Genomic DNA, 49,480 nt, shown 5'->3' with positions numbered 1-49,480 from the left:
TCGGCCTCCTGTGATTGTTTGCCTATTGGATCAACAAACAGTGTGGCTCTGGTTTAACTAATCCACGAGAAAACACGGAGGCCGACACCTGCACAGGGAATCATTATGTCTAGCACTATTCTATTTAACCAAATTAGCGAGCCATTCTAGTGGAATATACGTTCGGCGAAATTCATAAGAAAATAGAGCAAGAAGAATCATTTAAAAGTATGACAGATGCTGAAATTGACAGCTTTATTTCGGGAGTAGCAAGCGAATTCTTAAATGACAGCTTAGATGCTTTGGAAGATGGTTTAAAAAGTCGAAGAGAGTCACAAGGTAAGATATGGAAATATTGGGGAGCCACTTTTAACCTCTTTGATTTTTATATTTTCAGTTACCTAGATATTGCATCAATGTATCGCGAGTCTGTATTAAAAACGGATGATTGCCTCGATCTTAGGTTTGTTGCTTTGACTCAGATTCATGCTAAATCGGTGTTAGTTCTTAGAGAGATTCAAGCGTTAATTGAGGCTGGTTACCCTGATGGCGCAATGACTCGGTGGCGAACACTCCATGAATTAGCTGTATGCTCTTGTGTTATTTTTGAATCTAAAAAGTCCGCCAAATATTATCTTTTGTCTGAACATATTAAGAATGCTAAAGGTGCAAAGTGTTATAGCGATCATGCTGTTAAATTAAATCATAAGCCATATACGCAATCTGAATTAGATTCAATTACTTCTTTAAAAGCGGCTGCGTTTGAAGAACTAGGCGATGATTATAATAATTCAGATTATTTTTGGGCAATGCCATTTTTAGAAGAGAACGGCTATAAAGGAAATCGTCCTAACTTATATGACTTAGAAGTAAAAGTTGGTTTAGATCACTATCGACCTTACTTTACCTTAGCATGCGAGAAGATCCATGCTCCATCTAAGTCTAATTATGCAAATTTCGCAATTTCAGAGCTTAATAGTGCTGTACTTGTTGTAGGTCCAAGTCATTATGGTTATGAGACTCCGATTGATCTTGCAATGCTATCGTCATTAATTACATTTTCTAAATTTTTATTGTTGTTCCCTAATTTAGACTGCACCATATTTTTGAAAATGATTTCTCTTGCACAAGAAAAAGTACTAGAGTCTGCATTCGCAAAAAAGTGCTAACAAACGACTATGGCGTCAATCCTTTATTTTGGGCGATGTTTTGGTCCCACATGATGCCATCTCGAAGAGAACGACAACAAAGACACCCATTATTAGCTATTATTAGCTGAGTGAAGGCTCTAGTTGCCTGGATTACAGAAACATTGATGTTTTCACTGGGAGAAAATCATCTTTCAAGCCTTTTGAGGGCCATTCAGTTATTGAAATGAGCGAAAAAGTCGAATTACAGACACGATGGAGGTCGAATAAAGTTCGATTGGAGAGATACCTGAAAGCCTCTGGAATTCAGCTAAACAATTTCTGACAATTAGCGAGTTTATCTAACTAAAAGGTGTCTGGAAAACTAGTGGCGATTCATAACGCTACAGCAGAGTTGCTTGAAACTCACAGCAAGCAACTCTGCGATAGTAGCCTTGGTTTTAACCAAGCTGCGCCCAAGCCTTATTGACTTCTTCAGCGATGATTTCAATGCCGCGACGCATCAATTCAGGTTGTTGCACATAGTTCATCCGAATACACTCACCGGCGTGTGGCCACTCTTCGGCCAGTCCGAAGAAGAAATACTCCCCGGGCACCACCAATACGCCCCTGGCTTTCAGGCGTCGATAGAGTTCCATGGCACTGATGGGCAGGCCTTCAAACCAGAGCCAGAGGAAAATCGCACCCTCGGGTTTATGAATTCTGAATCTGGAGTCCGGCAGAGCCTGTTGCAGCATGGCCACGGTTTGCTGCGCCCGCTGCAGATAGAAAGGCCGCACCACTTCATTGCCGAGCCGCAGCATATCACCACGGGCTATCATCTCTGTCGCCATCGCCGGGCCCATGCTGCCCGGTGCCAGAGAAATAATACCGTTGATATTGGTCAGCGCCTGGGTGATGGCTTCGTTGGCTATCACTATGCCGCAGCGCAGCCCCGGCAGCCCCAACTTGGAGAGACTCATACACAACACAGTGTTGTCGTTCCAGAAAGGAGTCACATCTTCAAACAGAATATTGGGGAAAGGTGAGCCATAGGCGCAGTCGAGGATCAGCGGGATCCCGTGCGCTCTTGCCAGCTTATCCAGCTTATCAACCTCTTCATCTGTCAGCACATTGCCTGTGGGGTTGGTCGGCCGCGAAACACAAATGGCACCGATATCGGCATCGACTTTAAGCCTTTCAAAGTCGATGTGGTATTTGAACAAGCCGCCATCCAGCTTGGTGATTTCCGGCTTGAAGGTACGAAATAGTTCATCTTCCAGACCGGCATCACTGTAGCCGATATACTCCGGGGCCAGCGGCAGTAAGATCTTGCGTTTTTGCCCCTCGGCAGTGGTACCGGCAAACAGGTTAAACAGCGCGAAAAAGGAGCTCTGGCTGCCGTTGGTGAGGCTAATATTGTTTTTGGTCAGCGACCAACCGTAGGTATCGTTCAGCAGCTTGGCCAAGGCATTGAGAAAGGCATCTTTTCCCTGCGGGCCATCATAGTTGGTCATGGCCGCTAGCAACTCGCCCTTGGCCAACATATCGGCACTAAGCTCGGTAAAATAGTCCAGCATGGAGGGGATGGCCGCCGGGTTACCGCCACCCAGCATAATCGCCCCCGGAGTGCGTAGCCCTTCGTTGAGATCATCCATCAACTGGGTGATACCTGTATAACGGTTAAACTTGTCACCAAACTTGGAAAACTGCATTACTTCTATCCGCAGACTCATATCAAGAAACAGAACTTATTTAGTAGCAGGAACCGCAGCAGATTACACCTTAAAAGTTTTTTAGTTGCGTGATACAACTCAATATTTACCAAGCTTAAATGGCTGCAAGCGCCCAAGTATAAGTTGCATGGTCATTTGAGAGCAGATTTTTGTGCGCCAGCGAACATTTCGCCGACATCGACTTGTTGATCCATTATCAGGGGCACACACTTAAAAACAGGAGAAGCAGCCAGAGGAGCAGCGGGTGTCAGCCTCAAAACTGAGTGAACTAAAGCAGCAACAGCAGAGTCTGTTAGAGCAGGAATTGATGCGGGAACAAGCCGGTTCCCTAGGCGTTGCCGGCAAGAAGCTGGAACAGGCACTGCAGGATTACCGGCGCCACCATCACTTGTCACCGAGAAAGAAAGCCGAGTACGTTAGCCTAGTGGCCGCTGCCGTCTATAACCTGATGTTGACCCGGGAACTACTCGGCTTTGTCGACGGCAATCTTGAGTGGGTTTGCGGCCAGTATGATATTCCAGATGCCGTGCTACAGCAGTTGGCCTTGAGCTGAAACGCATCAAGGCCCGCTTGGGGCCTCGAGTGCCAACTCACCAAGGAGAGTTGGGTCGCAGCCACAGATGCACTGTCACTTCATCCCTGTCGTGATAGAGGTGTTTACAGGCCAGCTTAAACTCTGTGATGCCGTTTTCTTTGAGAATGGCCTGCATATTTTCCAATATGGTGCTCACCTCTTTGTAACGGCTCTTCATCGGCAGTTTCAGGTTAAAGATAGCCTCTTTAAACCAGCCATTAATGGCCCAGGCTTCCATCAGCTCGGCCACCCTGGCCGGTTTTTCCACCATGTCACACACCAGCCAATAGATGTTCTTGCGCTTGGGCTCGAAACGGAAACCATCGGCCTGGAAGTGAGTCACCTGGCCGGTTTCCATCAAACTCGCATCCATGGGGCCGTTGTCGACGGCCGATACAAACATACCGCGGCGCACCAACTGATAGGTCCAGCCGCCGGGACAGGCGCCGAGATCCACGGCGTTGAGGCCGCTGCGCAAACGTTCTTCCCGCTGCCGCTCGGGAATAAAGTGATTGAAGGCCTCATCCAGTTTCAAAGTCGAGCGGCTGGGCGCATCAGCGGGAAACTTGAGCCTGGGGATCCCCATAAAAAACGGTGACGAGTTATGGCTGTAGGAATAACCGGCAAACGCCTTGCCCGGTGCCACAAAGCACACATGGATTATCGGCCGCTTGGGGTTTTCCTTGGCCAGCAGAGTACCGCTCTGTTTCAGCGACTGACGCAGCGGCACGGTAAACTTGCGGCAGAAGGTCAGCAGCTCTTTGGCTTCGTTGGTATCCGGGGTTTCGACCCTTAGCTCACCGCCCTTGCTGATATCTTCAAGCGCGGCGGCAATTGGCCCTACCCTGTCTTCGGGAGGCAGGTCGCTGAGCAGATCGCCGCAGACAAACATCTGCCGGGCGAAGATCAATGAGTCCAGCGCCAGTTCCTGTGCCAGGGTGTCGGCTTCCCCTTCGGCAAAACATTGAAAGATCACATAGGCATCGTTGTTATTGGCCTTGACGAAACCACCGACATTGAGCAGTGCCGCCCGATTTTGGATCTCGGCCGCGCACTCTTTTTCATAGCCGGCACGACAAAACAGAAACAGGTTGTTCATTGGTATTTCCAAACAGTGAATCTTACCGGAAAGCCTCCGGCAACTGGCGAAGGCGCGAGTATACCATAGCATTGTGAATAGGAGTTGCCTGACTCGGTGAGAATGAAAAGCCGAGCATGCCAGGCTTGTAAGAAAGCTCGGGCTAAATTGACCTCGGCCTGCAGCGCGTATCGGCCCATGCACCCTGCCCTTCGGCAATTGGGAATAGAACACCCGCCACTTGGGCGGGTGTTTGCCAGGGCATGCCTGCGGACTATCTACTTAAATAGCTATATTTCTAACTATCTATCTCTCTGGAGGGCTCGCTTTTTAGAGGACAGCTTTAGTGGGCAATTACTTTAGTAAATGATTATTTTAGTAAATAATGGCTTTAGCCAACCAGACTTAAAGCCCGGTTTCATCCATGCGGTGGCGCCATACCGCTGCCGCCAACAATAACCAGCCCACCAGGAAGCAGCTGCCGCCGAGAGGGGTTACCATGCCCAGCCACTTGGTGCCGGTCAGAGCATACAGATACAGCGAGCCGGAGAACATAAAGATCCCGGCGATAAACAGCCCCGCCGCCCAGTCAATCAGACGCGACTTGAACCAGTGACCGGCAAAGGCCAGGGTTATCAAACCAAAGGTGTGATAGAACTGATATTCCACCCCCAGGTTGAATATGGCGATCAACTCGGCAGGTGCAATGGTCTTGAGTCCATGGGCGCCAAAAGCTCCCAGAGCAACGGCAAAGAAACCACTGATGGCCGCCAGTAACAATAACCCCTTACGCATAACTAACTCCCGATAAATATAAGTGATTCTTTCACGGCATCCTGCAGGTTAGCCTTAAGATCCGTTCCGGACGACTTGCGCGGCACAAAACTATGATCTCCGTCGGTAATAAAGCGTACTTTGGCCTGCTCGGGCAGCGCCCAGGAGGCCAACTGCTCGCGCTTGCCGAAGCTGTCGCGCTCGCCCTGCAAAATAAGCAGAGGCGAGGGACACTCCCACAAGGGCTCAAGTCTGGGCTCGGTTTTCTTCGGCGGCAAAAACGGATAACCAAGACAGATAACGCCGCAGGGGGTCATCGCCAGTTTATCATTGGCCGCCAGCATGGCCGCCATCCGCCCGCCCATGGATTTGCCCATAAAAAATAGTCGCTTGGGCGCAAACTCGGCAACCGCTGCTGCCAAGGTCTGCTCGAAGGACTGCAACAGCGCAGGTGCCCGGTCCGGCGGGCGTCGCTTGCCATCCTCGCCGCGCTTGACCATGTAAGGAAAGTTAAACCTCAGCACGCTCGGGCCGCTGGCGGACAACAGTGTGGCATAATCTGCCATAAAGTCGCTGTGCATATCGGCACCGGCGCCATGGGCGAACAACACCAGAGTGTCACTGTTTTTACCTTTATCCAGCAGCCAGTTAGTATTCAAATTCATCATCAGCCCTGTCCGAAGATACAATAATTTTCATGCTTGGGTTCGAATAAACCACAATATTAAATACCGTACTTCCCTGACAAATCAATTTATTAAAAAAGTAGCGTTAAAAAACGACCAAGCGGTAATTATATATCTCTTACCCATACCGTTTTTACATGTTTTTTCAACAAATCAATCACACTTTGATGAATAAACACCAAGCCAAAGTCCTCTTCCAGTTTAAATATTAACCTTTGTTCCACAGGAATATTTTCCAGCTTAGAAAAATCGAACTCTGTCGAGTCAGTATCTAACCAATTCAACTTACCAAATTGCTTTTCTTTATCCGTCAATCTGTACGTCTGCTGGATATAAGGCATTCGATAGTTGTCATATACCTCGAGTTGTTCATCCGAAGGTTGACTTGGCGAATTGTCAACACGAGCATCCAGCCATTCAACACCATGCTGCACCAATGGCTCCAGTTTGGATGCTATATCACCAATAATGAACAGCTTTGGAGAAAAGGTCATTTCCAATAACAGATCCGGTGCTGCAGCACCTACTGGTGCAGGTGTTTGTTGGAATGGGAAAGTATCCATATTTTGTTTAGTGAGTATCGAGTATTCATCTTTCACTTACTATTATCTCCTTGGTGCTTCATCATCGACATCAAACTTAAAAGCGGTCAGTCCACAAGCTAACCCCTGTAGAGCGATATTATAGAGCTCATCATATACTTCTGAAGAAAAGAAAAAGTTATTGGTACCTTTAACCCTGAAAATGTGTCTGCGGTTCATGGGATAAGACTCGAGCTTTTCTCGGTCAAGATACAATTTACTAACTATGATTGAATGAAAAGGCTTCTGCTCTTCCAATGGCACATCGTAGCCGTGCTTTTTGGGATCATAATGCCTGATAACGTTTTTTATAACTGACTTGTCTTCATCCAATACATCCAACTCGTTATTTATCGCGATAATATATCGCTGCTGAGTCGACAGACCATCCATGCACTGTAATCTATTGGGCAAAAAAGCGACGCCATATGGGTCAAAGCTCATAAAAACGTCTGCTATAGGTTTGGTAACGCTTAAATCCCCTGAGTTTGTGATATCGAAAACTGCTTCTGAATAACTGTCTTCGTCCTCCCAAATAACCGCACTCAATGCGCTCACTGGAATGTAGTCCATGTCTTCGTACAGGTGCTCTCTGTTATCAGAGCAACTAAACATGGCATCACTCTCTTCCGTGTTTTCGTTTATGTAAGCCAGTTCCATCAAAGTTCCCTATAAACTGCAAGCTTTCACTTATTTGTAGTGCCTTCCTGTATATGCAGAGAAGCGTGTTACCGACTTATCCCGGCAACAATTCACTACGCGACTCCTCAGCAAACATATCCAGCATCCATTCGCGGAACGCGATGATTTTACCTAACTCGGCATGCTTTTGCTGGCACACCAGATAATAGGCATCTTTGCTGACCAGAACCTCTTGGAACGGACAGACCAAACGCCCGGCCTTGATGTCGGGGCGGGCGAGCACGCTGTAGCCCAGAGCAACCCCCTGGCCATGGGCCGCGGCCTGCAGTACCAGAGATGAGTGGCTGAATATCGGCCCCTGGTTCACATTGACATCCGTTACGCCGCATTGGCGGAACCAGGCCTGCCAATCATGACGGCTCATATCGTGCAGCAGGGTATGATATTTAAGATCGGCAGGCTTTTCCAATGGCTTGGGGCCGTTGAGCAGCATTGGCGAGCATACGGGGATCAACACTTCGTTGCGCAGTTTGTCGGCCCTGAGCCCGGGCCAGTTACCCTGACCATAGTAAATTGCCACATCCACATCGTCGGACAAGGCGCTGAACTCGGCATCCACCGCCTTGATCCGCACATCGATATCGGGATTCTTCTCACTGAATTTTGCCAGACGCGGCACCAGCCACTGAATGGCAAAGCTGGGCGACATGCTGACGGTCAAGGAACCCACGGCGCTACGAGCCAGCAGCCGGTCAGTGGCATCCGACAGTTGGGTAAAAATATCCTTGATATCGAGGAAGTAGCTTTGCCCCTCTTCGGTCAGTAGCAGCGAGCGGTTCTTTCGGCGAAATAATTTTAATCCCAGAAAGTCTTCCAGCGCCTTGATCTGATGACTCACTGCGGCCTGGGTAACGAACAGTTCTTCGGCGGCGCGGGTAAAGCTCAAATGCCTTGCTGCTGCCTCGAACGCCTTGACCGCATTCAGCGGAGGGAGTCGTTTTGACATAGTGATCCACTTCTCATTTTTTAATTAGTTTTTCTAATCCAGATTGTTACATTTTATCGTTTGTTAAAGCCAGCGCTTTTGGTTAAATTTTGCGCCGAAAAGTTGAATATTCAGACAATCTCTGAGCAGTCGAAGGGAAGGTCTGACACTGGCACTCAGTGCCCGTTCTCACCCGGAGGCATCCCATGTTGAACTTTAAATCCGCTTTTGTGCTCCTGCTGTTTGGCATGAGCACCAGCGCCGTGGCTGCGGAAAGTCTTTCTGCACCGGCGCAAACTCGTCCTCTGCCACGAGTTGCTGTCGAAGCCCCTGCGGTGCAGATAGACTTCAAACTGCTTGAGCAGGAGCTGAGCCGTAACATTGCCGCCAACAGCGAAGAGCTCAGAACCCATGCGCTGGACGAGCCGACACTGCTGTTGGCCGAAGACGCTGCAGCCAGTCCATCAAAGGTTCAGCTTAACTGAGTCCCATTGGATTTCGCTGAGCGTCAGCAGCAAAAAAGCCGCTTCGAGAGAGGCGGCTTTTTGTTTATCAGGGGCGGTAAACCTTGACGTTACCGTGCCCTTGCTCCTGAAGGTAGAGCGCCTGCAGTTTACTCATAACGCCGCGATCGCAATAGAGCAGATAGGTCTTGCTGCTATCGAGCTCGGCAAAGGCGCTGGCCAACTTGAAGAAAGGAATATGAACTATCTCGACACCTTCCAGTTGCAGCGGCTTGCTCTCTTCCTCTTCCGGCGCCCTGATATCCAGCACCACTTCCCCCTGACCGACACTGGCGACGGTTTCGGTTTCCGTTACTTTGGTATCCATGTCGGTTGCTATCTCCCGAATATCCATGACCACGGCATCGGCGATGATCCGGTCCAGCAGATCTTCGGAAAACTTGGTTTCCTCGGCTTCAACCTTGGACAACACCGCCTTGACCGTGGGTTTTTGTGAAATCACGCCGCAGTATTCAGGCATGGACTTGGCAAAGTCTTCCGTACCTATCTTGCGGCTCTCGTTGATGATGTCCTGCTTGTCCATGGTGATCAAAGGTCTGAGGATCAGGGTATCGACACAGCGGTCAATCACATTGAGGTTGGTCAAGGTTTGGCTGGATACCTGTCCCAGGCTCTCACCTGTGACCAGTGCCTGAACCCCCATACGTTCCGCCACCCTGGCGGCGGCGCGCATCATCATCCGCTTGAGTATGACGCCCATCAAGCCATTGTCTATACGCTCGAGGATTTCGGCCACTACGGGCTCAAAGGGAACGGTCACAAACTTGACTTTATGCGACTCGCCATAGGTCTTCCACAAATGGTGCGCCACCTGCTTGACCCCTATTTCGTGCTGGGCACCGCCCAGGTTGAAGAAGCAGTAGTGGGTACGGGAACCCTTTTTGATAAATTGGAAACTGGACACCCCTGAATCAAAACCGCCGGAGATCAAGGACAGCACATCTTCCTGGGTCGCGATCGGAAATCCACCAAGTCCGGGGATCTTCTTCTCCACCAGGTAGAGTTTGTCGTTGTTGATCTCCAGATGAATGGTCATATCCGGGTCTTTGAGGCGCACACCGGCCGCTTCGGTAAACTGGTTCAGGCCACCACCTACGTAACGCTCCACATCCTGCGAACTGAAGTCGTGCTTGCCGCTGCGCTTGGCGCGGACACAGAAGGTCTTACCCGCCAGCTCGTCGGCATACACCTTGAGCGCATGCTGGTAGATATCATCAACGGTTTCAAAGCTGTATTCATTGACCTGGCTGATGGTAGAAATCCCGGGAATACAAGCCAGACGCTCGGCAAAAACTTGTTTTAGCTGGGGTTTGTCTTTGGGAACCTGCACCATAATCCGATCCCACTGGCGGGTAACGGCAGCGTCTTCATCCACTTTTTTGAGTACATTGCGGATATTGGACTCGAGCATCTTGGTAAAACGCATTCTTACCGGTTTGCTCTTCATCATGATTTCTGGATACAGCTTTACGATAAACTTCATGGGGATCCCGAGGAAAAAAATTTCAAACAGCAATCGTGGGATTATAACAAAGACCCGCTAACTGGCACAGAGATTTGCCACTCCAAAGCCGTGCCCGGATTGCAGAAGCATAAAAAAAGCAGCCGTTTTCAGGCTGCTCTGATTCTGATGATACTGCGCCATCAAAGATTGGGATCGACTTCAATCTCATCAGACTCTTTGGCCTTGCCCTGCTCAATGGAGATTTCCACCCTGCGGTTACGGGCGCGATTCTCCGGCGAGTCGTTGGGCACCAAAGGCGCAGTGGAAGCCATGCCCACCACTTTCATTCTGCTGGCATCAAAGCCGGGCACCTTGACCAATTCGTGGGCCACTGCCACCGCCCGCTGGCTGGACAGGTCCCAGTTGGAGCTGTACAGCTCATTGCTTATCTGCATGTCATCCGTGTGGCCGGAGACTGTGATGATCCCGGGTACATCTTTGAGTAGCTCGCCAACCGCCTGCACCACAGGTTTGAACCTGGGTTGCAGGAACCCCGAACCTGAGGCAAAGGCGCCCTTCTCCCGAATACGGATGATAATCTGCTGCCCCAGAGACTCGATTTCAATAGCGCCGTCCACTATCTCTTTGTTGAGCGCCTCGGCCATCTTCTTGACCTGCTCGTTAATCTGATCCTGAGCCGCCTGCTGTTCCTGGGTCTTCTTGTCTTCGGCCTGCTCCTGCGCCGTGGCCGAAGCCTCGCCGCCACGCTGCTCGCCCCTTTGCTGCTGCACGCCACCGGCACTGTCGTCATCCCCTTCCTGATACTCGAGGATCTGCTGGGTCATCTCGTTGGTTTGCTGGTTGATTATTTCAATCGGGGTGGGATCCGGGCGTCCGGGGCGGAACTCCAGCGCAATCACTGAGGTGCCTTTGGGAATGTCTTTCACTTCAACCTTGTTCTGCACCCCGAAGGCGTATTTCATCGAGCCGGCTATCTGTTTGAACTTCATGACATCCATTTCGGAGAAGGCCAGCAGCAGCACGAAGAAACACATCAGCAGCGACATCAGGTCGGCAAAGGTTGCCAGCCACATGGGTGCGCCGGGTGGCGGACAATCACACTTGGGCTTGGCCATAGTGTTACTCTCCGTCCGTTGTATCTATTTTGCGCTGCTTCTCAGACAGGTAATTTTTGAGGAAGCCCTCAATCACCCTGGGGTTCTGGCCATCCTGAATGGCCAGTACAGCGTCCATAATCAGGTTGCGGTTGAGCATCTCTTCGTTCATCCGCAGCGCCAGCTTATCGGCAATCGGAATCGCCACCATGTTGGCAATAACCGCACCGTACAAGGTGGTCAGCAAGGCCACCGCCATTGCCGGGCCGATGGATTTAGGGTCATCCATGTTGGACAACATGGCCACCAGACCAATCAGGGTACCTATCATGCCCATAGCCGGCGCCACATCACCCAGCGCCTTGAAGATACTGATCCCCGCCTTGTGGCGCTCTTCGGTCAGCTGAATATCCTTCTCCAGTGCTTCACGCACCACATCGCCGTCGTGGCCGTCCACCAGCATGTCGACCGCTTTTTGCATAAAACTGTTGGAAATTTGCGCCTCTTCCAGCGCCAGGAAGCCCCCTTTGCGGGCGGCGTCGGCCATGGTGACCGACTGTTCAATCAACTCTTCGGGTTTGTCCAGTTTGAACATAAACGCCTTGGCGGCAATCTTGACCGCCCCCAAAAACTGCTTGAGGTTGAATTTCATCATCACCACAAACAGCGAACCTACCATCACAATCAATACCGAAGGCACATCAATAAAGATTGCAATGCCGCCACTGCTGACCATTGCCATGATAATAAAAGCAAAAGCACCTACCAGTCCTATCAGGGTTGCTAAATCCACAGTGGCTCCTCACCTCTAAAGCAGACCCGACACAGTGTGGCCGGGATCTCTATCCCATACAAGCCGATCCGCCTCAAAGGGTGATATAGGATCTTGGCTATTCGCAGGAGATGAATATGATAATTTTCAACAGTTTCTATTTTGAGTTATCGGACAGGGCTTAGGCAAGTTTAGGAAGATTTTAATTTTCTCCAAAAAAAATCAGCGACAAAGCGTGCTGTTGAGCAAATAACGGGCGCTTCAATTTGACCCTTATCGCGCCCTGATATACCTTGTGTCACGCTGAACATAACGCCAAGACACCTGCTGCCAATCCCCTCCCCTTATACCTTTGCACCGTGACAATCAGGTCGCAGGAATGGGCCGGCAACCAAGGTGCACCAAGGAAACCGATGTGGCCAAAAAACCCGAAAATCTGAGCTTTGAAGAATCTCTCAACGAACTGGAACGCATAGTCGCCGAGCTGGAACGCGGTGAAGTATCGCTGGACGATGCTCTCAAACAGTTCGAGCGTGGCATAGGTCTGGTGCGCAGCAGCCAGGCCAAACTGGAACAGGCGCAACAGAAAGTTGCCATACTGCTGGCCCAGGATCCCCAGGCGCCATTGAGCCCATTTGATGTCGAGGGTGAGTGAGTGTTAACCCAAGCTATTAACCAATACCAGCAGAGAGTCAATCAAAGGATTGGCACCATTCTGGACACCCTGGATGATACCGAGCCCAAACTCAAGGCTGCCATGCGACATGGTGCCCTGCTGGGCGGTAAACGTATTCGGCCGTTTCTGGTTTACTCTGTGGGCGAGATGCTCGGCGTTCCCCTTGAGCGCCTCGATGATTGCGCCGCCGCCATAGAATGTATTCACGCTTACTCGCTGATCCATGACGATCTGCCGGCCATGGACGACGATGCTCTGCGCCGCGGTCAGCCAACCGTGCATATCGCCTTTGACGAAGCCACCGCCATTCTTGCCGGTGATGCCTTGCAGACCTTGGCCTTTGAACTTATCAGCAGCGATATTGAGGGTCTCAGCGACCGCCAACACCTGCGCCTGGTGCAGGCGCTGGCCAAAGCCTCCGGCTACCGCGGCATGTGCGGTGGCCAGGCCCAGGATCTCAATGCTACAGACAAAGAGATCTCCCTTGCGCAGCTCACCGCCCTGCACAGATTGAAGACAGGTGCCCTTATCCGCTGCGCCGTCGAGTTTGCGGTAATTGCCGCCGATGTCGATGATAATGAAAGGCAAGCCCTGCTGGAATACGCCGATGCCATAGGTCTGGCATTCCAGGTACAGGATGACATTCTCGATATCACCGGCAGTACAGAAGAGCTGGGTAAGCCCCAGGGGTCGGATCTCGACGCCAACAAGAGTACTTATCCTAAACTGTTGGGACTGGAGGGCGCCAAGGCCACAGCCCAAAAACTGCTGGAAGATGCACTATCAGCGCTGGCCAAATTGCCATACAATAGCCAGTTAATTGCCGAATTCGCCCGCTATATCGTTGAGCGAAGAGTATAAAAAGAGACAAAGTATCTCGTTATGAGTCTGGATATCACTCAGTTTCCTGTGCTGGCACAGGCCAATACCCCGGAAGAGCTGCGTCAGCTTCCACAAAGCCTGCTTCCTCAGCTGGCCGACGAGCTCAGGGAGTTTTTATTAAAATCTGTGGGCATGTCGAGCGGTCACTTTGCTTCAGGGTTAGGCACTGTAGAGCTGACCGTGGCGCTGCATTATGTCTACAACACTCCGTTTGACCGCCTGGTCTGGGATGTGGGTCATCAGGCCTACCCGCATAAGATTCTTACCGGTCGTCGCGATCGCATGCCTACCATACGCCAAAAAGGCGGCCTGCACCCTTTCCCCTGGCGGGAAGAGAGTGAGTACGACACCTTCAGTGTTGGTCACTCAGGCACCTCGATTTCGGCCGCACTGGCAATGGCTGTGGCTGCCGATAAAGAGCAAGCCGGTCGTAAAGTGGTGGCCGTCATAGGCGATGGCGCCATGACAGGCGGCATGGTGTTTGAAGCCATGAACCACGCCGGCGATCTGCACAAAGACATGCTGATGGTGCTCAACGACAACGAGATGTCCATCTCGGAAAACGTCGGCGCCCTCAACAACCACCTGGCACAGCTGATGTCCGGCCGCTTCTACACCACAATACGTGAAGGCGGCAAGAAGGTACTCAAGGGCATGCCCGTCATCAAAGAGATGGCGCGCCGCACCGAGGAACACCTGAAAGGCATGGTGGTTCCGGGAACCCTGTTTGAAGAGCTGGGATTCAACTACATAGGCCCTATCGATGGCCACGATGTGGATGCTCTGGTGGAGACCCTGCGCAACATGCGCAGCCTCAAGGGGCCGCAGGTACTGCATATCATGACCAAGAAAGGCAAAGGTTATGAGCCGGCAGAGAAAGATCCCATCGGCTGGCATGCGGTGCCCAAGTTTGACCCTTCACTGTTTTGCAAGCCGGCCACCAAGCCGGGAAAACCCAGTTTTTCCCAGGTGTTCGGCAAATGGCTGTGCGACATCGCCGCCAAGGATGACAAGGTACTGGGGATCACCCCGGCCATGCGTGAAGGCTCAGGCATGGTGGAGTTCTCCCAGAAATTCCCCGAGCAATACTTCGATGCCGCCATCGCCGAGCAACATGCTGTGACTCTGGGCGCGGGCTTTGCCTGTGAAGGCTATAAGCCGGTAGTGGCCATTTACTCCACCTTCCTGCAGCGCGGCTATGATCAGTTGATCCACGATGTGGCACTGCAGCGCCTGCCGGTGCTGTTTGCCATTGACCGTGGCGGCATTGTGGGCGCCGATGGCCCTACCCATCAGGGTGCCTTCGATCTCAGCTACCTGCGCTGCGTACCCAACATGGTGATAATGGCGCCATCCGATGAAAACGAGTGTCGGCAGATGCTTTACACCGGCTACTGCTACGACCAGGGCCCAAGCGCAGTGCGCTACCCTCGCGGCAGTGCAACCGGCGCCGAGCAGGTTGAAGAGATGACGGCCATGGCGATAGGTAAAGGCCTTGTCAGACGTCAGGGCAAACAGATTGCCATTCTCAACTTCGGCACTACCCTGGCTGCCAGCCTGAAAGCCGCCGAAAGCCTGGATGCCACAGTCGCCGATATGCGCTTTGTCAAACCCTTGGATGAAGATTTGATCAGGGAACTGGCCGCCAATCACGACTTGCTGGTAACAGTGGAAGAAAACGCCATCATGGGCGGCGCCGGCAGTGGCGTGCTCGAGTATCTGGCCAGCCAGGGGATCTGCAAGCCTGTGTTGCAAATTGGCCTGCCGGATGAATTTATCAAGCACGGCTCACCGGAAGAGATACTGACTGAGCTCAAGCTGGATGCCAGTGGTATTCTCGAGCAGATCCAAAACCGGCTCGCATAAGATAAGCATCCGCTATCATTAAAAAAAACCGCCTCAGGGCGGTTTTTTGCTTCTCCGACCACAGGAAAGCCAGCTAGAGTTAAACTGAACTAGCCAAGCAGTGGCGACAATACTATATCTTGGCATTCTCTTATGGTTCTGGGCTTTAGCAAAGGAGGCGCTGTGCCGGAAAGCAGGGCTTTGGTGTTGGGGGGCGGTGGTGCCAGAGCGGCCTATCAGGTTGGGGTGCTCAAGGCATTGGTGCAGTTTTATCCCCGCAATCACGCCATTCCATTCAAGATTGTTTGCGGCACTTCGGCCGGAGCCATCAATGGTACCGCCATCGCCACCCATGCATCCTGTTTTCACCTTGGGCTGAGAAAGCTGGAATGGATCTGGCGTAATATCCACACTGAGAAAGTCTACCGCGCCTCCAATACCGGCGTGCTGGCACATCTGGCCAAGATGGCCCTTCGTGGCATGCAGGGAGATCTGGTCAATACCGACGCCGGCAGTTTGCTGGACAATGAACCCTTGCGGCAACTGCTCAATGAGCTGATTAACTTCGAGCGAATCGATCGCAACATCCGCGGCGGCTCCCTGATGGCACTGAGCATTGACACCTCCTGCTACAACAGCTCGCGCTCCGTGACCTTCTTTCAGGCCCACAAGGAGCTGGAGAACTGGCAAAGGGCAAGACGCAGCGGCGAGCGCACCCGGCTGCACACAGAGCACCTGATGGCCAGCTCCGCCATTCCTTTGGTGTTCCCCTCAATTAAGCTGTCCCAGTCTTACTATGGCGATGGCTCGGTGCATCAATTGGCGCCGCTGTCCAGCCCGATACATCTGGGCGCCAAGCGGATCATGGTGATCAACCTGGACAGCCCACACAAGAACACGCCCCTTGAACTGGATTATCATCCGAAGACGGCCACCATTGCCGGTCATCTGCTGGATACCATCTTTTCCGATACCCTGAATTCAGATCTGGAGCGGCTCAGGCGCATCAACAGCACTCTGGCGCTGGTGCCGGAACAGAGTCGCCAACAGTTGGATTTGAGGCCGATTGATACCTTGGTGATTAAACCCAGTGAAGATCTCAGTGAGCTGGCCAAGCGTTACTATCAGGAGATGCCCTTCGCCATTCGTCGACTGCTGGCTTTGATTGGCATAGACAGCCAGTCGGACACCAGTATTGTGTCTTATCTGCTGTTTGAGAACGCCTACACAGGCGCCCTGATAGATTTGGGATATCAGGATGCCATGTGCCAGATTGATGAATTGAAAGCCTTTTTCGATATCAGTTGAGCATGAGTCAGGCGAAAAAGATGAGTAGGGCCACCACCAGCAACACTGATACCAGAGTCACGGCAAAGGTTGGTGTGGAGCCTTGCTCCCGCTCATTGGCGGTCACTGCTATGTTCTCAGCCCCCTGCTGTAAACCATGGGAATCGCTCTCCGGATTGTCGACTGTGGTTTGCACTATGTGGTGGCGCTGAAACTGAATAAAGGGCTGGTTTGGGTCACCGACATAGAGACGCACTTCCCCCGTTTCACTTCGGCTCACCAGCGGCGGCAGTATGGTCAGCGCATCCAACTGATAATCCAGGGTCAAATCTCTCAGTTGGACAAGCTTATAGCCCAGCGCCTTGGCCTGATCCTGCAAGGCGGCCGACATCTCGTAGCTGGCCAGCTCGGCGTCGAGAACTACCAGCTTACCGGGTTTGCCATCGGGCTGTTGCCACAGACAGTCGGCCAGCCAGATCCCCTTGAGTGAGGCGTAACGGGCAAACAGTGCTTCCACCAGCTCCCAGGCGTCGGCCTCTCCGGTGAGCCAAGGGCTGATTTCCACATTGTTGACCCGCAGCACGCAGTCTTCACCATTGAGGCGCCCCGCCATATAGCTCAGGTAGGCTTGCTGATCTTCCACCGGCAGCACGAGTTTGCCTGCCAGCTCCAGCAACAGCACCTCATTGAAATGAGCGGTCAGAATAAGCCGTTGCCAATGCATGGGTTTGAGATAGTAATCCGCCGGTTGTTTAAGATTCTCTGCAAGCACCCGGCTCGCCTCCTGCTCATCCATCATGGGAAGGTAGGCATAACAATGACTGGCCTCTTCATTGCCATCGATATTCACCGGCAGGATCAGCGGCACATCGCCATCACGGCAAAACAGCAGCTGCTGGGTAGAAGTCAAAATCTCAAACAGTTCCTCGAACGAGATATCGAGGCCATCATTACTGTCATGGGTCACGGTTGCCAACTCCTTGTAGGTCACTCGGGTTTGCGCTTATTCTGGAAAAGTCGCTGCAACATATGCAGCCAAGCAGTCCTTCCCGGCATTCAGCTCCACAAAGGTCGCAGAGTACCCCATTTAACGTGCAAATAAAACCAACGCCAGCGGCCGGGCAATCAGCCTTGAAGCAAAATAACTTCGGCCTTCTCCACCCTTCTGGGCTTGCCGCGAATAAGCAAGGTATCACCGGCGCGGAACTGCCAATCTTCATCCGGCGGCTCGTACTCCCTGCCGCCGCGGCGCACTGCTCTCAGTTCCACCCTGAGCTGTTGCCAGGGGATCTCGGCACTGAATTTCCCCACGGCACTGGCGCCTCTTGGCAAAGCCACTGCATGTAGTAATTCGAGAGAGAAGTCGGCTTCCTCACCGGAAAAGAAACCGTGCAGATACTGATAATGATTGCGCCGCTCCGACTCCAGCCGTTTGAGGATCCGCGACAAGGGTACCCCTGACTGATACAACACCTGAGATACCAGCATTAAGCTGCCTTCCAGAGTTTCCGGAATAACCTGACTGGCACCGGCCTGCTCCAGTTGCTCAAGCTCGCTGTCATCCCGGGTTCGCACCATAATCCGCGCCTCGGGCGCCAGTTGCCGACACAGTACCAAGGCCTCTTCCAACTGCGGCTGCTCGCAAAAGGTCAGCACTATACTCTTGGCGTGGCGCACATTGGCTTGTTTGAGCAAACTGCGTTTACAAGCATCGCCGAAATACACAGGCTCTCCGGCCCGGCGTGCCTCGGCAACCCGGGAGGGATCCCGGTCGAGGGCAATAAAAGGGATAGCTTCGGCCTTGAGAAACCGCCCTATGGTCTGCCCAACCCGGCCATAACCCAGCAGCAGAACCAGATCTTGCTGGGGATCCAAAGGCGGCAGGTTTTCTGCCGGTTCCGGCCTGGGTTTAAGGCCCTGCAGCAGCCTGGCTATGTCTATGCTATGACGCACCAATGCCGGCGCCAGTGCCATGGACAGTACGGCAACCATCACCAAAGTGTTACTGACACTGGGGGCCAACAAGTGATAACTCACCGCCAGGGCCAGCACCACGAATGAAAACTCCCCCACCTGTGCCAAGCTGAGGCCGGTGGACATGGCCACCCTGAAAGGCTCTTTAGCCAGCCTCAGCAGGGCAAAGACTATCGCCGTCTTGCCGATAATCACCGCCAACAGCAACAGTAAAATTTGCCACCAATAGGCCAGCACCAGACTGAAGTCGAGCAACATACCTATGGAGATAAAGAACAGCCCCATCAAGAGATCCCGAAACGGGCGAATATCCGCCTCCAACTGGCGCCGGTACTGGCTCTCCCCCAGAAGCATCCCGGCCATAAAGGCCCCCAATGCCATGGACAACCCCAGCCACTGGGTAAAGGCGCCGGTCAAGAGCGCCACCACCAGAGTCGATAACACAAACAGCTCGTTGGAGCGGGAGCGGGCAACTTCATCAAACAATTTGGGCAGAGCCCACTTACCAAAAGCCATCAGCACAATAAAGGCCAGGATCCCTTTCCCCAGAGCTGCCCCAAGCTGCAGGGCAGTCAAAGGCTCGCTGCCATCGGCAAGCAAAGGCAGCAGAATAAGCAAGGGCACCACGGCCAGGTCCTGGAACAGCAACACACTGACCGACAGTTCGCCATGGCGGCGCTTGAGCCAGCCCTTGTCGTTGAGCAGTTTCAGCACTATGGCGGTGGAAGACAAGGCTGTCACTGAACCTATCACCAGCGCCTGAGTCACGTCGCTGATAAAGAGTAATCCGGCCCCCATGGCCAGCAAGGTGGTCAATACCACCTGAGCACTGCCGAGGCCAAATACAGTGCGGCGCATGGCCCAGAGCCTGGGTACAGAAAACTCCAGTCCCAGGGTAAACATGAGTAGCACCACCCCAAGTTCGGCCACCGACTGCATCTGGTGCTGCGAAAACCAATTGAATCCGGAAGGACCGCTGATAACCCCCGTCAGCAGGTAGGCCAGAATAGCGGGCAAGCCTATACGCCTGAGCAAGGCTATCGCCGCTATGGCAATAACCAGCATCAAGAGGATCTGGATAAAGAATCCATGTTCCATGCGCACTCCCCTGCTCTCTAAGGTTCAATTCATTATTTTGTCGGCGTCAAATACTTGTCACATGAACATTGTCTGTAACACTCCTAAGCTTAACTCAATGAGATCTATATACAAATCAGACAAAAGCCTATCAGGCACGCATTTTGCATTGTAACAGTCGTGAAAGGTTCTGCCTTATTGGAGTATTTATGATGGACTTTGGTCTGGCAACAGAGTTTTACCCTGAAGACTATCAGTATCTGTCTGATCAACCTCAGGCTATCCGTCCCAAGATGGATCTGCTGCAGGCGGTTCAGCGGTTGCATGCGAGTCTCGATCCCCGGACAGTATTTGCCTGCTATGGCAAACTGCTGCAACAATATTTGCCGGTACAGGGAGTACAGCTGCGACTGAAAGGACATCAATTTCACTGGGGGCGTACTTCTCAAAGTACGGTGAGCAGAGAACTGGTCAGTAAACTGGGCACCGCCAAGCTGCGCTACCGGTTGCAAAGAGTGTTGAGCCCGGTGGAGCAGGCAGAGCTTGAACAGATAGAAGCCCTGCTGTCACAGCCGCTGTTCAACGCCATCGCCTATTCGCAGATGTCGGAGCAGGCGATGTTTGATTCCCTGACCGAGCTTGGCAACCGCCACTATTTCGGTCAGTGTATCCGTACCTCGCTCGCCAGAGCCGGACGGGCTCACAGCCCGATATCTCTGGTGGTGCTTGATCTGGATAATTTCAAGCAGCTCAACGACAGTCTCGGCCACAAGTTTGGTGACAGAGTGCTGACTCAGTTCGGCAAGCTGCTTAAGTGTGGCATCCGCAATGCCGACCAGGCTTTTCGCATAGGTGGCGACGAGTTTGTGGTATTGGTGGAAGGCAATCTGGAGTCGGCGGTGCGCATGAGCGAGCGCCTGCTCGAAATGCTCGCCAACGAAACCCTGTTTCACCGCCACGGCATCGCCTGCAGCATAGGCATAGCCGCCTGGAGCGCCGGAGTAAATCAGGATCAACTGTTTGAACAGGCCGACCGTGCACTTTATCGCGCCAAGGCCGCCGGCCGTAACAGATACTGTATAGCGACTCGCGACTGAGACGAGCCGGCGATTGACTAGCCCGCGATTGAGACTAGTAAGTCGCGGCGCATTGCCCCTAGACCAAGAGGACTCTCTTGGTTTTCATTTCGACCGCGCGGATTTGGCACTCAAATCCATCTGGGGCTCGTGCTCATAGGTGTATTCGCCCTTAGCCACGTTATTTGCACCAACGGCTGTCGGCGACATCGAGAGGGATTGGTGCAATTCTGTTAGCACTGAGTAGCTTGAAACATCTGAAGTGCTTGCAGCGAGTCACAGGATCGCCTGTGCATAAGGCAGTTCTCTAACATCCTGTTCTTCACTGCATTCGGGCTTCCTGCCCATCCCTGCGGCAGGTGATTGGCTACAACTTAGCTAGCCGCTAGGATCAAGTTCATTGGTGAGTTTTGGCTTAAAGCCATGATAGCCGCTGTGCCAGCGGCCCAAAGTCGTGGTGTTCCACACCACACCGGGCAAGGGGCTTTGCTTGTCCAAAGCCCCTTGCATCCCCAAGGACACCCCGACGTAGCCGAAATCCCCACTGGCTTATGAAGCAAATTGGCTACACTCAGGACTCGCATCCTTGCTCGACCTTCGAGCCTCGACATCCCTGTCTCGGCTACGCCGATTTGCAACAACGCCAGCGGCGGCTCCGAAGGGGAGCTGGTGCAATTCTGTTAGCGCTGAGTAGCTGGAAACATTTGAGAGTTCTGCAGACATACACCTCATTTCCAGGCACAGGCGGAACTGTGACCTTCCGAGCCAGGGATGGCGAGGCAGAGCTTTACAGGGACGTACTCGCAGCGAGTCACAGGATCGCCTGTGCGGGAGCGCACCGCAGGTGATTGGCTACAACTTAGCTAGCCGCTAGGATCAAGTTCATTGGTAAGTTTTGGCTTAAAACCATAAATAGCCGCTGTGCCAGCGGCCTAAAGTCGTGGAGCTTCACCCCACACCCAACCAAGAAGGGATCAACAGCAATCCCCTCTTGGATCTCCCTTGCCGCCCCACACACTGTCGAAAGCCCCTCGGCCTTATGGCACAAATAACTATCGCTTCAGACGCTCCGAGTCACATCCATGTGACTCTGACCCAGCTCAACATCCTGTCTCGCGCTCGTTAGCTCGTCGCTAAGCGACACTCGCCCCTGATTAACTGGCGCAGAATGGGCAACTGCCGGACAGGAGTCCCAATGCAGTGAAGGGCAGGACGCCCGTGAACGGCCATGCCTCAGCCACGTTATTTGCGCCAACGGCTTTCGGCGACACCGAGGGGGGGACTGGTGCAATTCTGTGAGAACTAACTTGTTTGAAGCTACCTATATGCCCACAGAAATACGCCCATATTCCAGGCACAGGCGAAACTGTGACCGTCGAAAACAGGGACGTTTTCGTCGAGGCTACATGGACGTATTCACGCCGTGTCACTGGATCGCCTGTGCGAAAGGCGCACCGCAGGTGATTGACCGCGGCTTAACCACGTTATTTTCGCCAACGGTTGTCAGCAACACCGAGGCGGAATTCGTGCAATTCTGTTAGTACGGAGTAACCTGAAACACCTGAAGTGCTTGCAGACATACACCTAATTTCCAGGCTCTGGTTCTAGTTCTGGTGGGACTGTGACCGTCAAAAACAGGGAAGAATGCAAACACTCAGTCAATTCTGCTTCAAAAACAAACCAAATCAGGGTTTTGTTGCATTTGTCAAAACTTGACCTTTGGCTAATTGTTTTCACATTCAATGCTAGCTATTGTATAACTAATTCAAACGCTTAGCTTTAGCACTTTCTTAAGCTTAAGGCCGAAAGCAACACTTTTCCGTTTTCAGCGGAATGCGGGGACGAACAGAGTTTGGACCCGTGCGGTAGCCATGGCTTTACTTAACGTTTTTTGTAAGACCTGGGTTTTAGGGCCCTTGATTTTAAGGCCCTTATTTGCAGGGCTTGAAGCGCTCATGGTAAGTGCCTAAGAACTGATTTTCTATACAGTATTATTGACGTTCTAGGAAAAATGCCGGAAATTTGCAGCTAAGTTTGCGCGTTATTTCTGTAACATTTTAGAAAATACTATTAAATTCATAACGTTAAAAAATACAGCTGGTAGATAATAGGTTTGGAAACCGCGCATGCGCGTTTAGCTGCAAGGGATATTTGGACTAAATGGTATTATATCCAGCGAATACAAACAGATAGCGATGCGCGTTTACACTCCTCCGAGGACTAAAACGCGCATGCGCACTATACAGCTGTTAGCTTTACAAGGAGAATTCATTGAATACATCAGCATTTGAAGTCGCACAAGCGATACTGCTATCGGTAGGTGGAGGCGCTGCTATTATTTTTGCTCTATCTAGTTTTCTTGGCAAAGTATGGGCAAAACGCATTCTCCAAAATGAAAAACAACAACATGATAAAGAGCTGTCTCAGTATAAGGCTCAGTTAGACTCTTTGATTCACAAAGATAGCCTAAATTACCAGCAAAAATTAGACTTGTATAAAGTGGTTTCAAATCCGTTGATTGAGATGGTTGCGCTAATTGCGAAGCAAGGTTTAACCAAAGATCACGTACATGAATTTGACCGCTAGCGGTTACATATAACAGCTCAACTCGCTTTGTTTGCACCACAACCTGTATTTCAAGCATTTAATGATATGGTCGACTATTTCTATGATTCGCTAGAAAATGGCGATTACTCATTTTATTTATTTAGAGATAAAGCGTTAGTTTTCCTATCAGAAATGCGTAAAGATATTGGAATTTATGGCGACGAAGTAAAGTACAAAGGAAACAGATAAAGCTAACAAAGCATTTAAGAGTGATTCGCAACGCTTGGCAGTTTCGCTTCGCTCAAGTATAGCCAAGCGCTGCTCACACCTTAATGCGGCGTTAAGCAGCTAAAGAAAAAATGGAGTGAATACTTGGCTAAACCACCTTTATCACATTACTCACCGAAATTTGCGAATAAGGCGTGGGCTGATAGTAAGGGCTACACATCGTATTTTAATTGTTCATATAGTGGTGAGGTTAAGAAATCTTCTAAGGGTTGGAAACAATGGGGAAGAAAGCGTGGCCTTTATTCATGGGCAGTTGAAAGGTCATTGGACCAAGAGCTTGAAACTTTAGCTAGCCCTATATACGAAAAAATAGTCAGCTTCAATGAGCTATCTGAAGATGAGCGTATTGTATGGTCTCAGTTTATGTTATCTCAATTGGTTCGTACGCCAACCTATATGAGGTATGAGAATAAAGCACGTGAAATTTTTGGAATTACTGAAGAGCCAAAGCATTGTCGCGTCGGCTGCAAGGACTGCTTAGATCTCAGCTATGTAGCGAATAGAGATTGGTGTTTACTTCTGGCGCATGAGGACGATTTTTTTGTAAGAAGTGATAATCCAATTCTGCAAACTGGGTTTATTGAGTTACCCGATACATGCTTATTTTACCCCTTAACTCCTAAGTTGTGCTTTGTTGCGTGTTCTATGCCAAGCGACTGGAATGCATTCGTCAACAAGCCCAACGAAACCTGTGGGTATCAATTAGCGAAAGGAGGAGCTCATATGTTTAACTTTCATCTAGCAAGATCGGCGGGTGAGTCCCTAATTATTTCACCTAAGGACGATGGAGTTATAGCTGAAAAAATGTATGGTGACGTTTTAGGTGTTTATCCCCAGCCTCCATTTTCTCTGCACACAGTAGATGGTGTCGATTTTGAAATCGCATTTGAGAGCATTCGCAAAATTATGAGCTATACCGATGAAATAGAATACCCCTCTTGGCAACCAAATGAACTGGAGCCGTTTTATCAAAATAGTCAACGTGCCGGCGCTGCTTAACAAGTTGCTGCACACGGAAAAATTACTCGCTACGCTCCTAATTTTCCGGTGAGCAAAGCGTTATGCACTGAGAGAGTCATGAAGCATCCACTAGATTACGCTAGGCAAAAAACAGATCGGATTATTCAAGACCGTTTCAAGTCATTCTTAATGAATGATAAAAAGTGGGTAAAGGTAATGAAAGCGCTTTCCCATAAAGAAGAAGTTATCAAAGAATGTAAAGTTAAACTGGTCTGGGATGATGAACTAAGGAATATGTATCTAGACCATGCTGGATATTGTTTCGATTATTATGATCATAGTATGGAAGGTATGATAAGTGGATACCCTAAAGGGTATTATGATTACAAGGAAATTGAGTGGCTGGAATTTCCAGTGCTAGCAAATATTCTTGTAAATACAAATAACTTAAAGTCTGGCACCAAAAAAGTAGCCCAAAACATTTCTCAAATACATAAGCTTATTTCAGAAATAGGTCAATTTGAGATGGAAATAAATAAAGATTATTTGCGCTTGTATGGTTACAAATAACACGTGCATAACAAGGCGCAGCAACCGACTGTCAAAACTGTCACTCGTTTTGCCGTTGGCAAAACAAGCGCCAATTTTGCCAGCGGCTGTTCGCGGCGTTATATAGCTTTATAAATTTGGTGTTTATATCCAGTTGTCTTTGGCCAACGGCGCGTGGACGGTTCGGTTGGCACAAGGTGTGGCAAGCATTATGTTATCGAAACTTCTGTGTGCAATGTCGGTTCCGTTCGTTAGGTTTCTCTACGTAAAAGCGATCTTTGTCGCTGGTCGATTTGAATCCACGAGCGCTGGACGTTTTGTCTGTCCAAGTTCGTGAACCACTTCAGGTAATTTGCTTGCGGCAACATTCACTACTTGTTCGGCTTTTCTTAGGTGGTAAATTGAAGCTGAAAGGCGAGCTATATAACAAGCGTTCAAGCGGGACTTGGCACGCGTGGCATTTTTGGTTTGCAGTTTGTTTAGTGATTAAGGCGTAAGGAAAAAGACAGGACAGCCATATCTTTTTGATGTTTCGCAAAGCCTTGACTAGGCTTTGAAATACCCATCAAAGCTCAGTCGAGGTTGGTTATGACCACCGCCCGTCGTCAGTTGATAGATGCTGAAAGTACGCCCTTTTACCACGTAATTAACCGTTGCGTCCGAAGGGCATTTTTGTGTGGTGAAGATTCACTATCGGGGCGCAGTTACGAACATAGACGTGGCTGGATAGTGGATAAAACCAGGCAGTTGTCGTCAATATTCTGCATCGACGTTTGCGCTTATGCGGTCATGAGTAATCACTACCATTTGGTGCTCAAAATCGACCTTGCTACGCAACAAGCGTTGACACCATTTGAAGTCATTGAGCGTTGGACATTGCTCTTTAGTGGCAATCCTGTGGCGGCAAAGTTCCTCAAGGGCGATAGTCTCTCAGACGATGAGAGAATACTGTTGCATACGCTGAATAGCGATTAGCAAGAACGCCTCCCGAGCCACTGTGCCCAAACTATTGGCACTAAGAGGTTGCTTCAGCAACCAGCTTCAACACGATTCCGGGTTCAGAGCCAAATGCCAGTGCGCTACGCTCGACAAAACCACCGGCCAGCGCCAGCAGTCGGCCATTTTGCATCAGCAGCGGCACTCTGTCTCTAAGCCAGGGTGGCACTCCAAGTTCATGCCAGAGTTTCTTGAGCTCCCGCCCCTTGTCTCTATTGTGAGGCTGACAGCGGTAACTGCCCTTGAGCCCCATGACCAGTTCAGGTGCTGCAGCGGTATCTGATGGCTGAACTTTTGCACCTAGTGACGCCGATAGTGACGTCAGTAGCGGTGCCGATAGTGAAGCCATTAGAGGAGCCAGTTGTGGAGCCATGACCTGAGCCAGCGCCACCCTGGGCCCTGAGTCAGCCAATGTCAGCTCCAGGCGCTGCCAGGGGGAGGTGAGCCCAACACTCAGACTCTGCCCTTGGCTCAATGCTTGCAGCTGCTTTTGGCTCAGAGTCAGTTTCGAGTTTTTTGCTGCCACATCTTCAACCGAACCTACCCCATCAAGCAGCTGGAATGCTGCCCCCGGCAGAGGCGCCATGGCATAGATCTGTTGCCCATAACGCTTGAGGAGCAATCCCTTAAAGCTAAGCTCAAGCTGAGCATCCTCCCTGGCATCGAGTAGCTGCGCCAAGGCTTGCTGCAACTGCACCTGTGCCGGTAAGGGCAAGCGCTGCATCTGAATAAACTGCCGCAGCAACTGCGCCTGCCACTGGGGTGACAGCACTTTGAGCCCGGCGCTATCCAGTACCCGAACGCCGCTGAAGCGGCAACGGCCGAGCAAGGGCTGTAACTTTTCGGCGCTGACTTCATCGAGCAGCAACTGCTGTTCGGCGCACAGCGCGGCGCTGCGTGAGGCAGTAGTGGCAATCGAAGGCCAGCGCTGCTTGAGTACAGGGATCACCTCGGCGCGCAGGAAGTTGCGGTCATACTGGGTGTCCTGATTACTCTCATCATTGATATAGGGCAGCTCGAGGCTTGCCACCGCCTGCTCTATCTGAGCCCGGCTGCTGTCCAGCATGGGCCGTAATTGCCAGCATGGTGCACCTTCTGCCTTGGATGTCTGAGCCAAGGAACTTTCTGCCTTAGATATCAGAGCCAAGTGCTGGGCTTGCCCCATGGCCGCCAGTCCCTTGGGGCCCTGACCGCGCTTGAGTGCCAGCAGCAGCGTCTCCAACTGATCGTCCTGATGATGGGCAGTCAGCAGAATATCGCCGGGATTGAGCAGCTCGGCAATCGCCTGATAGCGGGCACGCCGCGCCTCAGCCTCGATACTGACGCGCGAACCGAGCTCAAGTTGCACCTTCCGAAGAACAAAATTCAGGCCATAATGCTCGGCTCTTTGGCGACAATGAGCCGCCCAGGCATCGGCATTGCGGCTGAGGCCATGGTGTACGTGCACCAGGGAGATTTGATAAGGCGTATTGGGATGAGTCTCGCGAAAGCGCGCCAAGGTATAGGCCAGCAGCTCTGAGTCCATACCGCCGCTGTAACCCAGCCAGAGGTGGTTGTCAGCCGTGGCGCCGATTTGATCCAGCAGCGCCGTTAACTTGAGTACCAGGGTATCGACCAGAGTGTGGGACATTAAAAGAGGATCCTGACCTTATCTGTGCCGAGCATGGCTTCCAGTGCCATCATGAGTTCATCACTGGGGTTCACCCGCCAGTCGTCACTCAAACGAAACTGCCCCTTGGCCAGGGCCTGACGATAGTTGATCGCCACAGGCACAGAGCCGCCGCGCCAGGGTGAGAGGGTCTCATAAAACTGTGTCAGCCATTCCAGGCTCAATATTGCCGCGTCGAGATCCAGCTCCACCGCCGCCGCAAAGTGGCTGCGGGCTTCGCCCATATCTATAATGTTGCGCGCCGTCATCCGGTTGCCGCCGGAGAAGTCATCGAAGCTCACTTCACCTTCACAGATGAGGATCCTGTCTTTCTCCAGCAGGTGATTGAATTTCTCGAAGGACTCGGTAAACAGCATCACTTCCAGACGGGCACTCTTATCGTCCAGCGTCAGCAGCCCCATCTTGGAGCCTCGCTTGGTCAGCATCACCCGGGTGGCGACCACCAATCCGGCGGCCTTGACCGTCTTGCCCCTGTCTGTGGGGTGAATATCCTTGAGCCGCCCGGAGGTGTAGTGCCTGAGCTCTTTGAGATATTGGTTGATGGGGTGACCTGTGAGGTAAAGCCCCAGAGTCTCACGCTCCCCTTCCAACCAGACCTTGTCCGGCCAACGCGGGCAGTCAACAAACTGTTGTTTGCTGTCCTGGGGGTCGTCGTTGAGTAGACCGAACATGTCGCACTGGCCTATGGCTTCGGCCTTGGCGTGCTGATCGGCGGCGCGTATCGCCTCCGGCAAGGTAGCCATCATGGAGGCCCGGTGCGGCCCCAGATTGTCCATGGCACCGGCATTGATCAGCTTCTCAATCACCCGGCGGTTGAGTTTTTTCAAATCCACCCGGGCGCAGAAGTCGAACAAGTCTTTGAACGGCCCCCCCTTGCGAGCTTCCAGAATCGATTCGACCGGCCCCTCGCCCACCCCCTTGATGGCGCCTATACCGTAGACGATATTGAGTTCTTCATCGACGGTAAACTTGAACAGGCCCTTGTTGACATCCGGCGGAATAAGCTTGAGTCCCATGCGCTCACACTCATCCACCAGGGTCACTATCTTGTCTGTGTTGTCCATATCGGCGGACATTACCGCCGCCATAAATTCAGACGGATAGTGGGTCTTGAGCCAGAGGGTCTGATAAGACACCAGTGCATAGGCGGCCGAGTGCGATTTGTTGAAGCCGTAACCGGCGAATTTCTCCACCAGATCGAAGATCTTCATTGCCAGTTCGCCGTCGACGCCGTTTTTTATCGCCCCGGCTTCAAAACCGGCACGCTGCTTGGCCATCTCTTCCGGCTTTTTCTTACCCATGGCCCGGCGCAGCATGTCCGCGCCGCCCAGGGTATAGCCCGCCAGCGTCTGGGCAATCTGCATCACCTGTTCCTGATAGAGGATGATGCCGTAGGTAGGATCCAAAATCGGTTTAAGGCTCTCGTGTTGCCACTTCTCATCCGGGTAGGAGATAGCCTCGTGGCCATGCTTACGCTCGATAAAGTTATCTACCATCCCCGACTGCAACGGACCTGGGCGGAACAGGGCCACCAGAGCGATCATATCTTCAAAGCAGTCGGGCTGCAGACGCTTGATAAGATCTTTCATGCCGCGGGATTCCAGCTGGAATACCGCCGTGGTTTCGTAGCGTTTCAGAACCCCGAAGGACTTGGCATCGTCCAGCGGAATGGCGGCAATATCGACCGGCGGCTTGCCGAGCTTGGCGAGCCTTGGGTTAATCATCCCCAGCGCCCAGTCGATAATGGTCAGGGTCCTGAGACCCAGGAAGTCAAACTTCACCAGACCGGCGGTTTCCACGTCATTCTTGTCGAACTGGGTCACCGGGTTTTTCCCTTCGGCGTCGCAGTAAAGCGGCGAGAAGTCGGTGATCTTGGTCGGCGCAATCACCACGCCCCCTGCGTGCTTACCCGCGTTACGGGTCACCCCCTCAAGCTTGCGGCACATGTCGATAAGGTCTTTGACATCCTCATCGGCCTCATAGGCTTCGGGCAGCGCAGGCTCGGCCTCGAAAGCCTTGGCCAGCGTCATCCCGGGCTCGGCCGGGATCATCTTGGAAATTCTGTCGACAAAACCATAGGGGTGACCCAGCACCCGGCCCACATCACGCACTACCGCCTTGGCGGCCATGGTACCGAAGGTAATGATCTGCGATACCGCATCCCGGCCATAGAGTTCGGCCACGTGATCGATAACCTCGTCGCGCCTGTCCATACAGAAGTCGACGTCGAAGTCGGGCATCGACACCCGCTCGGGGTTAAGAAAACGTTCGAACAGCAGGTCAAATTCCAGCGGGTCCAAGTCAGTGATCTTAAGCGCATAGGCCACCAGGGAGCCGGCACCCGACCCCCGCCCAGGGCCCACGGGAATGCCGTTGTCCTTACCCCACTGGATAAACTCCATCACGATAAGGAAGTAGCCGGGGAAGCCCATCTGGTTGATTACCTTGAGCTCAATATCCAGACGCTCGTCATACTCGCCGCGCTTTTCCGCCCGCACCTGTGGGTCCGGAAACAGGAACTCGAGACGCTCTTCCAGCCCCTCTTTGGAGCGCATCACCAGATAGTCCGCGGTGGACAGCTCACCCGTGGGGAAGTTGGGCAGGAAGTACTCGCCAAGCCGCACGGTAACGTTACAGCGCTTGGCTATCTCCACCGTGTTTTGCAGCGCTTCCGGAATGTCGGCAAACAGCTCGCACATCTCAGTTTCTGTCTTGAGATACTGCTGCTCGCTGTATTTCTTGGGTCTACGGGGGTCAGCCAGAGTGTAGCCATCGTGGATAGCCACCCGGATTTCATGGGCCTCGAACTCTTCCGGGGTCATGAACACCACCTGGTTGGTGGCAACCACAGGCAGGCCTGTGTTGGCGGCATGTTCCACCGCCATATGCAGGTAGCGCTCCTCATCCGGGCGCCCGGTACGGATCAGTTCAATAAAGTAACGGTCGTTGAAGTGCTGCTTGTAGAAATCGGTCAGTTCCTGGGCCTGGTTCAGGTTGCCCTTGAGTAGTGCCTTGCCCAGGTCCCCTTCCCTTGCGCCGGAGAGCAGCAAAATACCGGCGCCGTGCTCCAGCAGCCACTCCTGATCGATAGCGACCCGGTCACGCACCTGACCGCGCAGATAGGCCTTGGAGATCAGCTGAGTCAGGTTCTGGTAGCCGTCGTTATCCATGGCCAGCACAGTAAGCGCGCAGAACTCATCTTCAAAGCCGGGCACCAACATCCAGAAGTCGGCCCCTATGATGGGTTTTATCCCGGCGCCATGACAGCCACTGTAGAATTTCACCAGACCACAGAGGTTGTTCTGATCCGTCAGCGCCACTGCCGCCATGCCCTCATCGGCCACCTTGGCCAGAATGGGCTTGACCTTGGCCAGACCATCGGTCATGGAAAAGTCTGAGTGAACACGTAGATGGACGAAACGGGGCTGTGACATGAAAATCCGATTGCTCTGACTGGCTGAAAATCAATAGGGAAAGATAACACGCCGGAAGAGGTTCACCAAAGTTAAAACCGGCCGCCTTGTCGGCAAAATCACGCCAAAGGCGTTATCTGGCGGCTTTTGCGACAAAATCAAAAACTAAGGCCTGAAGCCGAGCCGGGCCTCTCCATTATTTACCGCTGACGAGGCGATAACCTATGCCGATTTCCGTGAGCAGGTATTTGGGGTTGGCGGGCTCAGCTTCTATCTTATTGCGCAGATGCTTCATATAGGTGCGCACATAGTGGCCATGCTCGACAAATGTCGGCCCCCAGACCTGTTTCAGCAGGCTCTGTTGAGTCAACACCTTGCCCGGCTGCTCCAGCAGGGCGTTCAGGAGCTTTAATTCCGTCTTGGTCAGATGCACGGGCTCGCCGTTGCGGCTCAGCTGCTGACGGCGGCGGTCGAACAAGACCTCTCCCAACTGCACCTGAGCCTCCGGCTCATGGCTGTGGCGTAAGTGTCGCCTCAACGCCACCCGCACCCGGGCCAGCAACTCCTCTATGCCGAAGGGCTTGCACAGGTAATCGTCGGCGCCGCTGTTAAGCGCCTGCACCTTGTCGGCTTCATCGCTGCGGGCCGACAGCACTATCACAGGGGCATCACTCCAGCTGCGAAAACGGGGAATAAAGCTCTGGCCATCGCCATCGGGCAAACCGAGATCCAGGATCACAGTATCCGGCTGCCGGGTCGAGGCCTCCATCAAGCCCTGATTGAGCGAGTGAGCGGCGAACACCTCAAGCCCCAACTGCTGCAAGGCCTTACTGACAAACTGACAGATCTCCTGGGCATCATCTATCACCAATACCCTTCTATGATGAAACGGCTGCGGATCAATCAATGCTGGCATAACTGGATTCCTGCTCGGGTAAATACTCTTCTTCGCCGCACATCTCGGGCGGTGAAACATAGGGCAAGCTGAAGGTGAACACGGTGCCGCTCTGCTCGCGGTTATGGGCCCAGATACGGCCGCCATGGGCCGAAACTATCGCCTGACAGATGGCCAAGCCGAGCCCCAGCCCGGGAATGCCACACTCCTTGTTGCCGCGCTCAAACTTGGTAAACAGCCAACTGGCATCCTCTGTGGGAAGCCCGGGCCCGTTGTCGGCCACTTCAATATAAAACTGCTCGGCATCCAACTGGGCACTGATGTTTATCTGTACCTCCGGCGGACCATATTTAAATGCATTTTCCAAAAGATTCAACAGCACCCGCTGAATGAGATTGCCATCGCAATAGATAAGCGGCAGCTCGGCAGGGATATTCAACCGAACCTGGGTTCTGGGTTCCAGTTGCCTTAGCGTCACCCCGAGGATCTCCTCCAGATCCTGCCAGTCAAGCTGCAAAATAAAATGGCACGACTCGAGGCGGATCATCTCCATTACATTGTTGGTCAACCGAATGGTTTCACCTATCCGCTGCGCCAGTTGGCGCGCCTGCTGACACTGTTCGGGGAAAGGCGCCAGACTGGTCACCAGGCTGTCGCTCTGGTTGCGGATAAGCGTCAGCGGAGTGCGCAAGTCATGGGACAGGGAAGATAGCATGGTGCTGCGCATCTTTTCGGTTTCCACATTCAACTGCGCCTGCTTGGAGGCCTTGGCCAGCTCGAGCCGCTCAAGCGCCTGCGCCAACAGGCAAACAAAGGCATTGAGCAGCCTTTGCTGCTCAGGTGCCAGCCAACCGCTGAGACTCACAGGCTCGAGCACCACCATGGCCAGCACCCGCTGCTCTATCGCTACCGGCTGATAGTAGCAACCGGCATTGGGCAGGGTATCTGTTCCGGCGCCAGCTGCACAGTTGTTGGCTATGCTCCACTTGGCAATGGCCGAATCATAACGGGTAAAACCCTTGGTCAACAGCAAGGTCCCCTGCTCTTCGGCCTTCAATACCGCCACCGCCGCGGCGAAGCTCTTGCCGATATGCTGCTGGGCGATGGCAGCCATCTCCCGCTCGGTTTGCGCCGAGCCCAGTTGCTGCGACATCTCAAACAGCTGATAGGTGCGCAGCTCCCGCTGCCGGGCCATTTGCGCCTGAATACGCGCGGTATGTGTGAGTTGGGTGATGGCGATACTGACTATGGCCATGGCGAAGAAGGTCATCAGATATTGGGCATCGGCAACCGAGAAGGAGAACCTGGGCTCGACAAAGAAGAGGTCAAAGCAGGCCACATTGACCAAAGTTGCCAACAAGGCACTCATTCTGTCGAGCCTGAGCGACAGCAAGACAGTGCCCAAGAGGTAGATCATCACTATGTTGGTGGCGTGAAACCAGGGCGCCAGCCAATAGCCAAGCAAGGTACAAAAGGCCGACATACCCAGGGCCAGGGCTATATTCGCCGGGCGCAGCCTGGGCCAGGCTCTGGGATTGGCGGCCTTGGGCTGCTTAGTAGCTTGATCAAGGTTGAGGCTGATAATCTCCTCGTCTGCGGCGCGCTTTCTCAAACGCTGGCCCAGCTCCCGGCGCCATGGCAGGTGCCGCTTGCCGCTGTGGTGGCCAATAAGGACCCGCTCCAACCTGTGTTCGCCGGCAAATTCCAGCAAGCCGTGGCAGATATCATGATCCACCAGAGTCGCGGTCTCGGCCCCCAGGCTCTCGGCCAGCTTGAGGTTATCCTGCAGCTGTTGCCGCTTGCTATCATCCCACTGCTGCGCCTCGGGCGTTTCCACATGCAGGGCATACCAGTGGCAGTTGAGGCGCTTGGCCAGACGCATGGCGTGGCGAATAAGCTTCTCCTGCTGCTCACCATGGGTCAACCCAAGCAGCAGGCCGCCCCTGAGGCCGGGCTCATTGTCCTGACGCCTGCGCTGCTCCAGCCGCTCGGCGGTGGCGTTGAGGGCCAACTCCCTGAGCGCGGTGAGATTCTGACGGTTGAAGAAGTTTTCTATCGCCCTTTCCACCTGGGATGAGAGATAGATTTTACCCTCACGCATTCGCTGCATCAGATCATCGGGTGGCAGGTCCACCAGCACCACTTCGTCGGCCTCATAAAACACTGAGTCCGGCAGGGTTTCCGACACCTTGATACCGGTAATGCCGCCCACCAGATCGTTGAGGCTTTCCAGATGCTGCACATTGACTGTGGTAAACACATCTATACCTGCATCCAGCAACTCTTTGACATCCTGCCAGCGTTTGCGGTGACGGCATCCCGGGGCATTGCTGTGGGCCAGCTCATCGACCAATACCAGCGCCGGATGCCGGGCAAGCACGGCATCGATATCAAACTCCTGATAACGCCTGTGCATTATGCTCAGCGCTTTGGGCGGCAGTAGCTCCAGGCCTTCGAGCAGGGCCGCCGTCTCATCTCTGCCGTGGGTTTCCACCAATCCGGCCAGTACATCCAGCCCCTGCAGTCTTAGCCTGCGAGCCTCGCTGAGCATGGCATAGGTTTTGCCCACCCCGGCAAAGGCGCCGAAGAAGATTTTGAGCCGCCCCCGGGAGGACGGCTGTTGCTGTAGCAGCAAATCGGCATTGGGCCTGATTTCTGACAAGTGATTACTCCATTTTGCTCAATGCCAGGTTCAGCAATGAAACATTGACCGTGGGCTGGCCGATAAAGGGCAAGGACGGCTGCCGAATATGGCTGTCAATCAGTGCCTTTAACCGCGCCTCTGATACCCCTCTAGCCTTGGCGACTCGCCCCATCTGCCAGTAGGCGGCCTCGGGTGAGATATGAGGGTCCAGACCACTGCCGGAGGCAGTGACCAGCAGCCCAGGCACAGACGAATTTCCAGGGTTGTGGGCATTCAAGGCCGCGGCTCGCTGCTGCCACAGGGATTGCAACTCACGGCTGTGGGGCGACAGGTTACTGCCGCCGGAAGCCTGGGCGTCATAAGCCGAAGCGCGACCATGGAAAAAACCATCCGCCTTGTAGTCCTGCCCGATAAGCTCTGAGCCCAGTAAGACGCCATCTCTCTCTATTATGCTGCCTCCTGCCTGGTGCGGGAACAGTGCCGTGGCGGCAACAGTTACCAGCAGCGGATAGACCAACCCGGTCACGACAAAGATAACGCCAAATACCCACAAGCCCATTTTCAAGGTTTTCATAACATACTCCAATCAGATCCAGCCAGTAGCGGCAAGCACTGCGTCTATGACTTTAATGGCAACAAAGGGCAACAGCAGGCCGCCAACCCCATAAAACAACAGGTTGCGTTTGAGCACTGCGGCGGCCGCCATGGCGCGATAACGCACGCCCTTGAGCGCCAGCGGCAACAGCGCCACCAGGATCAGCGCATTGAAGATCACCGCCGAAATGACCGCCGACTCGGGCGAGTGTAGTCGCATCAGGTTGAGGCTCTCGAGCGCCGGAAAGGTGGTGCTGAAGGCCGCGGGAATGATGGCAAAATATTTGGCCAGATCGTTGGCTATGCTGAAACTGGTAAGCGAGCCACGGGTCATCAACATCTGTTTGCCGATATGCACCACTTCGATAAGCTTGGTGGGGTTGGAGTCGAGATCCACCATATTGCCGGCCTCCTTGGCCGCCTGGGTGCCCGAGTTCATTGCCAATGCCACATCCGACTGTGCCAGCGCAGGTGCGTCATTGGTGCCATCGCCGGTCATGGCCACCAGGCGACCCTCATTCTGGTATTGCCGAATCAGCGCCAGTTTGGCTTCGGGCGTAGCCTCGGCCAGATACTCATCCACTCCGGCCTCGGCGGCAATGGCCGCGGCGGTGAGCGGGTTATCGCCGGTGATCATCACGGTTTTGATGCCCATCTTGCGCAGTTGGATAAAGCGCTCCTTGATACCGCCTTTGACTATGTCCTTGAGCGCTATCACCCCGAGAAGTTTGTTGCCTTCGGCCACCACCAGAGGAGTGGAGCCCTGCTTGGCCACCTTATCCACCAGGGCTCCCAGTTCTTTGGGAACCTCGCCGCCGTTGGCCTTCACATATTGACTGATGGCATCGAAAGAGCCTTTGCGTATCTGCCTCGTCCCCAGATTGATACCGCTCATGCGGGTTTGGGCAGTAAAGGGAATAAAACTGGCGTCGAGCTCGGCAAGACTGCGCTCCCGGATGGCAAACTTCTGTTTCGCCAGCACCACTATGCTGCGCCCCTCCGGAGTTTCATCGGCAAGAGAGGCCAGCTGCGCCGCATTGGCCAACGCCTCTTCAGCTATACCGACCACAGGCAGAAAATCACTCGCCTGGCGATTGCCCAGGGTGATGGTGCCTGTCTTGTCCAGCAAGAGCACATCCACATCACCGGCGGCTTCCACCGCCCTTCCCGAAGTGGCTATCACATTGACGCCTATCATGCGGCTCATGCCGGCGATACCCACGGTAGACAGCAGCCCGCCTATGGTGGTGGGAATGAGGCAGATGAGCAGCGCCAGCAGCACCGTCATCGAGATAGGCTCGCCGCCGCTGCCCATGGCACCATAAGCGGAAAATGGCGCCAGAGTCACAGTGACCAACAGGAAAATCAGCGTCAGGGTGATCAGCAAAATATTCAGCGCCACCTCATTGGGTGTCTTGCGCCGCTTGGCGCCGTCCACCATGGCAATCATGCGATCGAGAAAGGTATTGCCGCTCTCCTGGGCGCAGCGCACCACCAGCCAGTCTGACAGCAACCGGGTTCCACCCACCACAGAGCTGAAGTCGCCGCCGGACTCGCGGATAACGGGTGCCGACTCACCGGTAATAGCGCTCTCATCCACAGAGGCAACCCCTTGAATAATCTCCCCGTCACAGGGAATGATCTCACCGGCTTCCACCCGCACTATATCACCGCACTTCAGGGTATCGGCGAGCACTTTCTCAAGCCCCTTGTCTGTCTGCTTGTTGGCCCAACTGCTGCGTCGGAGTCCCCGCAGACTGTCTGCCTGCGCCTTGCTGCGTCCCTCGGCCAGCGCCTCGGCAAAGTTGGCAAACAGCAAGGTCAGCCACAGCCAGATGGCGATAATACCGCTGAACCAGGGATTTCCGGCGCGCCAACCCAAGCCTATGGCCACCGCCTCCAGCGACAGAAGAATACTGGCGACATAGACCACAAACATGATGGGGTTCTTCAGCTGCACTCTGGGGTCCAGCTTGGTCAGCGCGCTTAGCAGCGTTTGCCTCAGCATGGCGGCATCTATCTGCAGCACGGGATGACGCTTGTTGCAGCCTGTCTCTCTTGGATGATCTGGCGTTATATCAAAACTGAAGGTTTTCATTGTCTGTTTCTCCCTGAATTCATTGAGCTGTCGGCAGTGCTTGCGGCAACGGGAATGTCAGCTGCTCGGCCACAGGCCCGAGAGTCAATGCCGGAATAAAGGTCAAGGCGCCAAAGAGCAAGAGGGTTCCCAGCAACATGCTGGCAAACAGCCAGCCATGGGTGGGCAAGGTGCCTGGGCCTGCCTCTTGGGCGGGTTTGGCAGCCATACTGCCGGCTATCATCAGCACAGGTAGGATCACGCCAAAGCGCCCAAGTAGCATGGCCGCCGCCAGCAGAAGGTTGTAAAAAGGCGTATTGGCGTTGAAGCCACCAAAGGCGCTGCCGTTGTTGTTGGCCGCCGATGACAGGGCGTACAGCAGCTCGCTGAAGCCATGGGGGCCGGTTTCCTGCAGCGACTCGGGAGAGAGCACCAAGCCAAGCGCCGCGCCGGACAGCACTATCACAGGCGAACAGAGCAGAGCCAGACAGACGAGTTTCATCTCCCGGGTTTCAATCTTCTTGCCCAGATACTCGGGGCTGCGGCCTATCATCAGTCCGGCAATAAACACTGTCAGGAATACAAACAGCAAGATGCCGTAAAAACCGCTGCCAACGCCGCCGAAGATCACCTCGCCAAGTTGCATCAACCACATGGGCATCATGCCGCCAAGCGCGGTAAAGGAGTCGTGCATGGCATTCACCGCGCCACAAGAAGCTGCCGTGGTGACAGTGGCAAACAGGCTGCTTGCTCCGATGCCAAAGCGAGTCTCCTTGCCTTCCATATTGCCGGGGAAGTGAATGTCGGCCATCTGCTGCAGTTGCAGCTCAGAGTGATTTATCCATAGGAAGGCCGCCACAAACACCAATGCCATACACCCCAAAATACTCGCCCCCTGGCGCCAATCCCCGGCGCAGAGACCAAAGGCGATAACCAGGCTGCAGGGCAACAGGAAAATACTCAGCATCTGCAGCAGATTGCTCAGCGCCGTGGGATTTTCAAAGGGGTGCGCCGAATTGGCACCAAAGAAACCGCCGCCATTGGTACCCAGCATCTTAATCGCTTCCTGGGATGCTACCGGCCCCATGGGCAACAGCTGTTGTTGCCCTTCCAACCCGGTCACCGGCAGATAAGCGGCAAGATTCTGAATGACGCCCTGCTGCACCAACAACAGGGCGATCAACAAGGCCAGAGGCAACAGCAGATAGAGGTTCACCCTCAGCAAATCCAACCAGGCGTTGCCGAGCATAGTCTGCCCCTTGGTTGTCAAGGCTCTGATAATGGCAAAGGCCACCACCATACCCGTGGCGGCCGAGCAGAAGTTCTGCACCGTCAGCCCCGCCATCTGGCTGAAATAACTGAGACTGGTTTCGCCCGAATAGGCCTGCCAATTGGTGTTGGTCACAAAGCTGATTGAGGTGTTGAACGCCAGTTGCCAATCCATCCCCGGCAGGTTTTGCGGGTTAAGCGGCAGATGTTGCTGCAACAGCAGGATAAGCATCAGGAACAGGGCGCCAAGGGCGTTGAAACACAAGAGCGCCGCCGCATATTGGCGCCAGTTCATCTCCTCAAATACCGCGGCCATACCGGACCATAACGCCGCCTCGCGTTTGAAAGGCTTTTGATGCCGGATCAATAGCGCCAACGGCTTGGCCAACAGTAGGGATGCCGCCAACAAGAGCCCTAGAAAAATCGCCGGCAAGCCTAAGGATTCCATAGTCAACATAGTCAGAAATCCTCTGGATGCATCAGGGCAAAAAACAGATAGCCAAATAGTCCCAAGGCCAGCAGCAAAGCGGCCCACTCCATAACAGCCATAATGAATATCTCCTGAAAAAGACTTTAATTTCAGAGTCAAAGCTTATGAAAACCGGTATAAAAACGGGGTGTAAATATCCGCAGGGTTTGTATAAAAGCTGTATAAATGAGCGGGATTGGCATTGCACTACTGCCAAGATAAACGGCATATACACTGCATAAAGGCAGTAAGCCATGACATGGCAGGTTAAGTTACAGGGACAATGTATTGCGAAGCAGCGGTTAAATCAGCGGCGAGACAAACCATGGATTGCGGGCGCCATCAATGACAGCGCCCGGGTTAAGAAGTTACAGAAGGGCGTTAATTTGTCGCGCCAGCCAATCGTAGTAAGGCGCTCCACCATGGAACCAATCATGTTGGCCATCGGCATAAACCAGCTCTGAAGCATAGACCAAAGGATCGGTTATGGTTTCGTTGAAATGACGGGCGGCGTGCAGGAACTCAACCCCCATCTGATCCCAGACATATTCCATGGCATCCATATAAGCCATCACAAATGGTGCCATTGACTTGGACTCTTCAAAATACTCAACGAACGGGGTATCTGAGATCACCACAACTCTGTGCCCCTGCTCTTTGAGCCTGAACACTATGGTCATCTGCTCCTGCATCTGTTCATTGAAGAAGTCGACATAGTCGCTGAGTTCAATATCCTTGAGTTTTTCGGCTCTGGAATTCCGCATCCATTCAATAAACATGGAAACTGTCTGATGCGTCTGTAGCCCTATATTGGTCAAGACAACTGAGTCTGCGAGTTTCTCCGATTTTACCAAAGCATCCAGGTTGGCCAGGATCGGCTGCCAGAGCTTTCTCGAATCGGCACTCTCCAGCGGTACCATGATGTCACTCTCCGGACTCAGTACAAATTTATGCTGGGCAAATCCCGAGCCATTCATCACCATGCCACCGCAGAAAGCTTGCCCCAGATGTTCAAACGCCTTGGCCAGTTTCCCCATATGGCTGTCGCCAATCAGTGTCAGGGTATCGGCCGTGACCTTGGCACCTGTGGCGGTTCTTTGCAAGGCATCTAGCAACTCTTCGTCACAATCGGCTTCAAGGTGATTGGCAACCAGGTTTTCCTCGCGGGCCAACGCCTTGGACCAGTGACGCATCACATAGCCGACCCCCTCTTTGGAAACAGTGCGCCTGTTGTCCAGAAACCGGAAATCTGCAGGCAAGGAGGTAGTGATCAACTCATAGGAGGGAAAGTAACTGGCATCGGCGACATCCTTGCAGAAACTGCCGGCGACGGCCCGTAAAACAGACTTGGAATGACCATTGGCCACCAACACATGTTCTTCAGTGGCCGTGGCTGTCAGGGGCACAGGAGACACAGTCAATATCAATTTCAGCTTTGGATTGATGCACTTGAGTTGCTGCAACAGCCGGTCGAGATCGATATAGACCTCTTCGTAATCAAAGACCTTGAGCCGGTAACAATCAGGGTCAAACTCGCCCAGTTTGACTCCAGGACAGGAGGGATAACAAACCCCATTGGGATCGATCCAGGTTTCAATCAGCCCCAGAGTGAAAATAAAGCTGCTACTTGCGGCAATATGGCGTTTGGTTTCGGCCACGACCTTGCGACGATATTCGAGCAATGCCTCCCGGGAGGAGTAGCCTTCCTTGCTTGTCGGCAGCAGTAAGTCGTAATAGCGTTGGTTTTCTTCATCAAAATAGATGCTGTACTGAGCCAGTTCCTGTTCCCCCTTGATAAACCATTGCAACAAGGCACGGGCGTTATACAGGTTGCCGAAGGCAAAACTGGATGTCACATCTGGATTTAGCTCACTGCGCAGATAAGAGTAGTTATGCTGTTCCAGCCAATTCCCTATGTGCTGGGCAAAACAGGAACCTGCCGAAGAGAGTTGTTGTTTGGTATCAATGGGGAGCCTGGGGATAAGCTCACGAAAAAGCTCAGTCTCGGGCCGAATATCCGCCACCGCTGAACGCCAAAAACGCTCCTTATGAACGGGATCATAAGGTAAAGAATGCTCCATGCTACTGCCTCCAATGCAAAATATTCCTCTACCGCCACCACGGTACAGCTGTGGTTACCCGATCCAGTGCGCGGTATAGATTAATTGCGACAGGCAACCAAAAAGAGACATTATTTAACACTTTCATAAACTTGACGTCTACATCAGCAGATCACATATTGCAGATGTGGGGCAGAAATTTACCAATTAAAAGGAGCAAGCCAAGCACGGTTTTGGGAAACAAAGCAGACGTTTTGGCAACAATGCTGGTATAGCCGTTGTGATTACGCCTTGTCAGAGCCACAAAAAAGGGCAGTCGCTGCTGCCCTTTTGGTTGCATCTTTAGGTTTCAGAACGGCTTATGAATGCTGCTCCAGCCATTCGCGTACCGGCCGGAAGCTGCGCCTGTGCTCAGGCAAGACACCGTGTTGACTCAAGGCTTCGAAATGCGCCTTGGTGGGGTAGCCCTTATGGGCAGCAAAACCATACTCAGGGTGGCGACTGTCAAGCTCGGCCATCTCCCGGTCGCGGGTGACCTTGGCTATGATAGAGGCGGCGCTGATGACAGGGATCAAGCCATCGCCCTTAACCACTGCGGCCGAAGGCAGGCCAAAATCCGGGGTCCGATTACCATCTACCAAGACTTTCTCGGGACGCACGTTCAAGCCCGCCACGGCGCGCTGCATCGCCAACATGGTGGCATGCAGTATGTTGAGCTCATCGATTTCCGCCGGGCTGGCTCGACCGACTGAGACCGCCAGCGCCTTGGCCAGGATCTCTTCATAGAGGGCATCGCGTTTCTTTTCGCTGAGCTTCTTGGAATCATTAAGGCCGCTAATTGGATTGGCGGGATCCAGGATCACCGCCGCGGTGACCACATCGCCGACCAAGGGGCCACGCCCCACTTCATCTACCCCAGCGACCAGCCCCTGGCACAAAAGCTGCGCTTCGGCTTCCGAGAGTTGCTTATAGACTGTCATCTTTCCTCGGCTTTTTTATCGAGCAAGGCCACAACCGCCTGGGCCGCCTTTTCACTGGCGTTGCAGGCCAGCAGGCTGTGCAGCTTAGTAAACTCGGCCAGCAACGGCCGGTTATCTTTATCCAGCAATTTACCCACCTCTTCGGCTATCCGCTCGGCAGTGCAATCGTCTTGGATAAGCTCCGGCACCAACTCCCTTCCGGCCAACAAATTGGGCAAAGAGAAGTGGTTTATCTGCATCATCCGCTTGGCAATACGGTAAGTGATAGGGCTGACCCGATAGCCAACCACCATGGGGCGCTTGACCAACATGGCTTCCAGCGTGGCGGTGCCCGATGCCAACAAGATGGTATCGCTGGCAGCCATCACTTCCCGAGAGCGCCCTTCCGTCATATGAATTTCCAGATCCGGCGCATAGGTTTCCAGTGCGGCAAGAAACTGCTCGCGGCGTTTTTCATTCACCAAGGGGGTAATAAACTTGAGATCCGGATAGCGCTGTTTCAGCAGCCTGGCCGCCTCCACAAAGGGTTGGGCCAACATCTTCAGCTCACCACCACGGGAACCCGGCAGGATAGCCAGATATTCGGCTTCGACTTTCAAGCCGAGTGCTTCTCTGGCAAGACGCTTGTCATTCTCCATCGGGATCTCATCGGCCAGAGTGTGACCGACGAAGGAGCAAGGCACCTGATGCTTGTCGTAGAAGGCTTTTTCAAACGGCAGCAGTGACAGCACCATGTTGGTAGCGCGGGCGATTTTGAAGATCCGCTTAGGGCGCCAGGCCCAGACCGACGGGCTGACATAATGCACCGTCTTGATCCCGTGCGCCTTGAGCTTGAGCTCCAGGCCGATATTGAAGTCCGGGGCATCTATACCGATAAAGCAATCCGGCTGCAGCGCGGTTATCTGTTTGACCAGACTCGAGCGTATCTTCAGCAATCTGGGCAGGCGGGAGAGCACCTCGGCAATTCCCATCACGGCCAACTCTTCCATGGCAAACAGCGACTCGAATCCGAGAGCTTCCATGCGGGGGCCACCGATACCGATAAAACGGGCGTCCGGATAGCGCTGTTGCAATGCTTTCATCAGGCCGGCACCTAAAATATCGCCGGAGATTTCTCCGGCGACCATTGCAAAGACTAACTTTCTATTTTGTGTCATTCGTTCTCACTGTATCAGCGAATAATTCCTCGATTCGAGGAGGTCACAAAATCAACAAATGCTTGTACCTGTGGCTCTTTTGCGGCGTCCTCAGCCATGGCGGCGACGGCCTCTTCCAGAGTCAGGCTGCTGCGATACAGGGTCTTGTAGGCCCGGCGCAGCGCTTGCTGGGTCTCTTTGGCAAAACCACGGCGCTTCATGCCTTCCATATTCAGACCACGTGGTATGGCCGCCTGGCCAGAGGCCATCACGAAAGGAGGCACGTCCTGCAGCACCAAAGAGCAACCAGCGGTAAAGGCATGGGCACCTATGTGCACAAACTGGTGCACCCCTGTCATACCGCCGAGAATAGCCCAGTCACCCACATGGCAATGACCGGCAATAGAGGCGTTATTGGCCATGATCACATTGTCGCCCACCACGCAGTCGTGGGCGATATGCACATAGGCCATAAACAGGTTATTGGAGCCGATGCGGGTCTCGCTGTTGTCCTGCACCGTACCCCGGTGAATGGTGACAGATTCACGGATGATATTGTTATCACCCATGATAAGCCGGGTAGGCTCACCGGCATATTTCTTGTCCTGGCAATCTTCACCAACGGAGGCAAACTGGAAAATCCGGTTGCCCTTGCCAATGATGCTGGGTCCCTTGATAACCACGTGGGAACTGATCCAGCAGTCATCGCCGATCTCCACATTCGCCCCTATGTAGCTCCAGGGACCGATAGTGACATTTTTACCTATCTTGGCTTCGGGGTGAACGAAAGCTAATTTATCTATCACTTGCTAATCTCTCTGCGGGCACACATGATTTCGGCTGAACACACCAGCTCACCATCCACTTTGGCCTCGCCGTAGAAAACGCCAATCCCGCGGCGTTCCTTGATCATCTTCACTTCAAAGTGCAGTTGATCACCTGGCTCAACAACCCGCTTGAAACGAGCATTGTCGATACCGGCAAAATAATACAGCACGTCCGGAGACGGCTTGTCGCTCATGGTCTTGAACGCCAACAAGCCGGTGGCCTGCGCCATGGCTTCCAGAATGAGCACGCCAGGCATAACCGGCTGCACAGGGAAGTGTCCCTGGAAGAAAGGCTCATTGATGGTGACGTTCTTGATCGCATGCAGAGTTTCACCCGGAGTAAAATCCAGTACTCTATCGATCAACAAAAATGGATATCTATGTGGCAGGTAAGCCAAAATCTCTTTGATATCCATTGTATTTAATTGATTAGACACGAACTCGTTTCCTCATGCCGCTTAACGCACAGCGGTATTAATCTTGGGGTTTAACGGTTTTTTCCAGGGTTTTGACCCGCTGGAACAGCTCGTCCAACTGACGGAAGCGAACCGTATTTTTACGCCACAGCCTGTTGGGCATGGCCACAGTGGCCGAGGAGTATACCCCAGGTTCACGAACATCGTTAGTAATGTTGGTGCTGCCAGTGACGTGCACCCCATCCGTAATGCTCAGATGACCGGAAATCGCGCAGTTGCCACCAATAATACAATGTTTACCTATAGTCACGCTGCCTGCCAGTACTGTGCAGCCGGCAATCGCAGTGTTGGCACCTATGATATCGTTGTGAGCTACCTGCACCTGGTTGTCGATTATCACGCCATCATGGATTTCAGTATGATCGATCGCGCCGCGATCTATAGTAGTACCGGCGCCAATCTCCACTCTGTCACCTATGCGCACACCGCCGGTCTGAGGGATTTTGATCCACTGACCGCGTTCGTTGGCATAACCGAAACCATCGGAGCCGATAACGGCCCCAGAGTGAACGATACAATTTTGCCCCAAATGTACATCGTGATAGACGGTGACATTGGCCCACAGGCGGCTGCCTGAGCCTATAATGACATCCTGACCAACCACTGTACCGGCACCTATCTGGACATTTTCGCCCAAAATACTGTTGGCCCCGATGACCGCATTAGCGCCAACTGCAACGCCCTCACCCAGTTTGGCACTGGGATGAATTTGCGCCGAGGGATGGATATCCTCTGCTGCAACCGGCGTGCTGTCCAGCAATTGCGCAACTCTGGCAAAGCCGACATAAGGGTCATTGAGCACCAAGGCGTTACCGGCAAAACCGTCCAACTCTTTAGGCGAGATCAATACCGCACCAGCCTGAGTCTGCTCCAGCTGGCTACGGTATTTGGTGTTGGCCAGAAAGGTGATCTGATCCGGCCGCGCCTTTTCAAGTGTCGCCACAGAGGAGACAGTCACACTGTCATCCCCACGAACTTCGGCCCCTAACAGCTGGCCAAGCTCTTTCAACGAAAAAGACTTCATCGATTTACTTGCCTTTGCTCAAGGCTTCAACCACTTTGGAGCTGATGTCGGCAGCAGGCTTAACATAAACCACGGCGCCGCGTTGCAGTACCATGTCGTACTTCTCTTTTTCAGCTATGGTGTTGATAGCCTTCTGCACTTTTACCAGCAGTTTGTTTTGCTCTTCACCCTGACGACGACGCAGATCTTCATCCAGCGCCTTACCTTTGAGCTGATAGTCAGCCTTCAGGGATTCCATTTTACGAACCAGTTCGGTCTTTTGCGCTTCGCTCATCAGCGCGGCATCACGCTGCTGCTTTTCCAGCAAACCACGGAGGTCTTCCTGCAGCTTCTGTACTTCAGCCATACGATCGCCGAATTCAGTCTTGAGTGCGTTGCTGATCTGCTCGCGTTGTGGCAGTTGTTCAAACACAGCGCCCATATCGACAACCGCCAGTTTCTCCGCTTGTGCGGCCAGGGGAGCACCCATCAACATCAGCGTCATCAGTGCGCCGTTTACCATTTTTTTCAAAGTCAGACTCCTTGTTTTTCTTCAGCAATGCTTGCCGAGTTTATGTAATTTAGAAAGTTTTGCCAATATTGAACGAGAAGATCTCGGTCTCGTCATCGTCGTATTCCTTAACAGGCCAGGCCAGGCTGAACACCATGGGGCCCATGGGTGACAGCCATTGCAGGCTAAGACCCCAGGAAGCACGGATACGGCTCGGATCACTGTAATCGGCCAACTTGGAAAACTCATCTGCCGGCAAGAAACGATAGGAGTCATAATCAAACTCCGTATCCCAGACGTTACCCGCATCGATAAAGAAGCTGGTACGTACTGAGTTGCTATAGGCCTCATCCAGGAAAGGAGTCGGCACAATCAGCTCCATACTGGCCGTGGCGATGGCGTTACCACCGATAGAGCGGCCTGAGCTGATGTAAACTTGGTTTGGATCGCCCGGCAGGCTACAGCCTTCACCATCCGGATTGGGTGAACAAGGCTCGCTGCCGCGATACAGATAGAAAGCCCTTGGGCCCACAGAGTTGGACTTGAAGCCACGCAGTGAACTGGAACCACCTGAGTAGTAGTTTTCCCAGAATGGCAGGATTTGGTCGTTTTCATTGAAACCACCGTAACCGTTGCCATACCCCAAGCGGGCACGGGTCAAGAGCACAAACTTGTGGCTGCGGGTCAGCGGCCAGTAGAAGCTGGTGTCAAAGTCGGTCTTGAAGTACTGCAGATCAGAACCTGGAACCGTGATCTTACCACTCAAACGCTGGGATGAACCATCGGTTGGGAAGGTTCCGCGGTTAAGGGTACTGCGATACCAGCCGAGGCTGAGCTCAAAGTTGTCGAAGCTCAAGTCAGAGTTGGGGTCATCACTGTCACGGTAAATGTTATAGAAACGGATCGCCTGCTCATAACTGGAAATCTCAGAAATGGTGTTATGACGATAGCCTATGCCGCCGTTGATCCTGTTGTACTCGTTAATGGGGAAACCGCTGTTGAGTGCAATCCCATAGGAGCTGTTCTTATAACGCTCGAGGTTGGCCTCGTTGGCGTCGAACTCGTTCCAGTAGATGCTGCCACCCAGGCTGACCCCATCCTTGGTGAAATAAGGATCGGTATAAGACAGGTTGACGTTCTTGGAGTACTTGTTGGTGTTCAGGTTAATCCCGGCCTGGTTACCCGTACCGAGGAAGTTGGACTGCTGAACCCCGAACTGCAGACTCAGTCCTGACTCGGTACCATAACCTACACCAGCGTTAAAGGAGCCTGATGGCTGCTCTTTCACCTTGAAGGCCACATCCACCAGGTCGTCTGTGCCCGGCACCTGCACGGTTTCGGTGTCGACAGTTTCAAAGTAGCCCAAACGGTTGAGGCGCGCCTTGGATTGCTCGACCAAGGCCGAGTTTAACCAGGCCCCTTCCATCTGTCTCAGCTCACGGCGCATCACTTCATCTTTGGTCACTGTATTACCGGTGAAGTTGATGGAGCGTACATAAACACGCTTGCCGGGCTTGACGTTAACATTCAGGGTGACTTCCTTAGTTTCATCATCGATCTCAGGGAAAGTCTTCACCTCTGGATAGGCATAACCGAAACGGCCCAGATACTTGCTGTACATCTCTTCGGTAAAGGTAACATCGGCGCCGTTGTATTGCTCACCGGCCTTGATAGGCAAGATACCCTTGAGCAGCTCTTCACGGCCCATGAGTTCACCGGTCAGGTTGACTTCCTTAACCTTGTACTGGTCGCCTTCATCGACATTGATGGTGATGTAGAGACCCTTACGGTCCGGCGTCATCGCCACCTGAGTCGAGGTCACCTTGAAACGGATATAACCATTGTTGTGGTAGTGGGTCTTGATGGTTTCGAGGTCGGCCTGCAGCTTTTGCTTCTGATAACGGCGCTCGCCGAACAGATCCCACCAGGCCACATAGTCTTTGAGCTCCAGCATACCGATAAGGTCGGCATCACTGAAACGCTCGTTACCCACTATGTTGATCTGACGGATTTCGGCCGCCAGACCTTCGGTAAACTTGAACTTGAGTTCTACCCGGTTACGAGGCAGGTTAATCACCTGAGCCTCGACCTTGGCGCCGTATTTGCCCACGCCGTAGTAGAAGTCCTGCAGGCCCTTCTCGATACCCGAGAGCATAGTGCGGTCGAGGGCTTCGCCCACTTTCACACCACTGCCGTCCAGGCTTTCCTGCAGCTGTTCATCTTTGATGTCCTTGTTACCTTCGAAGGTAACAGCGCTGATGGTCGGTCTTTCACGTACCGACACTATCAGCACCCCACCATCGCGGGACACCTGAACATTTTCAAAGTTACTGGAGGCATACAGGCTCTTTATCGCCTGTTGCAACTTGAGTTGATCGACTGTGTCGCCCACTTTGACAGGCAAACTCAGCAAGGCCGCACCGAGTGCCACTCGTTGCAAACCTTCAACTTGGATGTCGGTCACTTCAAAAGGCTGGAAAGACTCTGCCCAACCATTCCCTGAAAACGACGCGCCGACTAATAACATCGAGGCAAAAAGTTTATTCAATCGCATAGCGCACTTCTAATTATTTGTCTGTCCTTGCTCAGAGTCGGGCAAAATCATTGAAAAGGGCAATGCTCATCAACATCAGCAGCAACGCCGCCCCAAATCTGAATCCAATTTCCTGTACCCGTTCGGATACAGGCTTACCTGTTATTACTTCCACCAAGTAATACATCAAGTGTCCCCCGTCCAGCACTGGCAACGGCAAAAGGTTAATAATGCCGAGGTTTACGCTTATCAGGGCGAGGAACCCGAGAAAATAGACCAACCCTATGTTGGCGCTGTTACCGGCCCCCTGCGCGATGGAGATGGGGCCGCTTAAATTTTTAACCGAAACATCACCGGTAAACAACTTGGCGATCATCTTAAAGCTGACTACCACAAGTTGCCATGTTTTATCTGCCGCCACCGAGATAGACTCAAGCGGGCCATACTGCAGATCCAGCAGCATGTTGTCCGGCCACTTGGGGGCTTTGGGCGCCAGGCCGATGACACCTTCCATTTCCCCATTGGCACCCTTGCGGCTGTCCGGGATCAGAGTGAAGGTCTGTTGCTCACCGCCGCGTTTAACCGTCAATTGCAGCGGCTTTCCGGCAGATACTTTAATTTGTCCGACAAAGGTTTGCCAGTCGCTGTATGCCTCACCATTGACGGCCACCAGAATATCCCCGGCCTTGACCCCGGCCTTGGCAGCCGCTCCGCCCTCGGTAACCGTCTCCACTTCAGGGATCACATCCG

General features: G+C 53.0%; 40 protein-coding genes and 1 pseudogene (1 of these 41 running past the window's edge). 12 read left to right on the top strand and 29 right to left on the bottom strand.

All coding sequences use genetic code 11. From position 1 onward, the window contains the following. The first annotated feature begins 149 nt into the window (after positions 1-149). Positions 150-1,148, top strand: coding sequence for a DUF5677 domain-containing protein (locus tag ACMHXI_RS03600; RefSeq protein WP_045283879.1), 999 nt, complete (start codon positions 150-152; stop codon positions 1,146-1,148). Positions 1,149-1,567: 419 nt separating this feature from the next. On the opposite strand, the gene ACMHXI_RS03595 is transcribed toward ACMHXI_RS03600, so the two are convergent. After that, on the bottom strand, positions 1,568-2,821 hold the full coding sequence (locus ACMHXI_RS03595) for a valine--pyruvate transaminase (RefSeq protein ID WP_071238307.1): 1,254 nt from the start codon (positions 2,819-2,821) through the stop codon (positions 1,568-1,570). 265 nt (positions 2,822-3,086) lie between these two features. Here ACMHXI_RS03595 and ACMHXI_RS03590 point away from each other — a divergent pair, with 265 nt between their 5' ends. Beyond that, a complete protein-coding gene (locus tag ACMHXI_RS03590; protein ID WP_101059820.1) occupies positions 3,087-3,395 on the top strand; it encodes a hypothetical protein in 309 nt (102 codons plus the stop codon). A 37-nt stretch (positions 3,396-3,432) separates the two neighbouring features. Here ACMHXI_RS03590 and rlmM read toward each other — a convergent pair whose 3' ends face one another. The 6 genes from rlmM to ACMHXI_RS03560 all read right to left on the bottom strand — a co-directional run bounded on the left by rlmM (position 3,433) and on the right by ACMHXI_RS03560 (position 8,183). Then, positions 3,433-4,515, bottom strand: coding sequence for a 23S rRNA (cytidine(2498)-2'-O)-methyltransferase RlmM (gene rlmM / locus ACMHXI_RS03585; RefSeq protein ID WP_101059821.1), 1,083 nt, complete (start codon positions 4,513-4,515; stop codon positions 3,433-3,435). A 384-nt stretch (positions 4,516-4,899) separates the two neighbouring features. Then, the gene (locus tag ACMHXI_RS03580; protein WP_025887273.1) at positions 4,900-5,289 is read right to left on the bottom strand and encodes a DUF423 domain-containing protein; all 390 of its coding nucleotides are present in this window, start codon (positions 5,287-5,289) and stop codon (positions 4,900-4,902) included. A 2-nt stretch (positions 5,290-5,291) separates the two neighbouring features. Beyond that, the gene (locus ACMHXI_RS03575; protein ID WP_101059822.1) at positions 5,292-5,936 is read right to left on the bottom strand and encodes an alpha/beta fold hydrolase; all 645 of its coding nucleotides are present in this window, start codon (positions 5,934-5,936) and stop codon (positions 5,292-5,294) included. A gap of 125 nt (positions 5,937-6,061) precedes the next feature. Further along, complete coding sequence (locus tag ACMHXI_RS03570; protein WP_045283881.1) at positions 6,062-6,553, bottom strand: hypothetical protein; 492 nt, start codon at positions 6,551-6,553, stop codon at positions 6,062-6,064. A gap of 6 nt (positions 6,554-6,559) precedes the next feature. Continuing rightward, complete coding sequence (locus tag ACMHXI_RS03565; protein ID WP_028781016.1) at positions 6,560-7,195, bottom strand: imm11 family protein; 636 nt, start codon at positions 7,193-7,195, stop codon at positions 6,560-6,562. 76 nt (positions 7,196-7,271) lie between these two features. After that, entirely contained in the window at positions 7,272-8,183 is a 912-nt protein-coding gene (locus tag ACMHXI_RS03560) for a transcriptional regulator GcvA (RefSeq protein WP_025887269.1), read from the bottom strand. A gap of 185 nt (positions 8,184-8,368) precedes the next feature. On the opposite strand from ACMHXI_RS03560, the gene ACMHXI_RS03555 reads away from it, so the two are divergent. Next, positions 8,369-8,647 carry a hypothetical protein gene (locus tag ACMHXI_RS03555; protein WP_025887268.1) on the top strand — a complete coding sequence of 93 codons (279 nt, stop codon included), beginning with the start codon at positions 8,369-8,371 and terminating at the stop codon, positions 8,645-8,647. Between the two features lie 67 nt (positions 8,648-8,714). On the opposite strand, the gene thiI is transcribed toward ACMHXI_RS03555, so the two are convergent. From thiI to pomA, 3 genes are all read right to left on the bottom strand, one after another. Continuing rightward, positions 8,715-10,169: a tRNA uracil 4-sulfurtransferase ThiI gene (gene thiI / locus ACMHXI_RS03550; protein WP_025887267.1), complete on the bottom strand. Its 1,455-nt coding sequence runs from the start codon at positions 10,167-10,169 to the stop codon at positions 8,715-8,717. 161 nt (positions 10,170-10,330) lie between these two features. Then, positions 10,331-11,266 (bottom strand): flagellar motor protein MotB, encoded by a 936-nt coding sequence (locus ACMHXI_RS03545; RefSeq protein ID WP_025887266.1) that lies wholly within the window; start codon positions 11,264-11,266, stop codon positions 10,331-10,333. 4 nt (positions 11,267-11,270) lie between these two features. Then, positions 11,271-12,038 carry a flagellar motor protein PomA gene (gene pomA, locus ACMHXI_RS03540; RefSeq protein WP_025012015.1) on the bottom strand — a complete coding sequence of 256 codons (768 nt, stop codon included), beginning with the start codon at positions 12,036-12,038 and terminating at the stop codon, positions 11,271-11,273. A 394-nt stretch (positions 12,039-12,432) separates the two neighbouring features. Between pomA and xseB the strand changes: the two genes are divergently transcribed. From xseB to ACMHXI_RS03520, 4 genes are all read left to right on the top strand, one after another. Further along, positions 12,433-12,672 carry an exodeoxyribonuclease VII small subunit gene (xseB, locus tag ACMHXI_RS03535; RefSeq protein WP_025012016.1) on the top strand — a complete coding sequence of 80 codons (240 nt, stop codon included), beginning with the start codon at positions 12,433-12,435 and terminating at the stop codon, positions 12,670-12,672. Further along, positions 12,673-13,554, top strand: a complete 882-nt coding sequence (gene ispA / locus ACMHXI_RS03530; protein ID WP_025887264.1) for a (2E,6E)-farnesyl diphosphate synthase — start codon at positions 12,673-12,675, stop codon at positions 13,552-13,554. Between the two features lie 21 nt (positions 13,555-13,575). Further along, positions 13,576-15,441 carry a 1-deoxy-D-xylulose-5-phosphate synthase gene (gene dxs / locus ACMHXI_RS03525; protein WP_413734022.1) on the top strand — a complete coding sequence of 622 codons (1,866 nt, stop codon included), beginning with the start codon at positions 13,576-13,578 and terminating at the stop codon, positions 15,439-15,441. A 162-nt stretch (positions 15,442-15,603) separates the two neighbouring features. Beyond that, positions 15,604-16,728: a patatin-like phospholipase family protein gene (locus tag ACMHXI_RS03520; RefSeq protein WP_025012018.1), complete on the top strand. Its 1,125-nt coding sequence runs from the start codon at positions 15,604-15,606 to the stop codon at positions 16,726-16,728. A 7-nt stretch (positions 16,729-16,735) separates the two neighbouring features. Here ACMHXI_RS03520 and ACMHXI_RS03515 read toward each other — a convergent pair whose 3' ends face one another. Next, on the bottom strand, positions 16,736-17,674 hold the full coding sequence (locus tag ACMHXI_RS03515; RefSeq protein ID WP_413734019.1) for a hypothetical protein: 939 nt from the start codon (positions 17,672-17,674) through the stop codon (positions 16,736-16,738). A 158-nt stretch (positions 17,675-17,832) separates the two neighbouring features. Further along, the gene (locus tag ACMHXI_RS03510) at positions 17,833-19,779 is read right to left on the bottom strand and encodes a monovalent cation:proton antiporter-2 (CPA2) family protein (RefSeq protein WP_208149835.1); all 1,947 of its coding nucleotides are present in this window, start codon (positions 19,777-19,779) and stop codon (positions 17,833-17,835) included. 188 nt (positions 19,780-19,967) lie between these two features. Here ACMHXI_RS03510 and ACMHXI_RS03505 point away from each other — a divergent pair, with 188 nt between their 5' ends. The 5 genes and pseudogenes from ACMHXI_RS03505 to ACMHXI_RS03485 form a co-directional block, all read left to right on the top strand. Then, positions 19,968-20,855, top strand: coding sequence for a GGDEF domain-containing protein (locus tag ACMHXI_RS03505; protein ID WP_306440256.1), 888 nt, complete (start codon positions 19,968-19,970; stop codon positions 20,853-20,855). A 2,250-nt stretch (positions 20,856-23,105) separates the two neighbouring features. Continuing rightward, positions 23,106-23,420, top strand: coding sequence for a hypothetical protein (locus ACMHXI_RS03500; RefSeq protein ID WP_413734017.1), 315 nt, complete (start codon positions 23,106-23,108; stop codon positions 23,418-23,420). Positions 23,421-23,753: 333 nt separating this feature from the next. Beyond that, on the top strand, positions 23,754-24,668 hold the full coding sequence (locus tag ACMHXI_RS03495) for a DUF4238 domain-containing protein (RefSeq protein WP_071237083.1): 915 nt from the start codon (positions 23,754-23,756) through the stop codon (positions 24,666-24,668). 78 nt (positions 24,669-24,746) lie between these two features. After that, positions 24,747-25,199, top strand: coding sequence for a DUF6678 family protein (locus ACMHXI_RS03490; protein WP_208184944.1), 453 nt, complete (start codon positions 24,747-24,749; stop codon positions 25,197-25,199). A 567-nt stretch (positions 25,200-25,766) separates the two neighbouring features. Beyond that, a pseudogene (locus ACMHXI_RS03485) lies at positions 25,767-26,007 on the top strand (alpha-amylase family glycosyl hydrolase); the annotation flags it as partial. Positions 26,008-26,193: 186 nt separating this feature from the next. Here ACMHXI_RS03485 and tilS read toward each other — a convergent pair. The 17 genes from tilS to rseP form a co-directional block, all read right to left on the bottom strand. Next, positions 26,194-27,804 carry a tRNA lysidine(34) synthetase TilS gene (tilS, locus tag ACMHXI_RS03480; RefSeq protein ID WP_342188383.1) on the bottom strand — a complete coding sequence of 537 codons (1,611 nt, stop codon included), beginning with the start codon at positions 27,802-27,804 and terminating at the stop codon, positions 26,194-26,196. After that, positions 27,804-31,277 carry a DNA polymerase III subunit alpha gene (gene dnaE / locus ACMHXI_RS03475; RefSeq protein WP_342188385.1) on the bottom strand — a complete coding sequence of 1,158 codons (3,474 nt, stop codon included), beginning with the start codon at positions 31,275-31,277 and terminating at the stop codon, positions 27,804-27,806. Before dnaE ends, tilS begins: the two co-directional genes overlap by 1 nt. Before the next feature lie 175 nt (positions 31,278-31,452). Continuing rightward, positions 31,453-32,172, bottom strand: coding sequence for a response regulator (locus ACMHXI_RS03470; protein ID WP_342188386.1), 720 nt, complete (start codon positions 32,170-32,172; stop codon positions 31,453-31,455). Then, positions 32,156-34,813: a DUF4118 domain-containing protein gene (locus ACMHXI_RS03465; RefSeq protein ID WP_413734013.1), complete on the bottom strand. Its 2,658-nt coding sequence runs from the start codon at positions 34,811-34,813 to the stop codon at positions 32,156-32,158. The genes ACMHXI_RS03470 and ACMHXI_RS03465 overlap by 17 nt, the downstream gene beginning before the upstream one ends. Positions 34,814-34,817: 4 nt before the next feature. After that, positions 34,818-35,369 carry a potassium-transporting ATPase subunit KdpC gene (gene kdpC / locus ACMHXI_RS03460; RefSeq protein WP_413734011.1) on the bottom strand — a complete coding sequence of 184 codons (552 nt, stop codon included), beginning with the start codon at positions 35,367-35,369 and terminating at the stop codon, positions 34,818-34,820. A 12-nt stretch (positions 35,370-35,381) separates the two neighbouring features. Then, a complete protein-coding gene (kdpB, locus tag ACMHXI_RS03455; RefSeq protein WP_413734029.1) occupies positions 35,382-37,397 on the bottom strand; it encodes a potassium-transporting ATPase subunit KdpB in 2,016 nt (671 codons plus the stop codon). Positions 37,398-37,506: 109 nt separating this feature from the next. Beyond that, positions 37,507-39,192 carry a potassium-transporting ATPase subunit KdpA gene (kdpA, locus tag ACMHXI_RS03450; protein WP_219014172.1) on the bottom strand — a complete coding sequence of 562 codons (1,686 nt, stop codon included), beginning with the start codon at positions 39,190-39,192 and terminating at the stop codon, positions 37,507-37,509. Between the two features lie 2 nt (positions 39,193-39,194). Then, on the bottom strand, positions 39,195-39,284 hold the full coding sequence (gene kdpF, locus ACMHXI_RS03445) for a K(+)-transporting ATPase subunit F (protein WP_071238225.1): 90 nt from the start codon (positions 39,282-39,284) through the stop codon (positions 39,195-39,197). A 288-nt stretch (positions 39,285-39,572) separates the two neighbouring features. Further along, positions 39,573-41,285: a GSCFA domain-containing protein gene (locus ACMHXI_RS03440; RefSeq protein ID WP_413734008.1), complete on the bottom strand. Its 1,713-nt coding sequence runs from the start codon at positions 41,283-41,285 to the stop codon at positions 39,573-39,575. A gap of 338 nt (positions 41,286-41,623) precedes the next feature. Continuing rightward, a complete protein-coding gene (gene rnhB, locus ACMHXI_RS03435) occupies positions 41,624-42,244 on the bottom strand; it encodes a ribonuclease HII (protein WP_025010990.1) in 621 nt (206 codons plus the stop codon). Then, positions 42,241-43,401 (bottom strand): lipid-A-disaccharide synthase, encoded by a 1,161-nt coding sequence (lpxB, locus tag ACMHXI_RS03430; protein WP_342188391.1) that lies wholly within the window; start codon positions 43,399-43,401, stop codon positions 42,241-42,243. Before lpxB ends, rnhB begins: the two co-directional genes overlap by 4 nt. Before the next feature lie 14 nt (positions 43,402-43,415). Then, a complete protein-coding gene (gene lpxA / locus ACMHXI_RS03425) occupies positions 43,416-44,186 on the bottom strand; it encodes an acyl-ACP--UDP-N-acetylglucosamine O-acyltransferase (RefSeq protein ID WP_045283561.1) in 771 nt (256 codons plus the stop codon). Then, positions 44,183-44,644: a 3-hydroxyacyl-ACP dehydratase FabZ gene (gene fabZ, locus ACMHXI_RS03420; RefSeq protein WP_025010987.1), complete on the bottom strand. Its 462-nt coding sequence runs from the start codon at positions 44,642-44,644 to the stop codon at positions 44,183-44,185. Before fabZ ends, lpxA begins: the two co-directional genes overlap by 4 nt. A gap of 37 nt (positions 44,645-44,681) precedes the next feature. Beyond that, the gene (gene lpxD / locus ACMHXI_RS03415) at positions 44,682-45,707 is read right to left on the bottom strand and encodes a UDP-3-O-(3-hydroxymyristoyl)glucosamine N-acyltransferase (RefSeq protein WP_025010986.1); all 1,026 of its coding nucleotides are present in this window, start codon (positions 45,705-45,707) and stop codon (positions 44,682-44,684) included. Between the two features lie 4 nt (positions 45,708-45,711). Further along, positions 45,712-46,209: an OmpH family outer membrane protein gene (locus tag ACMHXI_RS03410; protein ID WP_044735892.1), complete on the bottom strand. Its 498-nt coding sequence runs from the start codon at positions 46,207-46,209 to the stop codon at positions 45,712-45,714. 58 nt (positions 46,210-46,267) lie between these two features. Then, positions 46,268-48,751, bottom strand: coding sequence for an outer membrane protein assembly factor BamA (gene bamA / locus ACMHXI_RS03405; protein WP_025887252.1), 2,484 nt, complete (start codon positions 48,749-48,751; stop codon positions 46,268-46,270). A gap of 31 nt (positions 48,752-48,782) precedes the next feature. Then, positions 48,783-49,480, bottom strand: the 3' portion of a protein-coding gene (gene rseP, locus ACMHXI_RS03400) for a sigma E protease regulator RseP (RefSeq protein WP_028779855.1). Its footprint extends 685 nt past the window's final position; only the last 698 of its 1,383 coding nucleotides appear in the window; the start codon falls outside the window, past its right edge; its stop codon occupies positions 48,783-48,785.

The organism is Shewanella sp. BJSY2023SW005, assembly GCF_047314585.1.
GTDB lineage: Bacteria > Pseudomonadota > Gammaproteobacteria > Enterobacterales > Shewanellaceae > Shewanella > Shewanella algae.
The sequence above is the reverse complement of the archived record's forward strand: the minus strand, read 5'-3'. Positions and strand labels throughout refer to the sequence as shown.

Coding starts and splice junctions, on each gene's coding strand:
- ACMHXI_RS03595 (WP_071238307.1), bottom strand. CDS start 2,821: ATGCAGTTTTCCAAGTTTGGTGACAAGTTTAACCGTTATACAGGTATC.
- rlmM (WP_101059821.1), bottom strand. CDS start 4,515: ATGAACAACCTGTTTCTGTTTTGTCGTGCCGGCTATGAAAAAGAGTGC.
- ACMHXI_RS03580 (WP_025887273.1), bottom strand. CDS start 5,289: ATGCGTAAGGGGTTATTGTTACTGGCGGCCATCAGTGGTTTCTTTGCC.
- ACMHXI_RS03575 (WP_101059822.1), bottom strand. CDS start 5,936: ATGATGAATTTGAATACTAACTGGCTGCTGGATAAAGGTAAAAACAGT.
- ACMHXI_RS03565 (WP_028781016.1), bottom strand. CDS start 7,195: ATGGAACTGGCTTACATAAACGAAAACACGGAAGAGAGTGATGCCATG.
- ACMHXI_RS03560 (WP_025887269.1), bottom strand. CDS start 8,183: ATGTCAAAACGACTCCCTCCGCTGAATGCGGTCAAGGCGTTCGAGGCA.
- ACMHXI_RS03555 (WP_025887268.1), top strand. CDS start 8,369: ATGTTGAACTTTAAATCCGCTTTTGTGCTCCTGCTGTTTGGCATGAGC.
- thiI (WP_025887267.1), bottom strand. CDS start 10,169: ATGAAGTTTATCGTAAAGCTGTATCCAGAAATCATGATGAAGAGCAAA.
- ACMHXI_RS03545 (WP_025887266.1), bottom strand. CDS start 11,266: ATGGCCAAGCCCAAGTGTGATTGTCCGCCACCCGGCGCACCCATGTGG.
- dxs (WP_413734022.1), top strand. CDS start 13,576: ATGAGTCTGGATATCACTCAGTTTCCTGTGCTGGCACAGGCCAATACC.
- ACMHXI_RS03510 (WP_208149835.1), bottom strand. CDS start 19,779: ATGGAACATGGATTCTTTATCCAGATCCTCTTGATGCTGGTTATTGCC.
- ACMHXI_RS03505 (WP_306440256.1), top strand. CDS start 19,968: ATGATGGACTTTGGTCTGGCAACAGAGTTTTACCCTGAAGACTATCAG.
- ACMHXI_RS03490 (WP_208184944.1), top strand. CDS start 24,747: ATGAAGCATCCACTAGATTACGCTAGGCAAAAAACAGATCGGATTATT.
- tilS (WP_342188383.1), bottom strand. CDS start 27,804: ATGTCCCACACTCTGGTCGATACCCTGGTACTCAAGTTAACGGCGCTG.
- dnaE (WP_342188385.1), bottom strand. CDS start 31,277: ATGTCACAGCCCCGTTTCGTCCATCTACGTGTTCACTCAGACTTTTCC.
- ACMHXI_RS03470 (WP_342188386.1), bottom strand. CDS start 32,172: ATGCCAGCATTGATTGATCCGCAGCCGTTTCATCATAGAAGGGTATTG.
- kdpC (WP_413734011.1), bottom strand. CDS start 35,369: ATGAAAACCTTGAAAATGGGCTTGTGGGTATTTGGCGTTATCTTTGTC.
- kdpB (WP_413734029.1), bottom strand. CDS start 37,397: ATGCTGAGGCAAACGCTGCTAAGCGCGCTGACCAAGCTGGACCCCAGA.
- kdpA (WP_219014172.1), bottom strand. CDS start 39,192: ATGTTGACTATGGAATCCTTAGGCTTGCCGGCGATTTTTCTAGGGCTC.
- kdpF (WP_071238225.1), bottom strand. CDS start 39,284: ATGGCTGTTATGGAGTGGGCCGCTTTGCTGCTGGCCTTGGGACTATTT.
- ACMHXI_RS03440 (WP_413734008.1), bottom strand. CDS start 41,285: ATGGAGCATTCTTTACCTTATGATCCCGTTCATAAGGAGCGTTTTTGG.
- rnhB (WP_025010990.1), bottom strand. CDS start 42,244: ATGACAGTCTATAAGCAACTCTCGGAAGCCGAAGCGCAGCTTTTGTGC.
- lpxB (WP_342188391.1), bottom strand. CDS start 43,401: ATGACACAAAATAGAAAGTTAGTCTTTGCAATGGTCGCCGGAGAAATC.
- lpxD (WP_025010986.1), bottom strand. CDS start 45,707: ATGAAGTCTTTTTCGTTGAAAGAGCTTGGCCAGCTGTTAGGGGCCGAA.
- ACMHXI_RS03410 (WP_044735892.1), bottom strand. CDS start 46,209: ATGGTAAACGGCGCACTGATGACGCTGATGTTGATGGGTGCTCCCCTG.
- bamA (WP_025887252.1), bottom strand. CDS start 48,751: ATGCGATTGAATAAACTTTTTGCCTCGATGTTATTAGTCGGCGCGTCG.